Source organism: Leptolyngbya sp. AN10, assembly GCF_050565645.1.
In the GTDB taxonomy this organism is placed as follows: Bacteria; Cyanobacteriota; Cyanobacteriia; order Leptolyngbyales; family Leptolyngbyaceae; genus Leptolyngbya.
This window is the reverse complement of record NZ_JBNXVP010000040.1, coordinates 1-56835: the sequence shown is the minus strand read 5'-3', so window position 1 is coordinate 56835 and position 56835 is coordinate 1. Positions and strand designations below refer to the sequence as shown.

General features: G+C 46.2%; 59 protein-coding genes and 1 pseudogene (1 of these 60 only partly in view). 22 read left to right on the top strand and 38 right to left on the bottom strand.

What is annotated here, in order from left to right:
* The 4 genes from ACQ4M5_RS33985 to ytaF all read left to right on the top strand — a co-directional run.
* A protein-coding gene (locus ACQ4M5_RS33985) for a ParB N-terminal domain-containing protein (RefSeq protein ID WP_430680242.1) crosses the window boundary here: on the top strand, positions 1–585 show its 3' end. 726 nt of this gene lie to the left of the window's left edge; 585 of the gene's 1311 nt are visible here — the last part of the coding sequence; its start codon lies off the left edge, out of view; it ends in the stop codon at positions 583–585.
* 379 nt (positions 586–964) lie between these two features.
* Entirely contained in the window at positions 965–1699 is a 735-nt protein-coding gene (locus tag ACQ4M5_RS33980) for a DUF1345 domain-containing protein (RefSeq protein WP_430680241.1), read from the top strand.
* Positions 1700–1717: 18 nt separating this feature from the next.
* Entirely contained in the window at positions 1718–2356 is a 639-nt protein-coding gene (locus tag ACQ4M5_RS33975; RefSeq protein ID WP_430680240.1) for a DUF1345 domain-containing protein, read from the top strand.
* Between the two features lie 55 nt (positions 2357–2411).
* Entirely contained in the window at positions 2412–3107 is a 696-nt protein-coding gene (gene ytaF, locus ACQ4M5_RS33970) for a sporulation membrane protein YtaF (protein ID WP_430680239.1), read from the top strand.
* Between the two features lie 94 nt (positions 3108–3201).
* Here the strand turns inward: ytaF and ACQ4M5_RS33965 are convergent, their stop codons facing one another.
* On the bottom strand, positions 3202–3492 hold the full coding sequence (locus ACQ4M5_RS33965; protein WP_430680238.1) for a hypothetical protein: 291 nt from the start codon (positions 3490–3492) through the stop codon (positions 3202–3204).
* 721 nt (positions 3493–4213) lie between these two features.
* Between ACQ4M5_RS33965 and ACQ4M5_RS33960 the strand changes: the two genes are divergently transcribed.
* From ACQ4M5_RS33960 to ACQ4M5_RS33950, 3 genes are all read left to right on the top strand, one after another.
* Positions 4214–4525 (top strand): hypothetical protein, encoded by a 312-nt coding sequence (locus tag ACQ4M5_RS33960; RefSeq protein WP_430680237.1) that lies wholly within the window; start codon positions 4214–4216, stop codon positions 4523–4525.
* A gap of 362 nt (positions 4526–4887) precedes the next feature.
* Positions 4888–5079 carry a hypothetical protein gene (locus ACQ4M5_RS33955; protein WP_430680236.1) on the top strand — a complete coding sequence of 64 codons (192 nt, stop codon included), beginning with the start codon at positions 4888–4890 and terminating at the stop codon, positions 5077–5079.
* A gap of 168 nt (positions 5080–5247) precedes the next feature.
* Positions 5248–5388 (top strand): hypothetical protein, encoded by a 141-nt coding sequence (locus tag ACQ4M5_RS33950; protein WP_430680235.1) that lies wholly within the window; start codon positions 5248–5250, stop codon positions 5386–5388.
* A 124-nt stretch (positions 5389–5512) separates the two neighbouring features.
* Here ACQ4M5_RS33950 and ACQ4M5_RS33945 read toward each other — a convergent pair whose 3' ends face one another.
* The 3 genes from ACQ4M5_RS33945 to ACQ4M5_RS33935 form a co-directional block, all read right to left on the bottom strand.
* Entirely contained in the window at positions 5513–6610 is a 1098-nt protein-coding gene (locus ACQ4M5_RS33945; RefSeq protein ID WP_430680234.1) for a Get3/ArsA fold putative tail anchor-mediating ATPase NosAFP, read from the bottom strand.
* A 106-nt stretch (positions 6611–6716) separates the two neighbouring features.
* Complete coding sequence (locus ACQ4M5_RS33940; RefSeq protein ID WP_430680233.1) at positions 6717–6863, bottom strand: DUF454 family protein; 147 nt, start codon at positions 6861–6863, stop codon at positions 6717–6719.
* Between the two features lie 103 nt (positions 6864–6966).
* Positions 6967–7155: a hypothetical protein gene (locus ACQ4M5_RS33935; protein WP_430680232.1), complete on the bottom strand. Its 189-nt coding sequence runs from the start codon at positions 7153–7155 to the stop codon at positions 6967–6969.
* A 432-nt stretch (positions 7156–7587) separates the two neighbouring features.
* Here ACQ4M5_RS33935 and ACQ4M5_RS33930 point away from each other — a divergent pair, with 432 nt between their 5' ends.
* A complete protein-coding gene (locus ACQ4M5_RS33930) occupies positions 7588–8310 on the top strand; it encodes an HMA2 domain-containing protein (protein ID WP_430680231.1) in 723 nt (240 codons plus the stop codon).
* Positions 8311–8375: 65 nt separating this feature from the next.
* Positions 8376–8732, top strand: a complete 357-nt coding sequence (locus ACQ4M5_RS33925) for a hypothetical protein (protein WP_430680230.1) — start codon at positions 8376–8378, stop codon at positions 8730–8732.
* Here the strand turns inward: ACQ4M5_RS33925 and ACQ4M5_RS33920 are convergent.
* The gene (locus ACQ4M5_RS33920) at positions 8698–10416 is read right to left on the bottom strand and encodes an HMA2 domain-containing protein (protein ID WP_430680229.1); all 1719 of its coding nucleotides are present in this window, start codon (positions 10414–10416) and stop codon (positions 8698–8700) included. The genes ACQ4M5_RS33925 and ACQ4M5_RS33920 overlap by 35 nt on opposite strands.
* A gap of 160 nt (positions 10417–10576) precedes the next feature.
* Here ACQ4M5_RS33920 and ACQ4M5_RS33915 point away from each other — a divergent pair, with 160 nt between their 5' ends.
* A complete protein-coding gene (locus ACQ4M5_RS33915) occupies positions 10577–11908 on the top strand; it encodes an FtsX-like permease family protein (protein ID WP_430680228.1) in 1332 nt (443 codons plus the stop codon).
* A 338-nt stretch (positions 11909–12246) separates the two neighbouring features.
* Positions 12247–13044: an ABC transporter ATP-binding protein gene (locus ACQ4M5_RS33910; RefSeq protein ID WP_430680227.1), complete on the top strand. Its 798-nt coding sequence runs from the start codon at positions 12247–12249 to the stop codon at positions 13042–13044.
* Positions 13045–13304: 260 nt separating this feature from the next.
* Here the strand turns inward: ACQ4M5_RS33910 and ACQ4M5_RS33905 are convergent, their stop codons facing one another.
* Both ACQ4M5_RS33905 and ACQ4M5_RS33900 read right to left on the bottom strand, forming a co-directional pair.
* Positions 13305–13928 (bottom strand): class I SAM-dependent methyltransferase, encoded by a 624-nt coding sequence (locus tag ACQ4M5_RS33905; protein ID WP_430680226.1) that lies wholly within the window; start codon positions 13926–13928, stop codon positions 13305–13307.
* Entirely contained in the window at positions 13929–15086 is a 1158-nt protein-coding gene (locus ACQ4M5_RS33900) for a site-specific integrase (RefSeq protein ID WP_430680225.1), read from the bottom strand. It lies immediately after the preceding gene.
* 207 nt (positions 15087–15293) lie between these two features.
* On the opposite strand from ACQ4M5_RS33900, the gene hemH reads away from it, so the two are divergent.
* Complete coding sequence (hemH, locus tag ACQ4M5_RS33895) at positions 15294–16460, top strand: ferrochelatase (protein WP_430680224.1); 1167 nt, start codon at positions 15294–15296, stop codon at positions 16458–16460.
* Positions 16461–16465: 5 nt separating this feature from the next.
* Here the strand turns inward: hemH and ACQ4M5_RS33890 are convergent, their stop codons facing one another.
* The 13 genes from ACQ4M5_RS33890 to gvpA all read right to left on the bottom strand — a co-directional run bounded on the left by ACQ4M5_RS33890 (position 16466) and on the right by gvpA (position 26979).
* On the bottom strand, positions 16466–17764 hold the full coding sequence (locus ACQ4M5_RS33890) for a hybrid sensor histidine kinase/response regulator (protein WP_430680223.1): 1299 nt from the start codon (positions 17762–17764) through the stop codon (positions 16466–16468).
* A gap of 57 nt (positions 17765–17821) precedes the next feature.
* The gene (gene dprA, locus ACQ4M5_RS33885; protein ID WP_430680222.1) at positions 17822–18955 is read right to left on the bottom strand and encodes a DNA-processing protein DprA; all 1134 of its coding nucleotides are present in this window, start codon (positions 18953–18955) and stop codon (positions 17822–17824) included.
* 10 nt (positions 18956–18965) lie between these two features.
* The gene (locus ACQ4M5_RS33880; RefSeq protein WP_430680221.1) at positions 18966–20336 is read right to left on the bottom strand and encodes a serine/threonine protein kinase; all 1371 of its coding nucleotides are present in this window, start codon (positions 20334–20336) and stop codon (positions 18966–18968) included.
* The gene (locus tag ACQ4M5_RS33875; RefSeq protein ID WP_430680246.1) at positions 20336–21592 is read right to left on the bottom strand and encodes a serine/threonine protein kinase; all 1257 of its coding nucleotides are present in this window, start codon (positions 21590–21592) and stop codon (positions 20336–20338) included. Before ACQ4M5_RS33875 ends, ACQ4M5_RS33880 begins: the two co-directional genes overlap by 1 nt.
* A gap of 71 nt (positions 21593–21663) precedes the next feature.
* Positions 21664–22290, bottom strand: a complete 627-nt coding sequence (locus ACQ4M5_RS33870; protein ID WP_430680220.1) for a DUF2301 domain-containing membrane protein — start codon at positions 22288–22290, stop codon at positions 21664–21666.
* A 29-nt stretch (positions 22291–22319) separates the two neighbouring features.
* A complete protein-coding gene (locus ACQ4M5_RS33865; protein WP_430680219.1) occupies positions 22320–22550 on the bottom strand; it encodes a gas vesicle protein GvpG in 231 nt (76 codons plus the stop codon).
* Position 22551: 1 nt separating this feature from the next.
* The gene (locus tag ACQ4M5_RS33860) at positions 22552–23289 is read right to left on the bottom strand and encodes a GvpL/GvpF family gas vesicle protein (RefSeq protein WP_430680218.1); all 738 of its coding nucleotides are present in this window, start codon (positions 23287–23289) and stop codon (positions 22552–22554) included.
* A gap of 9 nt (positions 23290–23298) precedes the next feature.
* Positions 23299–23748, bottom strand: a complete 450-nt coding sequence (locus tag ACQ4M5_RS33855; RefSeq protein WP_430680217.1) for a gas vesicle protein K — start codon at positions 23746–23748, stop codon at positions 23299–23301.
* Positions 23749–23762: 14 nt separating this feature from the next.
* Positions 23763–24110 carry a single-stranded DNA-binding protein gene (locus ACQ4M5_RS33850; protein WP_430680216.1) on the bottom strand — a complete coding sequence of 116 codons (348 nt, stop codon included), beginning with the start codon at positions 24108–24110 and terminating at the stop codon, positions 23763–23765.
* Between the two features lie 37 nt (positions 24111–24147).
* Positions 24148–24537: a gas vesicle protein gene (locus ACQ4M5_RS33845; RefSeq protein ID WP_430680215.1), complete on the bottom strand. Its 390-nt coding sequence runs from the start codon at positions 24535–24537 to the stop codon at positions 24148–24150.
* Complete coding sequence (gene gvpN / locus ACQ4M5_RS33840; protein WP_430680214.1) at positions 24534–25691, bottom strand: gas vesicle protein GvpN; 1158 nt, start codon at positions 25689–25691, stop codon at positions 24534–24536. Before gvpN ends, ACQ4M5_RS33845 begins: the two co-directional genes overlap by 4 nt.
* Before the next feature lie 23 nt (positions 25692–25714).
* Positions 25715–26650: a hypothetical protein gene (locus tag ACQ4M5_RS33835; protein WP_430680213.1), complete on the bottom strand. Its 936-nt coding sequence runs from the start codon at positions 26648–26650 to the stop codon at positions 25715–25717.
* 110 nt (positions 26651–26760) lie between these two features.
* Positions 26761–26979 carry a gas vesicle structural protein GvpA gene (gene gvpA / locus ACQ4M5_RS33830; protein WP_009768191.1) on the bottom strand — a complete coding sequence of 73 codons (219 nt, stop codon included), beginning with the start codon at positions 26977–26979 and terminating at the stop codon, positions 26761–26763.
* Here gvpA and ACQ4M5_RS33825 point away from each other — a divergent pair.
* Together ACQ4M5_RS33825 and ACQ4M5_RS33820 are read left to right on the top strand one after the other, a co-directional pair.
* Positions 26978–27280 (top strand): hypothetical protein, encoded by a 303-nt coding sequence (locus tag ACQ4M5_RS33825; protein WP_430680212.1) that lies wholly within the window; start codon positions 26978–26980, stop codon positions 27278–27280. The two genes, gvpA and ACQ4M5_RS33825, sit on opposite strands and share 2 nt — an antisense overlap.
* A gap of 121 nt (positions 27281–27401) precedes the next feature.
* The gene (locus ACQ4M5_RS33820) at positions 27402–28079 is read left to right on the top strand and encodes an FHA domain-containing protein (RefSeq protein ID WP_430680211.1); all 678 of its coding nucleotides are present in this window, start codon (positions 27402–27404) and stop codon (positions 28077–28079) included.
* Here ACQ4M5_RS33820 and ACQ4M5_RS33815 read toward each other — a convergent pair.
* The 5 genes from ACQ4M5_RS33815 to ACQ4M5_RS33795 all read right to left on the bottom strand — a co-directional run bounded on the left by ACQ4M5_RS33815 (position 28076) and on the right by ACQ4M5_RS33795 (position 32041).
* Entirely contained in the window at positions 28076–29554 is a 1479-nt protein-coding gene (locus ACQ4M5_RS33815) for a CoA-acylating methylmalonate-semialdehyde dehydrogenase (RefSeq protein WP_430680210.1), read from the bottom strand. The genes ACQ4M5_RS33820 and ACQ4M5_RS33815 overlap by 4 nt on opposite strands.
* A gap of 243 nt (positions 29555–29797) precedes the next feature.
* A complete protein-coding gene (locus ACQ4M5_RS33810; RefSeq protein ID WP_430680209.1) occupies positions 29798–30016 on the bottom strand; it encodes a YgiT-type zinc finger protein in 219 nt (72 codons plus the stop codon).
* 2 nt (positions 30017–30018) lie between these two features.
* The gene (locus tag ACQ4M5_RS33805; protein WP_430680208.1) at positions 30019–30336 is read right to left on the bottom strand and encodes a DUF4258 domain-containing protein; all 318 of its coding nucleotides are present in this window, start codon (positions 30334–30336) and stop codon (positions 30019–30021) included.
* An 80-nt stretch (positions 30337–30416) separates the two neighbouring features.
* Positions 30417–31013, bottom strand: a complete 597-nt coding sequence (locus ACQ4M5_RS33800; RefSeq protein ID WP_430680207.1) for a hypothetical protein — start codon at positions 31011–31013, stop codon at positions 30417–30419.
* A 164-nt stretch (positions 31014–31177) separates the two neighbouring features.
* Complete coding sequence (locus ACQ4M5_RS33795) at positions 31178–32041, bottom strand: EamA family transporter (protein ID WP_430680206.1); 864 nt, start codon at positions 32039–32041, stop codon at positions 31178–31180.
* 82 nt (positions 32042–32123) lie between these two features.
* Here ACQ4M5_RS33795 and ACQ4M5_RS33790 point away from each other — a divergent pair, with 82 nt between their 5' ends.
* Both ACQ4M5_RS33790 and ACQ4M5_RS33785 read left to right on the top strand, forming a co-directional pair.
* Positions 32124–32603 (top strand): Lrp/AsnC family transcriptional regulator, encoded by a 480-nt coding sequence (locus ACQ4M5_RS33790; protein WP_430680205.1) that lies wholly within the window; start codon positions 32124–32126, stop codon positions 32601–32603.
* Between the two features lie 412 nt (positions 32604–33015).
* Complete coding sequence (locus ACQ4M5_RS33785; RefSeq protein WP_430680204.1) at positions 33016–34107, top strand: spore photoproduct lyase family protein; 1092 nt, start codon at positions 33016–33018, stop codon at positions 34105–34107.
* On the opposite strand, the gene ACQ4M5_RS33780 is transcribed toward ACQ4M5_RS33785, so the two are convergent.
* From ACQ4M5_RS33780 to ACQ4M5_RS33745, 8 genes are all read right to left on the bottom strand, one after another.
* Positions 34095–34406: a hypothetical protein gene (locus ACQ4M5_RS33780; RefSeq protein WP_430680203.1), complete on the bottom strand. Its 312-nt coding sequence runs from the start codon at positions 34404–34406 to the stop codon at positions 34095–34097. The two genes, ACQ4M5_RS33785 and ACQ4M5_RS33780, sit on opposite strands and share 13 nt — an antisense overlap.
* Positions 34369–35961: a cryptochrome/photolyase family protein gene (locus ACQ4M5_RS33775; RefSeq protein WP_430680202.1), complete on the bottom strand. Its 1593-nt coding sequence runs from the start codon at positions 35959–35961 to the stop codon at positions 34369–34371. The genes ACQ4M5_RS33780 and ACQ4M5_RS33775 overlap by 38 nt, the downstream gene beginning before the upstream one ends.
* A gap of 50 nt (positions 35962–36011) precedes the next feature.
* Positions 36012–36953, bottom strand: a complete 942-nt coding sequence (locus ACQ4M5_RS33770; protein WP_430680201.1) for a transglutaminase family protein — start codon at positions 36951–36953, stop codon at positions 36012–36014.
* Positions 36954–36957: 4 nt separating this feature from the next.
* Positions 36958–38361 carry a DUF2252 domain-containing protein gene (locus ACQ4M5_RS33765; RefSeq protein WP_430680200.1) on the bottom strand — a complete coding sequence of 468 codons (1404 nt, stop codon included), beginning with the start codon at positions 38359–38361 and terminating at the stop codon, positions 36958–36960.
* A 429-nt stretch (positions 38362–38790) separates the two neighbouring features.
* A protein-coding gene (prfB, locus tag ACQ4M5_RS33760; protein ID WP_430680199.1) for a peptide chain release factor 2 occupies positions 38791–39904 on the bottom strand; the annotation gives its coding sequence in 2 pieces (ribosomal slippage) (positions 38791–39831 and positions 39833–39904; 1113 coding nt in all).
* Between the two features lie 70 nt (positions 39905–39974).
* Positions 39975–42479: a CHAT domain-containing protein gene (locus ACQ4M5_RS33755; protein WP_430680198.1), complete on the bottom strand. Its 2505-nt coding sequence runs from the start codon at positions 42477–42479 to the stop codon at positions 39975–39977.
* A 12-nt stretch (positions 42480–42491) separates the two neighbouring features.
* A complete protein-coding gene (locus tag ACQ4M5_RS33750) occupies positions 42492–45314 on the bottom strand; it encodes a filamentous hemagglutinin N-terminal domain-containing protein (protein ID WP_430680197.1) in 2823 nt (940 codons plus the stop codon).
* A gap of 85 nt (positions 45315–45399) precedes the next feature.
* Entirely contained in the window at positions 45400–46950 is a 1551-nt protein-coding gene (locus ACQ4M5_RS33745; RefSeq protein WP_430680196.1) for an NF038122 family metalloprotease, read from the bottom strand.
* A gap of 350 nt (positions 46951–47300) precedes the next feature.
* On the opposite strand from ACQ4M5_RS33745, the gene ACQ4M5_RS33740 reads away from it, so the two are divergent.
* The 6 genes from ACQ4M5_RS33740 (at position 47301) to ACQ4M5_RS33715 (ending at position 54199) form a co-directional block, all read left to right on the top strand.
* A complete protein-coding gene (locus tag ACQ4M5_RS33740; RefSeq protein ID WP_430680195.1) occupies positions 47301–48029 on the top strand; it encodes a DUF928 domain-containing protein in 729 nt (242 codons plus the stop codon).
* 65 nt (positions 48030–48094) lie between these two features.
* Positions 48095–49870, top strand: coding sequence for a CHASE2 domain-containing protein (locus ACQ4M5_RS33735; RefSeq protein WP_430680194.1), 1776 nt, complete (start codon positions 48095–48097; stop codon positions 49868–49870).
* Between the two features lie 60 nt (positions 49871–49930).
* Positions 49931–50914, top strand: a complete 984-nt coding sequence (locus ACQ4M5_RS33730; RefSeq protein WP_430680193.1) for a glycosyltransferase family 9 protein — start codon at positions 49931–49933, stop codon at positions 50912–50914.
* The gene (locus ACQ4M5_RS33725; RefSeq protein ID WP_430680192.1) at positions 50915–51988 is read left to right on the top strand and encodes a glycosyltransferase family 9 protein; all 1074 of its coding nucleotides are present in this window, start codon (positions 50915–50917) and stop codon (positions 51986–51988) included.
* Entirely contained in the window at positions 51970–53142 is a 1173-nt protein-coding gene (locus ACQ4M5_RS33720) for a glycosyltransferase (protein ID WP_430680191.1), read from the top strand. The genes ACQ4M5_RS33725 and ACQ4M5_RS33720 overlap by 19 nt, the downstream gene beginning before the upstream one ends.
* Complete coding sequence (locus tag ACQ4M5_RS33715) at positions 53135–54199, top strand: glycosyltransferase (RefSeq protein WP_430680190.1); 1065 nt, start codon at positions 53135–53137, stop codon at positions 54197–54199. The genes ACQ4M5_RS33720 and ACQ4M5_RS33715 overlap by 8 nt, the downstream gene beginning before the upstream one ends.
* Before the next feature lie 10 nt (positions 54200–54209).
* Here the strand turns inward: ACQ4M5_RS33715 and ACQ4M5_RS33710 are convergent.
* The 5 genes and pseudogenes from ACQ4M5_RS33710 to ACQ4M5_RS33690 all read right to left on the bottom strand — a co-directional run.
* Positions 54210–54449: pseudogene (locus ACQ4M5_RS33710) on the bottom strand (ISKra4-like element ISLesp2 family transposase); the annotation flags it as partial.
* A 30-nt stretch (positions 54450–54479) separates the two neighbouring features.
* Positions 54480–55306 (bottom strand): IS5 family transposase gene (locus tag ACQ4M5_RS33705; protein ID WP_430674732.1). Its coding sequence is split into 2 segments (ribosomal slippage): positions 54480–54919 and positions 54919–55306, totalling 828 coding nucleotides; the frame shifts between segments, so codons are not numbered across the junction.
* 106 nt (positions 55307–55412) lie between these two features.
* On the bottom strand, positions 55413–55802 hold the full coding sequence (locus ACQ4M5_RS33700; RefSeq protein WP_430680189.1) for a YciI family protein: 390 nt from the start codon (positions 55800–55802) through the stop codon (positions 55413–55415).
* A gap of 7 nt (positions 55803–55809) precedes the next feature.
* Positions 55810–56421 (bottom strand): FMN-dependent NADH-azoreductase, encoded by a 612-nt coding sequence (locus tag ACQ4M5_RS33695; protein ID WP_430680188.1) that lies wholly within the window; start codon positions 56419–56421, stop codon positions 55810–55812.
* A gap of 87 nt (positions 56422–56508) precedes the next feature.
* On the bottom strand, positions 56509–56835 hold a 327-nt coding region (locus ACQ4M5_RS33690), incomplete at its 5' end, for a helix-turn-helix transcriptional regulator (RefSeq protein WP_430680187.1).

The following is a 56835-nucleotide window of genomic DNA, read 5'->3' as shown; positions in this document are numbered from 1 at the left end:
GCTAAGAAGTCAGCCCGTAAAGTCATAGATGCCAAAACTTCGACGCTTGAAGTTCAACCAGGCGATACTTGGATGCTGAAACGGCACTTAATTTACTGTGGGAAAACGGATTGTGAGCACTATCGAGATTGTTTGCCCTCGAATGCTGCTTTAGCGATCGTCCCTCCTCACACGGCATGGAATCACGATTATTTAATCGACGAAGCGAAAGTTGTCGCCGTTCTACGATCGCAAGGTGATATTCTCAACTTTTGTCGCGCTCAACAAATGCCGTTCCGGTGTGAATTGCTGATCAGCGGAATGTATCTGGCATTGTTCGCGCATCAATCGATCGTGATTCCAGACCAAGCTTTGTCGATCGAAGGAATTGAAGGGATTGTGACTTACCTAATCAGTCTCTACAGTAAACCCGGTCATTTTGTGCTGAATCCAGGACTGGGGAACGGTGAAGTGCTAATGGCGTGTGAGCGAATGGAGCGCATCTGTTTCGCAGGCGATGATTGCTTAGACTGCGTAAATCGGAGCATCGATCGCTGGCAAAAATGGTCAGGGAAGCAGGCAGAAAAAACTGACTTATTTGCCTAAAATATTGCAGCCAATTCACACTCCTTAGCAAAACTCAATCTTGCGATTTATAAAACTTTCTGCTCTGAGTTCATGACTTTGCGGTAAGCTATGGAGCAATTAGAAAGCTTTCCCAACTGAATCTTCTGCTTTCAAGTAAAGCACTTTACGAACCAAGTTCTCTTTGATTGAGAGTCAAACTCTCCTTGCATCAAGGGCAGTCTTGCAGTTGGAAAAGTACGAACTTCGCTCCGAATCGACCTTAGCTACATTTGAACTGTCTCGATCGCGAATCTGCAAGTTTTTCACTGTGACCATTGCTTCACCCAGGAGATCATCTCCTGTCATTTTGCGTTTTCTAAAATCTGCTGTGTCTGGCAGCATACTTCTCGAATGAATTATGAAAATTCAGCCAAATTTACCTCACCGATCGCGCTTTTCTCGATCGCTTCAAGACTTTGGATCTCTTGTCTTCCATACCCTAATTAATCTCGATTCTCGTCAACGGATTGGTCTTGCTGTCATGTTCGGGATGACCATTTTTGTAATCCTTCCCGATGCAATGCACCTTTATAGTCGCGTCCTAGCCGCTTGGATTGCAGGCGTTTTTTGCTTCCTGAACATTGTGTTTTGGATGATGATCAGTTCGGATGCAGAAAAAACATTCGATCGCGCTCAACGTCAAGAAGCAGAACATTGGGCAATCTTTCTCTTAGTCGTTTGTACAGCACTGATTAGCATTGGCGCGATCGCATTAATGCTCGTCGATAACAAAGACTTGCCTGCGTCTGCATTGACTGTTCAGATTGCGTTATCGATCGTATCGATTCTTTCGTCCTGGTTTTTAACGCACACCATGTTTGCTCTGCACTATACTTCTTGCTACTACCACATTGATCATTCTGATCCAAAGCTACAGTACAAAGGCGGAATCGAACTTCCGGGCGGAGAACAACCGGACTTCCTCGATTTTCTCTATTTCTCTTTTACGATCGGGATGACTTCGCAGACTTCAGATATCTCGATTAATACCGCTTCGATGCGCCGATTGTCTTTGGGACATGGACTCGTTTCATTCTTCTTCTACAGCGTGATTATTGCGCTGAGTGTTGGTGTTGTTGGTGGATTGCTGTAAATCATCGGGGCAACTCCAATGAATGTTCTGCAATATCTTTCGTTTCGATTGCGTGTCAGTTTGGCTTTGTGTGGAGGATTGATTGTCTTTTTCCTCTTGCCTTCGCACCTTCACACCTCAACTCGGCTCTTAGCAACTTGGGCAGCGGCAGTGAGTTGTTTTCTATTTCCAGTGGTTCTCATTCTTCTAGGAACCACTCCAGAAACCACCGCTTACCGCGCTCATCGATTTAATCTGCGTCGAACTGCGATGTTTACGATCGTTGCAACTGCGATCACAATGATTTTCATCGCATTTCGATTGTTAAAAACGACCAAAGAAGCTTCGACAGAAGTGCTAGCTCTCCATCTTGGTGTCTCGATGCTGGCAATTCTCCTGTCCTGGTTTCTGCTTCATACTTTGTTTGCTCAACAATATGCGGCACTTTACTATCGTCCCGATGCCCCTGGCGGAATTGAATTTCAGGGGCAAGACCCCCCAACCGATTGGGATTTTCTCTATTTCGCATTTGTCCTTGGGGCAACCGCTCAAACCTCTGATACCTTCATTACGTCGCGGATCGTGCGGCGATTAGTATTGGCGCAGTGTTTGATCGCATTTTGGTACTTCGTTGGCATTGTTGGTACGACTGTGAATCTCGTATCTGAACTTCTATAGGAAGTTTAGCCCCGATCGATTCACTATTTGTTCATCCGTTTTGGAATGATTTGCCATGACTCACCTTTTTTCTTCCTTTGTTCTGTGCTTTTCCTCGAATGTTGATAACTTTGCAGTTGCGGTCGCCTATGGAGTGAAAAGACTGCGAATTGGCTGGTTAAGTAACTGTCTAATCGCGCTCGTGTCTGCGTTGGGAACCTTGCTTTCACTCTCAGTTGGAGCCGCGATCGAGCGTTACTTACCTGATCCAGTGGCTAATCTAATCGGCAGTGCAGTGCTGATTGTGATTGGAATTTGGGGCATTTGGGACACGTTTGAGCGCGAGAAAAAACGCAATCGCAGCAAACTTCGACACATTCGCCGATCGATGGTTGCAGCAGGAGTCGATTCGGCGTTTGTTCCCCAAATGGATACCAAAGCTGAATCGATCGATCCGTTGTCCTACGCCAGCTATTTGGAGCATCCTGAAATCGCAGATGTCGATCGCTCTGGCGAAATTGATGTCAAAGAAGCGATCGCGCTTTCGTTCGGACTGACGATCAATAATTTGGGTACAGGAGTGGGTGCAGGCATTTCTGGCTTCAATATTGCGTTCACCACAGTCTTAACATTCATGTGCAGCATCCTTGCTGTGATGGTTGGATATCTACTAGGCGAACAATCTACAACAAAAATGACAGGTATCTCTGCGGGAGTGCTGTCTGGTGTGATGATCATTGTGCTCGGCGTGTACGAGTACTTTATCGATTAATTGTTCTGCAAGAGCTACGGTGAAGGCGACTATTTCAGCAAGATAAACTTTCGATCGATAAGTGCGATCGAAGGTTTCGCCCGTTTTCCAATTTCTATCCATCTTGCTGTGAACTACCGCAACAAGAAGGCATATTGTAATGAGGCAACAAATCAATCACATTATTAAAGCTGCTGAAATAGTCCTGAAGTGCCCTAGCTGCATCTCCAGTGAACTCCAACCATTCAAAATGATAAAGACTCTGCGTAGGGGACTCTTGGGGGCGTAGAGCCGCAGTCGGAATCGCAACCAGCAAACAGACGCGAAGTTCCTCACTGCGCTCTAATCGAATGGCAGCAATATAGGACGTGTTAATCACCACATCCTCTAGCTTAATAAATGCCATAAATTAGCGGTCTCCCTGTAAAGTTGATAGAGCAAAATTCCGGCTCGAAAGCCAGAACAATTTAGGCTGAAATTACAGTGATTCAATCCTGTCCAAGCCATTCTGCGAGTTGCAAACATTCCGTCTGCAATTCACGATTCAACCTCAAACGTTAGCGATTAAGTCTGACGTTTTCTCCCCATTATGATGATTATTTTTACCTGTAAAATCTTGCAGGTATCCAAATTATAACCACCGTCCCAAAGTTACAGAACTCCCCACTGTTCACTTCTACCTAACGATGTCTTAACTAGAACTGATAGTGGCACTATTAGTGCAGAAATTAATACAAGCCTAAAAGTTCAATAATATGCTTAATTTCGTTTAATAAATGTTAGTAGAAAGTCATACTCTTGTTTTTCCATTATCAGAACATTTTAAGAACATTAACAAACACCTGACAGGGCACTATTTCTTGGTAGGATGAACATCAGAAAAACGACCTCTTCGGTACGAATAGAATCGATGACTTAGCTTCAAGAGGTTGCACGTTTTAGTTAACTTGTCATCGTTATCGCGTTATCACTCAAGCGAGTGAACCTAGTCTTTCGTTGAAATTGTAATGAACCTGAATCGAACCCTAATTTGGGTTCATCGTTTCGGCTTTGATGCTGTCACGACCTTAAGCGACTAACGCGATCGTACCCATCTATTTCTTATCTATGATTGGAGGATTCTATCCATGTTTGAACTCGAAGCCTTGTTGTTAGGTCTGGAGCCAGTGACCGCGTTAACCATCGGTGTTGGTGCATTGTTAGTGGCTCCTGTAGTGGGCGCAATCGATTCGATGACGGGAGGTAATGTTTCTGACGGTGCACGTAACGCAGCGAAGACTGGATTGGTTTGGGCATTTGAAGCGTTTGACAAGGTGCAGCACACAGTAGCAGAGACGAGTGAGTCGGTTCAAGACTTGATCGCAGAAGCTAAGTCAGAAATGGGTGAGTCGAAGAATGGATCTTCAGAACCATCTCCACGTGAAGTGACGATCGGATAGTTCAATCTAATCAGTTCACTCTAATCATTGGGTAGCTTCTGTTTTGCTCTAAGCTCCCTTTGATTCCTGTAATTCACACCTCAACACCTTCACAGACTTCATCTTCTATCCCTGCAACTCTGCACCGATTCAGGGATAGAGATGGTCTTTATTCTCACACTGTTCTCGATCGCGCTGCAATTCAGAACAGTTGATATCAGACCATCCTTTGGGAATTGATTGCTAAGGTAGCATTCATTCAATTGATTTCGCTGCGTCAATGGGGTTCAGTCCCCTAAATCTCCCATTCTGGGGGACTTTGAACATTAGAAATTGAATGAGTGCTGAGACAGTCCCTCTACCATTACACCTAAGAGGTTTTTATGATTCACGATCGTCAAATCATCAATGTCCGTAACATTGCATTGTTTCTCGTCGCAGGTCCTCTAACCCTATTGCTCGGTTTTGCAGCTTTAAATATGTCTTGGGCGAAGCACAGCAGTCAGCCAACTAAGGCAAACGTAGCAACTGAACTGACACCAAAAGTACAGCCTGCTAGTACACGAGACCAATAGACCTGAATCGAAAATGTCTACCCTGTACACACCAGTCGTTCATCGCTTCGTTTTGGTCGGCGAAAGGTCTCAGCAACAACCGCTCAACCAACTTGTGTATACAGGGTAGGAATCGAATTCAGGGCTATACAGACAAAAGGTGTCCATTACTTTTTTTCTTGAGTCTGCATGGACTTCGTTTGTTCTGCCTTTGGTGGACAAATGTGTAGTGCTGTGAATTCGATTCGCCACGGCATTCATGCAGGAAGTCGATTCGTAGAAATGGCAAAGTCTGAACAGCACATTAGCAGTTCTAAAAATTGGTTGTGAGGAGAAGGGAGCAGAAGGGTAGGAATCTTCTACGATTCCCTTAGAATTGCACAGACGATGAGCGATCGTGCTGTTCACCATTCAAAAGCTGAGGCATAATTCTATGTTCTCAGCTTTTGAATGTTTAGAGATCGATGATCAAGTACGGAGCTTCAAACCGACCCGATTGGATTGATAGTTCCCGAAGTTCAGGCGGCAGTAAAATGTTGCGTCGTTGATCTCCTGCTTCGACCGTTAGTTCTGAACCAAACTGGGTGAGCTTGACTTGCTTTTTAGTAAACCCTGGAAGAAAGACGCGAATCTGACGCTGTGCAAGATCGATCGATACTGGCTCAGGAACAGTCGGAATATCATTAAAGTTCGGCAATGCTGCGAGTAACGGTTCCCAACTCTGATTCTGCAAAGTGGGAATTGGATAGATTTCTAAAGGTTCAAAGGCTTGTTTTAGAGCTTCAGCATGATGAATCGGCTGGCACACGAGAACGCCACTCGCTCTGAGATTCACTTGTTGAGCGCTTCCCCACAGCCAGCAAGCTTCCGCGATCGCGCCTGGTTCATCGATCGTGACTAAATACGCTGTAAATCGCTTCGGATCATTGACTACAGCAACGCCTTCATCAATCCAACCGCGTACTCGATTCATTTCTTGATCAACTTTGCGCGTATCGAGATTTGCAGTGACTAGCGCCGCCGCGAGTGGACCTCCGATCGATTCCGCGATCTTGGCAATATCTACGCTCTGAAACAATTTCCGAAACCGCCGAAAATACCAATCTAAAACATCAGGTACACCCAGCAATCTCAACGTTTCAAGGTCGCCCCGACCATCATAAATAATCACGTCATACTCACCGTTCAGATAGTACTGACACAGCGCATTAAACGCGAGAACACTATCAAATCCCGGCAGGATGATGATCTCACCCGGATAGATTTCCTGTGGGATTGAAACGGGAAGGTAAGGCGAAATAAACTGCTTCAGTGCGTCCCAGGATTGCTCAAGTAGCACTGTGGTTTGAAGTTGGACTGCTTCTAGATTCGGCTCAATAATCTGAGCTTGCGAAGTCAGCGGCATTCCTAACAATAACTCTGCACTTGGACTTGGATTGTGAGTCACGAGTAACACTCGGCTTCCTTGTTGAGCGAACCACTTTGCAGTAGCGATCGCAAAAGTGGTGTGTCCTGTTCCCGCCTTGCCCAAGAATGTAATAATTCTGCTCATGAAGCTTTCTCCCTTTCTTCGAGGGAGTGATAAGGCACAAAAAATCGATAGAACCCCGATCGCATCATCAAATCGGAGTTCTAACTATCAGCATTGCAGAAAAACTCTACGGCTCCAAAGAGCTAAAGCAGGCAGCCGATAGCATCAAAAAAGGAATTCCAGGAATGAGCGGCAGTACAACGCCAACTACACCGATCACAGCAAAAACGACTCCCCCAACAATTCGTGCAGCGTTCCGAACTTGTTTAAACATCTGATTTCACCACAGAAGGGCATCTACAATTAGACTATCACGAATCCCAAATCAGCAATTGAATCATTTAGTCTATTGTTTGATTCAATTGCTTTGGGCTTCTCTATCGTTTACCAAGTAATTCTGCAAACAATCGAGTCACATCTGCGATCGCTGTTGTTAACCATTCGGCAATCAAGGCTTCTGCCGTCTCTGCAATCCATCCGACAAAAACCTCTGTGGCGAATTGTGCGATCGCGGCAACGATCACTTCTGCGACAAATTCAGCAATCCAGACAATGATACTGGTCATAAGTTCACCTGCTTGACTGAAAGCAATGATAAATCAATTTAAGGATGGAAATAAAATGCGGCTCCGATCTCTGCGATCGTTGTCATTGTTCCAACCCCTGAATCTATTAGATAACTAATACTGTTCAATGGAGCCGTGCTTACTGCGTCGAACTGTAAGGAGATTTATCGAAAACAAATTACCCGCTGTCTTCGGCTTCGCTCAGTCAGCTAGAGATCGCGCCCTGAGCGAAGCCGAAGGGCAGTCTTTCAAGCGGTAAGCTCTTTCGTAGAAATCTCTTAAGTAGGATTCTGATTGTGTTTCCTGCTTAGTGCGTGAGCGATTGATAGATTCTGGTAGATGTTGAACTAACAATCAGCGTATCCAGCCCATGTTCTAGCTTCAAGCCTAAGCAGTTAAAATGTAGCTATTCATGCTCAGATCAAAACGCCTTTGGAATCAGTAGGATATCAAATCATACATTCGATCGCGGGACGAATTCGGCTTCGAGTTCCTTGGCTCGAAACAGATTCACAGTCGGCAAGTACCTATAAACAGTTAGTTGAAGCGATAGATAGTGTAAAAACGGTGCGAATCAATGCGCTGGCGCAATCGATCGTAGTGGAATACAACCCCAAGCATGTTCCTCTTGCCAAAATGGAGGACTTGCTGATTGCTGTGATGCAACAGGTAAAATTGACCCCTCCTGCTGCTGCACCAACAGTCGAACAAGAGCCTGAACCAGAGAATCGCTCTGATAGTTCAGAAATTCCAGTTAGAGAGATTCCAATCACAGAAACCCCACCGATCGAAGAACCAATCGAGCCGATTTTAGAAGTTCCATCCGTCGAAGTTCCTGCAAAATCGTCATCTACTTCAAAGCGATCGAACATTCCTGAAATTCCCTCTCCTTGGGATGACGAGCCTTCATTAGAACCAAACTTAGAAAAAACCATGACTCATACAATTGTAGAATCTTCCACAGCCGAACTCGTTTGTTCAACTTCCACTCTCGCGAAGCGGTTGAAAGTGACTTCTCAAGCAATTACCCGTCGCAGAATGAAATCAAACTTCGGACAATGGACACAAGCACAAGATCCAGAGGGCATTGCTTGGAATTATCACGAAGACGATCGCTTATTTCGTCCAGTCAATTCAGAGTCAGCAGAACTCTAGAAATGGCTCGATCGAGTTAGTTCATTTCTCATTACAATCAAGATTTACTATTCACTCCATTCACTATGGCAACCTTATTCCCGATCGCGAGTGTTCCAGGATTACCAGAAGCTAGAGTTAGCTTCAACAATCAAAACTTATTGCCTCTTCCAGTATTGCAAACCCGAAACACGACTGTTCATGCGTTTCTCTGTATCAATCCGCCGCCTGATGCCGATGAAAAATTCTGGGATGCGGTGCGCGATTGTTTGGTTGCTGCGAGTGCGGGTGCGATCGTAGCTGGAACAATCACAGGCGGGCTTGCAGCACTCCCAACTTTCATGCAGGTGTTCGGAGCCAAAGCTGCCAGCAAAGGACTGGAACTGGTCGCAAATCAGCTTCAACTGGTTACAGAGACAACTTACAGCGATTGGAACGTTTAGAGGTACGCGATCGTTGTTTGACCGGAGTGGGGGTTCGATGATCAAACAGCGGTCGCGTTCCATGTACAAACTCAGCAATGATCGCAGAACCATTATTTGTGAGTACGTTAAAAACGGGATGGATTCCTAAGATCATTCCGCCACCAATCTGAATCAGTAAGTTTGGTAGAACAATAATTGCTGTGTTCTCATAGACAACTTGCATTGCCCGTTTGGCAATCTCGATCGCTTCAATGACACCGCGCAAGTCTTCGTGCATTAGAATCACGTCTGCATTTGAAGTTGGATCTTCAAATGCGATCGACACATTCGCCTGTTCTGCTCCCGAACTTCCAACAACTGCAACCGTTCTTCCATAATGTTGAAGTCCAGAGATTAGATGAGTTGCTCGATCACTGTGGCAAGTTTGATCATTAAAGGAATCCTCTTTAATCCAGTAAAGCGTAATGCCTTGACGCTCTAGTGTTGCGATCGTCGTTTCAAGTTCAGATCGATCAATCAATTCCGCGTGATCCAGCACGATCGCATCAACTTTCGACAATAGCTCTAAAGTTCTGGCACTCCGAATATAAATGCCGTGACGAGCTGCATAAGTTAATGCAGTCAATAGCGTAGTGTGAACTGAGATGGGAATGCCGCTACCAAAATCAAATTGGAAGGGTGAGACTGCTGCTCCAAAGCTTCCAGTTAACGCGAACATTGCACCTCCAAAGAAAATGGTAGGTATGATTGCATTTGTCACCAATTCTGCTTGATGTACACCAATTTCTGTGTCGTGGACTGGCGCATTGAGCGTCAGTTGTATCACCTTTCCAATTCTGGTATTAATCCCTGAGTGTTGCGCCACTACAGTAATTTTTCCGGTCAATACTTTAGCTGAAGCATAGACTACATGACCTTCAGAACACACGATCGGAGAACTTGCTTCGGTCAGTCCTTCCTCAATTAAAGCGGTTCCTTCTACAATCCAACCATCCACCGGAATGCGTTCACCCGCAATTACTGAAATCCGATCGCCTTCTTGTACCGCTTTTGCAGCAATCCACTCAGAATGTCCATCTCGATCGACTAATATTTCTCGATCGAACCACTCTAGAATTTCTTTCGCCTGCTTCTCTCGTTGTTCTGCGACTGTTCCGCGCAATGCTCTTCGAGTTTCCACCATCACTGTTTTCAGTGCAGGAGCCGCAAATTGTCCCTGCGATGCTTGTAAGCCCATCCACAACGAATCGAGCAAATCAATGTTCGGTTTTTGACGATTGACAATACTATCCGTTGCTCGAACAACCCAAGGTAATGCTGCACCCGCGATCGCACCTCCAACTACGATCGCAGGCAATTCGAGCGGTGCTGCTAACAATGCTGCCCCCAAGCTAATCACAGGCAGTCCAAGATCCTGCCAATGATTAATCTCTGGATCAGTCTCGATTGATTGCGGAGCTTCATCAGATTCAACACCATGAGCTTTACAAATGCAGCTATGAAAAGACTCAACGATCGCGCCAACTGAAGGTTGATATTGAATCACGATCGAGCTTGCAGCCGGGTTAATCCGAACTTGGGTCACGCCTGCTAGAGACTCGACGAATCCACTCAAACGCGATGCAAATTCTGCATCATGAGCAAGCTGAGGAATCCGAATCCGCAACCGTCCCGCAATGTTGTGAACGATTTGATAGTTCATTCGATTAAGGCAAAAATGCTCTGTGTGCTTATCTTAGATGAGTCTCTTGATGCACGTAAGCTTCTGTTGCATAACTTTTAGAAAAAAAGCGATCGCACTTCAAAAAAGGGAACGCCAAAGCAGCAGATTGGTCATAACATTTACTGTAACCGCATCCGATATGACCGCCCATCTCGATAGCTCCGCTGCACAAAGTGTTCGTCCCGCTCCTCGCCGCGCCCTACCCAACTTCCGTCCTATGGCATCGATCGCCCGCAAAAACCTGTTTGAAGACATTCCCCGATTCATCGTCGCCCAAGCGGGAATTGTTTTCGCTGTTAGCCTTGTTACCATTCAACTCGGAATTCTCCAAGGATTCAGTCGATCGACTGCCCGACTCGTGGACGAATCCAGTGCCGATCTCTGGGTCGCCTCAAAAGATATCTTGCATCTCGAACTCTCTTCCCCGATGCCCGCTCAACGAGTCGAAGACGCGCAAAAAGTGGCGGGAGTCGATCGAGCCGAAGCCCTAATGATTCGATCGAGCATTTGGCGCGACAGTACCGGAAGAATTAATCCGATTCGGATCTACGGTTTTGACCCCAATAGCCGAATGTTTGCAGGTTGGGACGTGACTCAAGGCAAACTCTCAGATTTGAATCAGCCCTATTCTGTCATTGTCGATACAAATAGTTTGAAAGCATTAGGACTGAAACAAATCAACGATCGAGGAACGATCGGAGCCTTTAATGCGCTCCCGGCGAAATTCGTTGGACTGACTCAGGATACGCAATCGATCGCATCTAGCGCTTTCATCTACACCTCGCTAGAAAACGCTAACGCTTACGGGCTTGGCGGTTCAGATACCGGACTAACCTGTAGAACCGATCCCAGCGGTAGACTTTCCTGCTTACCTCAAACGCCTAGATTTGGCGATCCCGAACCCAATCCCGCACCTCCTCGCCGCGTCAATGTTCAAGATCCCATCTCATTTGTCCTGATTCGTGCTAAACCGGGCGAAGATCTGGGTCAGCTTAAACAGCGTCTCGAATCTGCCTTACCGAATACCCGTGTCTTTACCCAAGCCGAAATCGCCGATCTCACTCGTTCGTTCTGGACAGGTCGAACGGGAATCGGTTTCGTTCTCGGACTGGGCGCGACCGTGGGCTTTATCGTTGGCATGGTCATCGTTGGGCAGATCCTCTACTCATCGGTTTCTGACCATATTCGCGAGTTTGGAACTCTCAAAGCGATGGGTGCGTCAAATTGGGTAATCTACAGCGTAATTCTAGAACAAGCGCTCTGGATGGCAGTCTTGGGATACATTCCCAGCATTGCACTCTGTCTCGGTTTGGGTGCGTGGACACAATCAGCCCAGGGCATCATGATTTTGATTACACCTGCGACGGGAGCGGGGATCTTTGTCTTAACCGTCGTCATGTGTGTTGGATCAGCCTTGTTCGCGGTACAAAAAGTGACCAGAGTCGATCCGGCGATCGTGTTTAAAGCATGAGATTGCTTGAAATTACAGAGATCAGCGTAAAATTTTGAATTATCTTTACGCATCTGCACATGGATAGAAATCTTTCTCAATCCCAAGTCACGATAATCGTTCATACATCTGTCACATGAATTCATCCCATAGCAGAATTTGAACTTCTAGAATAAACATAAGGTCTAATCCCCCTAGAGGATGGAATCCCTGTCTTAGCTGATTTACAGTTAGAATTTGGTGCAATTCGTCTGGAGTTTAGCCTTCCGCTCCTGAAGTCATGAATAGATTAGAACGTTTCGATACTGCTCCCCACACACCCTTTCCTCTAAACTGTTTTCCTACCGTTTGTTAAACGAATGACTGCAACCTCGATAGATTTGATGTTTCACGCTGAGAGTCGGGCGATCGAACCCTCCTCTACTAGCTTGGATTGGGCGGATAAGGCGATCGCTGCCTGTGGGGTGGAGATGGTGTACCAAACCGGAGGCGATCGTTACCAAGCGCTGCGCCAAGTGGATTTAACGGTACGCTACGGTGATATTCAGCTTCTCATGGGTCCGTCTGGCTCAGGAAAAACGACTCTGCTTTCGATTCTGGCGGGAATTCTTACGCCAACCGCAGGCAGCGTTCGCCTGATGGGTCAAGATATCACCAAACTCTCTAGCGCAAAACTCGCTCAGTTTCGGCTCGAAAATATTGGTTTTATTTTCCAAGGATTCAATCTATTTCCGGCTCTGAGCGCGATCGAGAATATCGAGGTAGCTCTGAATCTCAAGGGCGTTCGAGGAACCGCAGCCCGCAAGGAGGCGATGGAATTACTCGAACAGGTGGGACTTGCCGATCGAGCGAAACAGTTACCGAGAGATCTGTCCGGGGGACAAAAGCAACGGGTGGCGATCGCTCGTGCGCTGGCGGGCAATCCGACGCTGATTATGGCAGATGAACCGACCGCAGCACTCGATTCTCACAACGGTCATGCAGTGATCGAACTTTTGCGATCGCTGGCGAAAGAAAAGGGTCGGACGGTGCTAATTGTGACACACGATCCCCGAATCGCGGATGTGGCAGATCATATTGCTTATCTGGAAGACGGGATTTTACAGATGGATGGGCGATCAGAAATCGATCGATTTCGAGAAACTTTGACTCGATAATTTGATTGCTGAGGCAGTGAATTAAACCCGCCTTTTTTAATGTCGATAACCTGTCTTCAGATAGATCGACTTTGCCTCTACAACTTGGTAGTTTATTCATGTGAGCGAAACGCATTAAAACAAGTTTTCAAAGCAAAACGTTCACACGCTGTTTCTATGATTCCCTTCTATAAAGAGACCGATTTATTGGAATAAGCAACTGCTTTTCCTTAACCCTATCTAAAACCAGTGAGAGCGCTACCAATTCGGCAGCGCTCTTATTATTTTCGGGCTTGAATCGCTTGTAAACTTCCGCCTGCATACAACCGCGATCGCTGCAATTCAAATCCAATTTCTCGCAACATTTCTTCAAGATTTGTTCTAATTAATTGCCATGCGGTTTCTGTTTCAAATAACCAGAAAAATACGGCTAATCCAGGAGTAAAAATTGGATTCGTTGGCTGATGAAAATCAACCATTGTAAACACACCCCCTGGCTTCAGAACTCGATGCACTTCTTGCAAGATTTGGTGCAATTGTTCACTCTCCATCTCGTGCATTGCTGCACTGGTGTGAATGAGATCAAACGAATTATTTTCAAACGGCATTTTTTCCGCGAAAGCCTCAACATATTCAGCTTCTGGAACATTCTGCTTGGCTCGACGAATCGACAGAGGCGACGCATCTAATCCGGTGACATTCTGCGATCGCTGAACCAAAAACTGAGTCGTCTGTCCGCTTCCACAACAGAGATCCAGCACTTTCGTCTCAGGCTCGATCGACAATCCTTCCAACGCTAACTGCCGAAATCTCGCTTCTCCACCCACACTCAATGCTGCAATTCTCGAAATTCCGTCGTACAACCACTGATGCTGATAACTCCAGTCTCTTAAAATCGTTGCCATCTATTCCCCTTTCAATCGTTTCAGCGCATTGTCCACGGCAAGCTGTTGATCCCGCTGTGTAATCCATTGATGATAAGTCCGGGTGTGAATCTGTACCGAATGTCCCATCATTTTCGCCGCGACTGTATCCGACAGCCCGATATGAATCGTTCTAATTGCCCAAGCATGACGGAGATCGTAAGGCGAAAAGGGCAGATCATAGCGGTTAAACTGCGTTGTCACTCGCTTTCCCACTTGCTGCAAAGTCGTTTTACTGAGATTCGTTTCAACGGACGGTAATTGAATTTCTCGCAGGTTAAAGGCTTCAATCCATTCCGGGTGAAATGCCCAAACTTGGTGGCTTCCGGTTTTTGTCGTGGGAAGAACCTCGATCGAAGTTTCGCCTTTTTTCAAGCCGTTGAGATTACAGTAAAAAACCTCATGATTTCTCAGTCCGAAGGTTGCCATCATGCCATATACAAACCGCCAAGCGGGATTTGGAATCGCTGCCCAGGTTGCGAGAATTTCCTCGTCGGTCGGCAATTCCCGCATCTTCGTCTGACTCGCTCCATAACTTCCTGAAAGAACTTTGAGATCTTTTGGCAGCGTTAGATTCATAAATTCAGCAAACGCGCCCAGAGTGGTACAGCACAACTGCCGACTGCGCGAATGATTTTGGGTCGAATTGATCGTTTTATAAATCACCTCAGTCAGCGTCAGAGTCGCAGAATCAGCCGCGATCGCGCTTAATTTCCTCAGATACGGTGCGTAAGCGGTTGACCAAGTGGTTTTGGTCGAAGCGGGATTCAGCGATCGTTCCGGTTGCTCGAAGAAATATTGCTCGAATGCCTCGATCTGTTGACTTAAGGTTTGCTGACTTAACCGCTTTCCGTCCGTGAAAGTTAAATATTCTCGCCAATCAAATTTGTCTTGAATTAACTGCGCTGCCACAATTTTCGCTTCTTGCTCAATCTGTTTTAGCCCAGTCGGAGTCGCAGGAATTCCTAAACTCAATCGCTGTTGATACGGGCGCAGTCGAGAACTGTCCGGACGTGGCGGTAAAGTTCCTCGCAGTGCCAGCTTCACGCCTCTTCGCTCCACTTGGAGTCCTAACTGGGCGGCTTTGAGTCGCTGATTGGTTTGAGTAATTCGGGCATCCAACGCCTCTAAATCTGCCATAGGGAAGCGGTGCAAGAAAATCAACTTGATACAATAAGATTTCTATTCTATGGAGTTGGAACTGAATATTAATTAATTTTGATATTTGTTTCGAGGAATTAATATAAAAAATTCCCGTCGAGATTCTTAAGACTTGCTTCAACTTAGAAGAGATTTTATTGTTAAAATCGGTAACAAAGCTGAAAAGAAAAGGGATATAACATAGCTATGGGTCGCGTAGGTGTTTTACTACTGAATCTTGGGGGACCGGACAAGATCGACGATGTGCGTCCCTTTCTTTACAACTTGTTTGCCGATCCAGAAATTATCCGTCTCCCGTTCCGCTGGCTTCAAAGCCCGCTGGCGTGGCTAATTTCGACTCTTCGATCGAAGAAATCTCAAGAAAATTATCTCCAAATCGGCGGCGGTTCTCCCCTACGTCGAATCACTGAGGAACAAGCGCAAGCCCTCCAGGAAGAACTCCGCAAGCGTGGAGAAGAAGTCAGCGTCTATATCGGAATGCGCTATTGGCACCCGTTTACCGAAGAAGCCGTTTCTCGGATTAAGCGCGATCAGATTGACAAACTCGTGGTTTTGCCGCTGTATCCTCAATTTTCAATTAGCACCAGTGGTTCGAGTTTCCGTCTTTTAGAGCAGCTTTGGGACCAAGACCCTGGACTGCAAAAGATCGATTACACCGTCATTCCGACTTGGTACGATCGACCTGGATATCTTCAAGCGATGGCAGATTTGATCGCTCAGGAACTCGATCGCTTCGAGAATCCCGATCATGTTCATGTCTTCTTCAGCGCTCACGGTGTTCCGGTCAGCTACGTGGAAGAAGCGGGCGATCCGTATCAGGGCGAGATCGAGCAGTGTACCGCGTTGATTATGAAGACGCTCGATCGACCGAATCCCTACACGCTGGCGTATCAAAGCCGAGTGGGTCCAGTGGAATGGTTGAAACCCTATACCGAAGATGCGCTAGAAGAATTAGCCGAAGAAGGTGTGAAAGATCTTGCCGTTGTTCCGATCAGTTTTGTCTCTGAACATATTGAGACGCTACAAGAAATCGATATGGAATACCGCGAAATCGCAGAAGAGGCAGGAATCGAACGATTTGAACGAGTTCCCGCGCTCAATACGCATCCGATCTTTATTGGGGAATTAGCGACGATGGTGACGGATGCGCTCAATGCTCCGTCGGTTCATTTCTCAGAAGTTGCTCGTCCTCAGAAACGAGTGAAGATGTATCCCCAAGAAGGTTGGGAATGGGGCATGACCACTTCAGCAGAAGTTTGGAATGGACGAGTGGCAATGCTTGGATTGATTGCCTTGATTATTGAAATGATTCTGGGTCGCGGTCCACTTCATGCGTTTGGGATTCTCGGTTAGATCATTCAAAGGGGAAGCTCGATCGTAAATTCTGTTCCTTTTCCTAAAGCAGAGTTGCAGGTCAGGCTTCCCTCATGTTTTTCGACGATAATTTGATACGCGATCGCGAGTCCCAATCCGGTTCCTTTCCCAACAGGTTTAGTCGTGAATGACGGCTTGAAGATTTCTTCCTGTACTGTCTCTGACATTCCAACGCCAGTGTCTCGAATCCGAATTAAGACGGTTTCTGGCTTCAGTTCTGTCGCAATATAGATTTGATTCGGATTCTCCAGAATTTCAGCGTAGGTTTTATCTCGATTGGATTCCTCGATCGCGTCGATCGCATTTGCCAACAGATTCATAAAAACCTGGTTTAGCTGTCCTGGAAAACAAGCGATCGGGGGCAGTTCTGTGTAATCTCGAACAATCTGAATGGCTGGACGATACGAATTCGCTTTGAGTCGATGCTGTAAAAGTAACAGCGTACTATCTAATCCGTCTTGAATTTGAAGATCGATCGTGTTTTCATAATCGCTACGGGAAAACGTTCGCAGCGATCGACTAATATGCGTAATTCGATCCGCAGCGATCTTCATCGTATTAAGCAATTTCACCAAATCTGTCGTCAAAAATGGCAGTGAAATTTCTTCGGCATCTTGAACAATTTCATCTACTGGAGCGGGATAATAGCGTTGATATAACTGCAAATGGCTAATTAAATCCTGTGCATATTGTTCAGCGTGAGCGAGATTTCCTGCGATCGAATTCAGCGGATTATTAATCTCGTGACCAATTCCCGATACGAGTTCACCCAGTGTAGACAGTTTTTCTCGCTGAATGAGATGAAGATGCGCGGCTTGTAGTTCATCCAACGATCGAGACAATTCTGCTGTTCTTTCTTCTACTCGTTGTTCTAACTGATCGTTAAGTTCCTTTAATTGCCGAGTTTGCTGTCGCAGTTTCAAATGAGTCTGAACACGGGCAAGCACTTCCTCTGGCTGAAACGGTTTTGTGATGTAATCGACTGCACCGAGTTTGAGTCCTTTTGCTTTGTCGCCCACATCAGCCAGCGCACTCATAAAAATAATCGGAATCTCTTGAAATTTAGGATTTGACTGAATGCGATCGCAGGTCTCGAATCCATCTAGTCCAGGCATGACTACATCTAACAAAATTAAATCTGGAGCAATGGTCTCCAATTGGCTCAACGCCTCTTCGCCGTTTTTTGCGACGAGCGGTTGATATCCTGCTTCCTCCAAGACATCAAATAGAATTCGTGCATTGGTGGCATTGTCATCCACAATCAGAATTAGAGGTACGGTCATGCGATCAACCAGTAAGTAGAGCAACGTGAGAATTTTCTAATCGTCGAAAACTTTTGCTTATTGTAAAGTGACTTCTTGAATTTGGTAGCGCATTCCGGGAACTTGTGCGATCAGTCCGAGCAATTCTAACTGCAAGAGCGAACTTGATACGGTTGAAGTGGGCATTTCTGTGGTTTGCACGATCAAATCGAAGGGAGCCGAGGGATAGTTCGACTGTTGAGCGATCGCAGAAATTGCCTTCAATACCTCTGCCAGATCGGGGGCAAGATCGATCAAGGGTAACGCTATCTGTTTTGCATGATCCAACTTTGGAATCGTGCCTAAATGCTCCATCAATTCCGATTCGCCTAAGATAATCTGTGCGCCTTTGCTAATTAGGCTTAGACAAGCGGCTGATCTCGGATTGTCCAAACTGCCAGGAAGTGCGTAAACATCTCGTCCGTACTCATTTGCCAGGTTTGCAGTAATCAGCGCTCCAGATTTGATTGACCCTTCGATGACTAAGACTGCCCGCGATAAGGCTGCGACGATCCGATTTCGACGAGGGAAGTGAGTTCGATCGGGTTGTGTTCCCGCTGGATATTCGCTCAGAGCCAGTCCTGTTTCTGATAACTGCTGATACAGTTGGCGATTTTTCGGAGGATACACGAGATCGACACCCGTTCCGAGGACTGCGATCGTTTTCCCTCCAACGTCTAAACAACTCCGATGAGCTTCAGCGTCAATGCCGTCTGCCAGTCCAGAGATCACGATAAATCCATGCTGTGCCAGTGTTGTACTGAGTTTGCGTGTCCAACGTCTGCCATACTCTGAAGGTTCACGAGTTCCAACGATCGCAATTCCACTTTGGCGATCGAGGTCTCGCATCAATTCAATCTGTCCACGATAGTACAAAACTGGAGGCGGATCAGGAATTTCAGCGAGTAACTGAGGATAGTCCGAGTCGGCAGGAGTGAGAAAATTCTGGGATTCGTGATCTTTAAGAATGCGATCGACATTCAATTTATTCCGATGTTGGCAGATCGCGATCGCGCTTTGCTGACCAATTCCTTCAACAGTTTCTAATTCTTCTGGTGTTGCTGTCCAAGCTGTTTGTAAGCTGCCAAACTCCGTATAAATTCTTTTTTGTAAAACGGCTCCAACACCCGGAACTTTTGACCAGGCTAACCAAAATGCACGATCGTCACTCAAGAATCCATCCTCAAAACGTTTGTTCAGTATTCCCGGATTCTGCGATCGGAATTCTTAACCATTGACTGAGTTGTTGCGAAATCCAAACAAGTTCGGCACTGGTCAATTGTCGATCGTCAATTGTAATCTGCCTATTTCTTGAAACAATAGTGAGTTTGATAGCTTGGCGCACACCGCTCACCTGTTGATAGGTGAGAATAATGTGCCGAATCGAAGATATTGAGAGGGGTTTAATGCGATTCCACTTCAAGCCAAAGAGGACTGATTTCCAATAGAGCTTTGTCGGTGTAAGGGTGAATTCTTGGTTTTTGAGAATTGGAATCAGGATGAATGATGCGATCGCGCCAATTCCCAATAACATCGATTGCACTATAGATGCAGAAACTCCAAATCCGCAGAACGCACCGATCGTCATCCAAAATACGATCAAAGTCGTAACGGTAAGAACTGCCTGTGCCAAAAACTCTCCATTCTCCTGACGAATCTGAATGTTTAGAGTGTCCGCACTGGCGTTAGTTGAGATTCGATTGGTCGGTGCAGGTTGAGTCCGAAGGATGGGAGCAGCGATCGTTCTTGGACGCGGTTCATCTAATGCGTTTAATGCTTCATCAGCCGAAGTAAAACGCCGATTCAGAGCAGGTTCTGTCATCCACTCTAACCAGTCTGCGAACTGAGGACGAATGTTGATTAGCGATCGAAATTGAATCTGAAAATTTTCTTGCGGTAGTTCTACGGGATGTCTTCCAGTCAGTAGATAGATTAAAGTTGCACCTAAACTATAGAGATCAGATGCTGCGCTGACTCGTCCACCGAATTGCTCAGGCGGCATATAACCGTAAGTTCCAACGATCGTAATTGTTCCGCCTGTTTGAGCTGCGATCGTTTGAACTGAACCAAAATCAACTAGATAGACTGTACCAGGTGAATGAGCAGTACGATCGTCGCTTAATAGAATATTGCTCGGTTTAATGTCACGATGAATGATCGGCGAAGTGTGATTGTGCAAGTAGCTTAGAATTGCGAGAAGCGATCGTGCTAAAGTTTCGACTTCGGTTTCACTAAATGTTCGTCCAGATCTAAGATGAGCTTCTAGCGATCGAGCTTCGATGTAAGTTTGAATTAGTGCAAATCCGTTTGGCTCTTGTAGCTCTAGATAGTCTAAGTAACGCGGAATTGCAGGATGATCGATCGTTTTTAGAATTTCAGCTTCTCGCTCAAATAGCTTTAAGTCCTGCCACTCGAAGTCATCTCCAAGGAGTAGAACTTTGATAATCACTTGACTGTTCGTTTGTCGATCGAGTGCTAAGAATGTTCTTCTCCCAGTTTGATTTCCCAATTGCTGTTGAATTTCATAGCGTTCTGCTAAAAGCTTGGGAATCATTAACGCTTTCTCCTGTACCACTTTTGGACCAGTTCATAATTGCTAAACTGTACAGCGATCGCAGTGATAATAATTGCGGGAAGTGTAGGCAAACGGAAGTTAGGTGAATAGTAGTTGTCAACGGGTTTTGCAGTAAAAGCGAGTAAGCCGATCACGAAGATGCTGAATACGCTTACAACTGCCACTGTGATCTGATGATTGTTCGAGTTTTTTAGTGAACAGAACTTGAGTTGGCTAATCGTTCCCACAATCAAGCCATTCAATGTTCCAACTGCAATTCCCCAGACCACGCTAATGCTGAACCCGAATGCGCCAAATACTAATCCGGGTAGACCATACATAAGCATTGCAAAGACTGTTCCAATCGCTGCTGAAACCGTCGCTGCTTTGATGCTCATCCTAACGCTGTCTACCAGTGCATCTCTAAGAAAGTTCGGCGTGGCTGGTTTAGAATAAGTTGATCGCTCAATCGGAGCATTCAGCGCACTTAAAGCGTGTTCTGCGGAAATGAAGCGCTGATTCGGATGTGGCTCGGTGATTTGCTGTAACCAATCTATGAAATGTTGAGTAATCGGGCTGCGAGGCGTGAACTGAATGCGAAAATTATCTTGAGGCAAATCAGCGGGATGAGTGCCTGTAAGAAGCGCGATCGCAGTCATTCCCACACTGTACAAATCAGAAGCGGGAGTCGAAATTCCTCCAAATTGCTCTGGTGGCATATAGCCGTAAGTTCCAACGACAGTCACCGTTTTTCCAGCTTGATTCACCAGCGTTTGAACTGAGCCGAAATCGATCAGATAAACTTTACTGGGAGACTTACCAAGCAGAATGTTACTGGGTTTGATGTCTCGGTGAATCAAAGGTGGATGTCGATCGTGCAAATCTCGCAAGATTTCGAGCAGCGATTTCACAATCTGTTTTACTTCGATTTCACCGAACTCTCGTCCAGCTTGCAAATGTTCTTCAAGCGATGGTGCTTCCAAATAGCTCTGAACTAACACAAAGCCTTTCTGAGTTGGGCTGTTCAGTTCAAACGAATCTAAATACGTTGGAATTGCTGGATGAGTCAGCGATTTGAGAGTTTCGATTTCGCGTTCAAATTGTTTTAGGTCATCCCATACAAAATCTGCACTAAAGGTCAGAAGCTTGAGAATGACTTGCTGTTGAGTGATGAGATCGAATGCCAAAAGGGTTTGTCGTCCAGCTTTCTTTCCTAACTGATGCCGAATTTCGTATCGATCGTGTAGAGTATCCATCACGGCAGGGGCGTAAAAATTGCTCCCAGTCTAGCCGCTCACATTCGGATTGAGAACTGTAACTGTGACACTCAAGAGTGTTTCTGCTTCAGATACTCAAAAACGCTCTTATCTCCGATATCTGGCGGGATCGGTTGAATCAGTTTGCGAACTGCGAAAACAGCAAATAGAACTGCCCAAGCCCCTAACAATGCTTGCTCCCAGAGTAAAGGCAACCAACCAGCTAAATGCCCCAGTAACAATACCGGGACGATCGGAGTTAATAGTTTTGTTTCAAATCGATCGAAACAAAATGCCTCTTTGAAAAAGATTCCAGTCAATGCTGCGAAGGTAAATCCAATTCCAAAAATCCAGATCGGATGCTGATAAATATATAAAGCGAGTGGTTCAGAACTGACAAATAAAAGCACGATCGAAGTAATTCCCCCGATCGCCCAAAACGCCTGAAGCGCCAAATGTAATGGTTTCAGATAGATATGAATCGTAAATAGACTGACTCCTAATGCAGTCCAAAACAGAAAATAAATCGGCGTAATCCAGAACAGATTTTGTCCGAAAGCAAGTCCAGTCGCGATCGCAAAACTCAAAGCCGCGATCGCGAGTCCGCTCCGATAAAGAATCACGCTTTGGCGATCGTGAACCTCGATCGTGAATGATCCAAATTGTCCTTGATAGACGATCGACTCTTGAGTTTGCATAGAACAATCGAGAAAACGACTCTTCTATGCTACTCCTCAGCTTCCTGATCTTCGAGCGCTTGAATTGCAAGTAACAATTCTTCTTCCTGCACTTCAAAGTCTTCTTCCGAGATTTCGCCCATATCAAAGGCAAGCTGTAACGCCAAAAGACGCTTACTCAAATTCTCGGTTTGATCGAGTTCAGTATCAACTCGTTCTTGGATTTGTTCTGCAATCCAACCGAGTCCTGTGACAGGCGCAAATAGTAAACGTAGAACCATGTTAACCCCGCTCGAACTGTGCAAAGTTGTAGGGAGCGGTAAAATTGTTGTAGCGAATCTTCAAGCGTCCCTCAAACTGCTGATCGAGCCATTCCACTTTTTGACTAAATTCCGATTCCAAATCCCAAGGAATTAAGTATGCTGCATTGTAAATCATTGCTTCAGTGAGCAAATCATTTTCTACAATTTCAAGCGCCATCGGATTGAGTGCAGCTTGGAATGCAGAAATAATCGAATCGCGTCGATCGCTCATCGCTTTCTCAATGGCTTGCCCGATTCGGACAATTTCATCCATACTGAGTGTTTTCCCCTCCAAACTGTCTCGCTGTGCTTTGAGTTCAGGAGTTTCCGCCATGAGTGCCTGTAATTCTTCGGCACTGTCCCAGAAAAGTTTGATGCTGACTTCTCGATGACCAGAGAGCTTTTCAAACAGGCGATTGAGATGATCCGCGTGAGGGGCAGTCAGTTGAGATGAAACCGTTTCCCAAGTGTCGATCGTTAATCCAAACTGAAGCGGTAAAAGAGTCCGATATCCCGCTTGCATCGCCTGTTCTAAGACTTTCTCGTGTCCCAACAAATTTCGACGGCTGGCAAGATAGCGCTCTTGTTTCGCTTCAGAATACAGAAATACGAATCCGTCCACGATTTCGGTTTGAACGGGCTTTTGGTCGAGTCCTTGAAGTTCCAGATCTTGAGGACCGGGTGCGGGAAAAATTCCGTAGAGATAGAGATTGCTCATGTTAGGGGCTTATAGGGGCTTAGAAGTCAGAACCAACTGGAGTTTGGCGTGGATCAAATCGATATCAGCCAATCCGAGATCAACATTGCCTTGAAGAACAACGCCTGTGTTGAGTAAGCGATCGAGCAATTCCAAAATGGTTGGACTCGACGATTTTTCACCGGGATAATACCCTCCAGTCTTCGGTAATAACGTGCCCACTTCGCCCAAGTCAATGTTCAAATCTGCCGGATCAATCTCGAAAATCTCGCAGATGTGGATGACTTGTTCCTCTAATTTGCGGAGACTTTCAGCGGCTCGATCGAGATCTCGATCGCTAATCTCCCCCCGATCCATCCGCCGAATGACTTGCGCTTCCATCAATTGGCGAATCAATTCCACCAATGTCAGTAACAATGGCGCGAGTCCAGCTTTATTCGATTTTGGTGTAGTCAATTGATTGGAAAATTCGGGGGGCACGATCGATCAACTCCTTAACGCAAACTCCGCACCACATAATCTGGCAACGATTCCGCATCGGCTGAATCCTTGAAGGTGATGAGCTTGAGATAATTTGTTTCATCTCCTTCACCTTTACCATTCGCCCGCGAGAACCAGATCGCCGCTCCAAACTTCCGATTTTCCCCACTCCGACGAGTGTAAACATGACCACACCAAACCACTTTGGTCGCGCCATGTGTATCCTGACTAATTGGAGTTGCCCCAATTTTTGACCAGTCGAAGTCTTTGTAATTCTTCAACGGACGCTGCCAATTTGGGGGATTGCTGCCTGCCAGCACTTTGAGGACAATCAGCAACTCTTTTAGGGTGTCATCGTTCATGGAAGTCAATTAGTAAATTTGATCTATAGCTATTATGCTACAAATCTTCGAGCAGCGATTCTAAAGAATTCGATTGTGGTAAATTCTGTGGCAACTTCTTCGGCATCGCTTTCTGAACGGCTGCCAATTGACCTTCGAGCGCTTCAATTCGATCGAGCAATTTTTGATTCGTCTCGACCAAATCTTTCGATGGGGCACTGAAGTAAGGGTGATTTTCCCACCAGTTGATCCCCATCTCTCTCGCTTTATCAACCGACGCGATCAAGAGTCGAATCCGAATGGTTAGAAGTTCAGTCGTAGCAACGGAAACCGAAATGTCTCCAGCAATCACGATTCCTTTGTCTAAAACGCGCTCTAAAACGTCCGCTAAGGATGAACCCGTCGCGGTGGGCATGGTCTTCTGAATGCTCTTGGTGGGGGTATTCACGTTTCTGTCTCCAGAGGTTCAACCGCATAAAATCGTCGATCGCGATGAATCACAAGTCCCTGAATCGTCAAGGCTCTCAGCGCTTCTAATAATTCTGTTCGAGCAATGGCGAATTCGCTTTCAATATCTGAAAGTCCAGCACCATTCGATCGCACTAAGTATCGATAAATTTGCTGTTCTTGAGTCAGAGTTTCAGCGATTTGGTCGATCGAACTTTCTGGCAAGTCTTCTAGAAGTTCTACCACTTGTTCTGCGATCGGCAATTCCACTGCTCCGATGAATTCATTGAGCATTTCCCAAAGAATCTTAGTCGCATCTTCTAAGGGAATTCCAATTCGCGACAGCAACACGTCTGAACAGATATCCCGAAAGTCTGCGTCTTCAGGCATCGCAGGAATATTGTGCTCTTGACAGACTTTAGCAATCACTAACGACGATCGTAATCCTGATGCTTTGTCTGATCCGGTTTTCTGACGGAACGATCGCACCAGTCGAACAATAAAACCAGCACTGATGCGATCGATCTCGGTTTTCTGAATCACAATTTCTTGCTGAGTCAGTTCATCCGGTTCTGGCATATTGATCGTCACCAAGCGATCCATCAAAGCATCCTGCGTCGAGTGTACACCACAGTACTCTTCTGGATTCGAGGTGAGAATTGCCCGAAACTGAGGATTTACACGAATGTATTCAGTCTGATTGCTCGTCGGTGGTAGCACTAATAGCTTCTCTTCCAATGCCGAGAGCAGAACATTATTCACTTCAGGACGCGATCGATTAAATTCGTCATACACCAGCGTGAAGCCTTCTCGACAAGCCAAGGTCAATCTCGAATCGACCCAAGTATGCTTCATTTCGTCTTCGACTTTGACAACGCTGTGAATGAAGTTATCTACGACTTTCTTTCGCGTATATCCCGATTGTGCGCCAATGAGATCCGAACTTTTCGAGTCGTCATCGCCATACATCAGCATGATCGGACGAGTTAACAGATCGGCTAGATGCAGCGCGAGAGTTGTTTTTCCCACTCCTGCACATCCGCGCAAATGCACAGAAAAACCGGACTGCAAATAACGCAAAGCGCGGGCTGCAATCCGTTCGATCGCGGGAGTGCTGACAAAGCGGCGGGGGCTGGCTCTTAGTACAGTGGTCACGGGGGCAAACTCCTTACTTGTATTTATTTAGTGGAAATCAGATAAAGGCGATCGCGTTGCGTGATTTTGCCTTGTTGAATCAGCGATCGAAGTCCTTCAACCGCCTGAATACGAGTCATGCCCAATGCAGATTCGATCTCGGTAAGACGAACGCTTTGCATAACTTCTATGTATTCGTAAATCTTGTCTTCGTCGGATTTTGGGGCGGGAGTAGGTTTGACTGGGGGAATGACTTTCAAGCCGGAAGGACTTTTAGTTTCGGGCTTCTTAATTTCGGGCTTTGAAGAGTGGGGAGTGGGGAGTGGGGAGGAAGTTTGCTCTCCCCAGACGGTGCGGGATAGGTCTGAGCGGAATTCTTTGAGTTGCGATCGGAATTCTGCAAAACCAGCAAATAAGCAATCGAGTTCAGCTTTACGATCGCGTTTATCTTGAAGTGCTTTTTCTTGGCGTTCCAGAGCAGCATCCGTTAGAAACTCTGCAACATCAGCACGAAGATTATCAACGAAAATCGATAAGTTACGGACGAGGCGAATTTGTTGTTTGATGCGGGATTGCTCAGCTTCTTCTAAGAGCGATCGCGTTTCTAGCTGTAATTGTTGGACATCAGCTTGGATTTGCTGTCTTAGTGACTCAACGGTTGCAGTTAATGTAGCTCGGAAAGACTGCAAATCGTGTTTTAACTGTTGCGACATCAATTCACGATCGGCATGTGCGATCGCTAAAAATTCTTGAGTTTGCTGATGCAGCGTTTCACAATAGGTTTGAAGCTGCTCACGTCGGATACTGCCATCATACGCAAGCGATTCACGAAACAGACTCAGATCGCCCCGGAGTTGAGAAGCTTTGGTCTGACGTTGTTTGTAAGTGTCTTGAAGCAGGAGCGTGACCGCTTGGCGACGTTGCTCAACCTGTTGCAGTCTAAGTTGCCGCTGTTGTTGCCAGGAATCTTTGAAAGCCATAGCTTTTAATAAAGTTAAATCGCGCGATTTACAAGTTCAAAAAACTGGGGAATCGATCAATTCCCCCAGTGTGGCGGTTTCGCTGAGCAAGATCACTCAGCGATCGATCTCTATGCAGCAGGAACAGCCGCTTGAGCAGTCAAACCAACTGCTTCTGCATACTTCAAGTAGGTTTCGACCGATGCGATCACGACACGAGCTTCGATCGCCAGCAATTCGATACCTACGAGCGAAACACGAACCCAAGCATCGACCACAATTCCTTTGTCAAGAATGCGATCGACCACTTCTGCCAAGCTAGACGAAGAGTTTACTTTTTCAACAGCCATGATGATTTCCGTATTGGTGTGGTTGAATCGGGTCGCATGTTCTATGCTTCCTGTGCATAAGATAGACAGGCACAATTCAGAACTATCAAGAACAATCACGGAAGATTTATCGCTGGACAACATTTATTCCCGCAGTTTTACGGATATTGATGGCATGGTGGAATTAAAACGGCTGCTAGTGACAAGTGGGACGGGCAGGATTGGAACAAATTTTGTTCAATCCTGCTGTGGAAAGTACTCAGATACTCGTGTGATTGTCCTAGATGCGAAAAACCGTTTTATGCTGTCTGAATCATTCTGAATGGTGGCGATCATTGATGTGATTGAGATCAAGATCCTTAAAGTCGCAAAATCTATCTTTTGGGGGAAATCTAGGGGCAATACACCACCCCCGGATTGCATCCTGATTTGAGGAAATCCTCATGAAGCAAGAATTTCATAGCCCCGACGACCGCGCTTCGATCCTTTCCGCTGCCGCGAATCAATCCCCCGATGCGCTGGCTGGTTTCTGGGAAGAACTCGAAGTAGAACTTGATGCGGAAAATCCTGAAGAACAGCAAATCGCCAAAAGTCCGACTTTGACGATCGAGCGCGATGCCCAAGTCACGATCGAGCCGCCGCCCGGAATGCCTGATGCGAAACCTCGCTATGTTCAAGGCGTTGTGAACGGCGATCAAACCTGTTTAATCACAAATCTGCTGAAACAGGAATCAATGACCTTGAAACAACCACAAATGGTTTGGACGATCGGAAGAAATCGATCGGCAGCGCTGCCTTTACAAGACCGCAAACTATCGCGTCGTCATGCAGTGATTCTCTATCGGCAAGATGGCTTTCACTTCATTGATCTCAACAGCATGAACGGCTCTTATATCAATGGTGTGAGAGTTCAACAACGTCAAAAACTTCAGGATGGCGATTGTGTCTGTGTGGGTAGTACTCGCTTTTTCTTCTTTGTGAGTAGTCAAGAGCGAATCACAGAAGCGCTACATCCTGAAGTTTTAGCTCGATTAAAGAATGCCGAAACCCGAAACGGTGAGTTTATCGACTTCTCAGAGTTGAACGAAGAGATCTCATTCAATCTGAATAAAGCTGATTAGAACTGTCGTGTCCAATCATGCCAGCGTTCGACAATCACTTTAGTTTGAGTGAAAAACTCGATCGCTTGCCATCCTTGTCCATGCAAGTCTCCGAAAAAGCTCTCTTTCCAACCGCTAAACGGAAAGAACGCCATCGGAGCCGCAACTCCAATGTTGATTCCGATATTTCCCGCTTCGGCTTCGTAGCGGAATTTTCTGGCGGCTCCACCACTGGAAGTAAAGAGCGATGCCATGTTTCCGTATTGACTGCGGTTTACAAGCGCGATCGCATCATCGATCGAATCCAAGTGAATCAAACTTAAGACCGGACCAAAAATCTCAGTTTTAGCAATTTCTCCAGCCGGATCAATGTTCTGCAAAATCGTAGGTCGAACAAAGTAACCGTTTTCATAGCCAGAAACTTTCGGCGATCGACCATCCACTAAAACGGTTGCTCCTTCGGTTTCAGCTTGCCCAATGATGCTTTCGATTCGAGTCTTACTTTGATCGGTAATCACCGGACCCATTTGCACCCCAGAATCAAGTCCGAATCCTATTTGTCGAGTCGTTGCCGCTTCTGCGATCGCATCTGTAAAAGTGGTCTTTGCACTTCCGACTGTAATCGCCACCGATGCCGCCAAACACCGCTGTCCAGCACATCCAAAGGCACTATCCGCCATAATCTTCGTGGTCATTGCAATGTCCGCATCGGGCAGAACAATCACCGGATTTTTTGCTCCTCCTTGACACTGCGATCGTTTCCCATTCGCAGCCGCCCGACTATACGCATACTTAGCCACTGGACTCGATCCAACAAAGCTAATGGCTCGAATCGTGGGGTGATCTAACAAGGCATCTACGACCTCTTTTGCACCGTTCACGAGATTGATAACGCCTTTTGGTAAGCCTGTTTGCTCGATTAAGTGAAAGATTTTCTGCATTGTTAGAGGAACACGTTCGGAAGGCTTGATAATACAGGTGTTACCACAAGCGATCGAATACGGCATAAACCAAAACGGAATCATTCCCGGAAAGTTAAACGGTGTGATAATTGCCGTTACTCCCAACGGTTGCCGGATCATGTGTTCATCAATGCCGCGAGCAATATCTTCAGAGTTATACCCTTGCATCAGAATGGGAATACCGCAAGCGACTTCAACATTCTCGATCGCTCTTCGCATTTCGCCTTTTGCTTCTGCGATCGTCTTTCCACATTCAAGCGTGATCGTTTGGGCAATGTCTTCGTAGTGTTCTTCGAGCAGTGCTTTAAGTTTAAAGAGATACTGAACGCGCTCGGTGGCAGGGGTTCTTCTCCAGGCAGAGAAAGCGGTTTGGGCGGCATTGGCGGCACGATCGACTTCTGTAGCAGGAGAGAGTGGAACTTTGCTGAGAACTTCGATCGTGGCAGGATTGATGACTTCTAGATAATTTTCAGCATTCGGAGTAGACCATTCACCGTTGATGTAATTTTGTACGATCGAAGCAGGTTGCGTCATAGGATTTCCTCACTCTTGATTCGATCATGCCTTATTGGTCACTCAAGACGCAAACCATTCTTGAACCATAGCAGAAAATATCTTTGTCGCATAAGCGCTCTGTAATCACTCTGACCTTCTCAGGTTGATAACGGTTCGATTCAGCGGCGACGAGTAGCACTGGAACGATAGACGAAGAACCTTACTCGCTGGAACGATAGACGAAGAACCTTACTCGTCCGCTGCAATCGAATTGTTATACGGCTACCGCACCGACTGACCAACTAATGTAGCTGTCTCCCGATCTAAGCCAGCTAATGCTTCTTGGATCAAATCAACTTCACGAGCTTCAAACAGAACTTCACCGCATTGATCACAAACCCAAGCTGGAATGTTGTCCCACGACACACGATAACCATTCCGATCAATCGTAAATGGGGCAGTTCCACGCCGCATCTGAGCTTTGCAGCATAAACATTCCATTCTTACAGCCTCCCTCTAAAATCTGGTGTCCATTGATTAGGATCAGGCAAATATGCTGTAATGATAGCCAAATATTTGTCCTTTGGGGCACAGACTACATGGATTGCTCGATCCTCTTGCCCAAATCCTAACATAAGACAACTGTGCCCTCTTGTATCTTCTGGGTAGTCCTCGATTACCTCACCTGTTTTGACAACTGCTTCAACCTCAGTTGTGGTGATCATGCGATCAGGGCGCGACATCTGCCTAATTGTATGAGGTAAGAACAACAGTCGTTTGTCCGCTGCTTCTTGAACTTGCCGTAGAATGCTGTCTGTCAAAACTAACCGCTCACAACTTTGAATTCACGTGAGATTTATTTTACTACCATCGCGATTATGATGTTTAGCAATCTTCTTGCTTATAGCTCCCATTTTCTTGCAATCATGACTACCAGAGTTTTTCCAATAAAGAAATATGGCGCAAAATCGCAATTTTCGTTGTTATCATCGACCATACAATATTGGTATGCCTCATTTCCTAAACCAGGCAGAATGGCGTTCAGAACAACTGTAAGCTCATCTTGCTGAGATCGATCTTCTAAATTAGTTAGTAGATTATTCGCGAGCCAATCTCTAAAATCATCGTGGCTAATCGCCTGAGCTTTCCGAAAGATTGCTATTTCGTCCCAAGAAGTTTCTCCCAGAGTTGCCCATGCCATGCTGCTATCAGGATAAGCATTTTTGCTGAATTCAAATAGAAAATTAATCTCATCTCTGCGAATCGAATTTTTACTAAATCCTCTGTACATGGGCTTTCTAAACACTTTGAAGTCAGCAACATAATTTGCCCAACTAGAACGCGATCGCATCAGATTTCTCAGCGCTGCCTGTTCTGCCACCCCAAAATTGGGTTCGGGAAAGATGTAGATGTATCCAAGACGTAGTGCCTGATCTGCAAAGCTGCTTGCACTCTCTCCATGCTCTCTGATAAACAACTGCATTTCAGATTCATTCATAGTTGTGTGAAAACTTCAAGTAATTCTTTGCAGGCGCTGACAGCCGTATAACGGTTCGCTTCACCCGCCGCTAGTAACCTTGAACTCCAACCGAGCAACTTTCAACGGTCGGGTGCAAGCGAATTGTTATGCGGCTGGCATAGACTTGAACCTAGCCGTCAATTCTAATTTGCTGGCCTGTGAATTGCTACACCGATCATCACCATCGCAACCCCAACAATATCACGTAGCGTTGGAATCTGGTGTAGCACAACTGCACCAATAATCGTAGCGGTTGCAGGTAGTAAGGCTAACATTAACGCAAATGTGTTCCGTGGTAGCCGAGACATAGCAAGCTGATCACAAACATAGGGAATCACGGAAGAACAAATGCCCACGCCAATACCTGCAAGAATTAGCATCGGATGAGAGAATGCAGTCATTGCCTCAGTGAATCCGATTGGCATTACTACTACAAATGCAACTATCATTGCTGCTCCAAGGCGACCTACCCCACCTGTACCTTGACGTGCAATTCGATGACCAAGGACTACATAGATCACAAATAATAATCCGTTGACAATAGCGTAAAACAGCCCTAGTGGATCGCTAGACCAACGAATATTGGTCAATATGAATACTCCTGCTGCTGCTAAAAGTAGGGCAATAAAGTTAGCTTTTGATCTTAAACCAAATAGAGCAATAACAATCGTGCCTGTAAACTCGATCGCAGCAACCAAGCTCAAAGGGAGACGATCAATTGCCAGGTAGAATGTGCTGTTCATCAAAGCGAGACAAGCACCGAGTAAACATAACAAAATGACACCTTGACGATTCGCAGAACGAAAGGTCTTCCAGGGCTGAGTCAAGAGTGTGAAAATAACGGCTGCACTTGCAATCCGAAACCATGCAACACCGAGTACGCCGACTGACTGAAATAGCAGCACCGCGAATGATGGACCCAGGTAGTGAAATATGGCACTAACCACGAACCAAAGTTGCGGCGGTGCTAACGTAGCTTGGGACGAAATAGATCTTAATAGTTTCATGTGCCTATGTTAGCGGCACATTTCTGCAATTTATATAGTAAAATCAAGGCAAAATAGCGTAAGTGCCTAAAGAACAGAGGAAATGAATAGAAAAAGCCTTCGATTGCAAGACATCAAGTTAGACGATATAGATGTTCAGCTTCTTCAGGCTTTAAAGGCTAATGCCAGAGCTTCGATCGCTGACTTAGCGAGATCCCTCAATATGTCTGCTCCCAGTGTTTCTGAGCGGTTGCGCCGATTAGAGGAGTTAGGTGTGATTCAAGCTTTTACGATCGAGGTCGATCCAAAATTGCTGGGCTATTCTTTAGCGTTTTATATTCGGATTCGTCCCTTGCCTGGGCTAATGCCGAAAGTTGTGGCTTTGCTGGCTGAAATCGAAGAAATTGTTGAGTGCGATCGCATTACTGGAGATGACTGTTTTATCGCAAAAGCCCACCTACGATCTGCTGATGACTTAGAACGAGTTATCGATCAGATTATTCCTTTCGCTCAAACCAACACCTCGATGATTCAATCATCACCCGTTCAGCGACGACTACCGCCACTTAGCGAAAACAGATAGCCTCTCAATTACCGCCAATACCTAAAAACGAAGCCGCATAACTATTTATTAGACTGACTCTTTCCGACTAATCATCCAAATCTGGATACTAGACCGAAAATGGTCAGCATAACATCCCGTCATGGTGATTTAGACTGCTGGGAGTCGGCATAACATCTCAAATCAGGGAATTAGACCGACTTTTTCTGCCTAATACCGGAATTTGGAACATTAGACCGACTCATGTTCTGCATATTAACCCTGGGCAGGGGAATTAGACCAAAAACTTCCGTATTTCTTCTCAAAGAGAGCTTGTACTATTCTGCTTAAGATCCCGTTCAACCACATTCACGACCTTTAACATCGGATTCCCCTACTGAATTGCGGAGGAGAGTTCGCTACAGTGAAGTTAACGAATCGGCAGAGTTGTCTTTTGGTTTTATCACTTCATCATTCCACCGACGAGTTAAATCGTCTGCTCAACATTCGAGAGATTTACTTTGAACCTGCGGTTTTAGACTATCCTCGCGCTCAAGAGATTTTTGATCAGCACCCCGAAGCGTCTCGGATTGAGGTTGCTTCTCATTGGCAGATTCCAGAGTTGAATGGCAATTCGGATTCGGTTAGTGATTGGAATCGAATTAAGCGATCGGTCTTAGTCCTGGGTGTCAAGAAGTCGCTTCAAGCCCGTCCGAATTGCCGTAGCTCAGATTTCGTTGCACCTTCTCACGCAAATGGCTGTGCGGCTTCTTGCAGCTATTGCTATGTTGCTCGGCGTAAGGGTTTCGCGAATCCGATTACGACTTTTGTGAACATTGAGCAGATTCAGCGGTATCTATCGCGGCATAGTGCCAAGCAAGGTATGAAGCTAGAGCCGAATCAGGTTGATCCGCAGTATTGGGTCTATGAGATTGGCGAGAATAGTGATTGTTCAGTTGATGCTGCCGTTTGCGATAACGTGAGGGATTTGATCGCACTGTTTCGGACTTTGCCGAATGCGAAGGCGACCTTTGCAACCAAGCGGGTGAATCGGGCAATGCTTGATTACGATCCGCAAGGGAAGACACGGATTCGGTTTAGTTTGATGCCGCAGAGGAAAGCGCAGATCGTTGATATTCGCACTTCTACGATCGACGATCGTATCGCTGCTATCAACGACTTTGTAGACGCGGGTTACGAGGTGCATGTCAACTTCGCACCTGTGATCTATGACGAGAACTGGCTTGAGGACTATTCCGAATTGTTTGAGCAGTTAGATGAGATATTAAGCGATCGAGCCAAAGCCCAACTGCAAGCCGAAGTAATTTTCCTTACGCACAATGATAAGCTGCACGAGGTTAATCTAGGCTGGCATCCACAAGGAGAAGCACTCCTCTGGCGACCGGATTTACAGGAAGTCAAGTTTTCGCAGACGGGCGGCAAGAATGTTCGCTATCGTCGCGGATTTAAGGGGACGTTAGTAGACGGTTTGACGGAGTTGCTACACGAGCGCTTACCGTATTGCAACATTCGCTATGCGTTCTGATGTCCGCGCCATTTGAGGCTATTTTGGTTAAGCTGCTCAAGGTATGAATTCGGTTGAGCGATGATCTGGTTAGCAAGTGCGATCGCTCTTTCTAACTGTTCCTCGCTCAATTGCTGATAAGCAGGAATGCGTTTACGCTCTAGCACTTCATACCAACAGCGATCGAAGAGATTATCGAGAATAATCCGCTGAAAACAATGATTGTATTGAACCGGGAATTTTCGATCGCTTGCAAGGCTTGGAAGTTCCCGGTTTGTAAGTTCAAGATACTGATTGCGGAGTTGCGTCAGGCGATCCATGTTGGGGCGTAGAAGGCAAACGATATTCAGTATGTAAGTTCTCGTTGCGCCATTGTTCTGCCTGTTGGCGGATCTGCTCTAGTTCTTCAGGCAAGATTCGCTCTAGGTTTGCCATAATCTGGAACATTCGATGATTGGGTTTTAGCTTGTCGTAGTGTCGAGCGAGAAAATCCCAGTACATTAAATTAAATGGACAGGCATCTTCTCCAGTGCGGCGCTTCGGATTGTAGGCACAAGGCTTACAGTAGTCGCTCATGTTGTTGATATAGTTTGCAGAAGCCGCATACGGTTTCGATGCCATCATTCCACCATCGGCATACTGTCCCATTCCAATTACATTCGCTTGCATCACCCAGTCATATCCATCAATGAAGGCAGTGTGAAACCAATCTTGCAGTTCTTGAGGTGAAATACCTGCAATCAAAGCAAAGTTGTTCAGAACCATCAATCGCTGAATGTGATGAGCATATCCAGTCTCTTTTACTTGCTTCAAAATATGGTTTAGACAGTTCATTTTCGTTTCACCTGTCCAGTAGAAACCGGGAAGCGGATTCGAGTGATTGAAATAATTGCGATCGGGATAATCTTCGCCCATGTAAACATAGACCCCGTGCATATATTCGCGCCATCCGATCACCTGTCGCACAAAGCCTTCAATGCTATTGATCTGCCACTTTTCTCGATTCTTGTAATAAGCTTGTTCAGCCGCTTGCACAACTTCTAAAGGGTGCAACAAGCCAATATTGAGATAGGGCGATAACATTGCGTGCCACATTGTTTGTTCTCCCGTGACCATTGCATCTTGATAGGGACCAAAATCGGACAATCGAGTTTCGATGAAAAACTCTAGAACTTGTAAAGCCTGTTTCCGAGTCACTCCCCACTGGAAAGGCTCGATCTCCCAATACGATTGGCTGTCTTTGAACAATGGAGATTGTTTGAGCCAGTCAATGACTTCTTGAGTAATACTATCTGGCTCAAACCAAAGTGCTTCAGGTAGAGTGAGCTTACCTTTGGGTGGTTTGCGATTTTCTCGATCGAAGTTCCATCTTCCGCCTACAGGTTGATCTCCTTCCATGAGAATGTTAAACCGTCGCCGACCTTCGCGATAAAAATCCTCCATCACAAGGCGTTTCCGAGTTTTCGCCCAGTCTACAAACTCTTGATCTTCCCAAATAAATCGATTGTTCGGTGTGAAGGTAACGGTGCAGCCTAAATCGAGCGATTCAATCAATTTTCTAAAGGGTCGATCGACGGGAGACATGATCCGCAATTCTGTGATCTGATGCTTCTCAATCCAATGCAGCAAAGGCGTTTGAAAATCGATCGAGGCTGTGTATTCAACAGTCCAGCCCTCTTGCCGCAGTTCTTCAGCAAAATGGCGCATCGCTGACCAAACTAGAACCAGCTTTTGAAGATGATAGGGTAACTGTTGAGCGTGATTGAGCGATTCAATAAAAAAGACAGGCGTATTTTCTCGATCGTCGTAGCAACTCTGTAGTGCAGATTGTCCTGTCCAAAGCTGGTCGCCCAGCACCCAAACTCCAGTTTTCATCTTTGTTCTTCGCTCAACAAAGATTTATCCTACCGCAATAAAACAAGAGTCTATCGTCCCTCTTTAGACACAACCATTGGCACTCTCGGAGCCGCTTCAAATTCAGGAATCATTCCGAGCTTACGAATCGAGACATTCACATCCATTCCGAGATAATCTCCAGTCTCTCCAAACCAAGAGCCAGAAAGGGGAATCACCTGTCCTGGATGACGGGCGATCGCAACTCGGATCAAATCAAATCCTGCTGTAATTCGATTCGTTGGATCATAAGCTCTCCAACCCGCTCCCGGTAAATAAACCTGCATCCAAGCATGAGTCGCTCCTGATCCAGTCATACCAACTTCACCCCCATCCAAAGCAGAATCATAAAGATAGCCACTGACAAAACGACAAGCTAATCCCAATCGTCTTAGAGCTTCAACCATCAACCAAGCATAATCTCGACAAGTTCCGGATTGCAGGCGCAAAGTTTCAGCGGGATTCTGTGTTCCTTCTGCTTCTCGTGCTTCATAAGTCAAAGTGCGATTAATGCTATCCATCATTCGCTGTAAAACATCTAGCGTATTATCTTGATCACCCGCCACAAAGCGTTTTGTCCAAGCCGCAAGCTGACCCTCTGGATCTTCAGTGTGAGGACGAATGAACACAGAAAGATCATTCCATTCATCTGGAGTGTACTGGACGGGGATTTCTTCAGCGCGGGAATCGAGGGGAAAATCAGCGATCGCAGGAATACCAAAGTGCTCTGCTTGAACTTGATAAGTCACGGTCAATTCCTTTGCAGGCTCGCTAAATTCCAGCACTGCCACATTGTTCGAGAGTGTATCCATCATCCAGCGGGTTTTGCATGGAATATTGGTCTCTAGTGAATAGTTCAAAATTCGTCCGCCATAGCCGATACTGGGTAAAAAGATTGCTCGATGTTCCCCAAACGTGACGGGATTCCGATAGCGATAAGTTGTTGTATGTTCTAAATCGTAAATAATACTCATAGCTTTAATACTCTTCTGCAACTGGAATGCGACCTTGACGGGCTGCCGCTACAAGCAAATCATAGTCTCGCTCGGTTTGGTCAGCATACGCCTCAGCAAACTTGACCATCGCATCGTCTAACGCTTCTTTCTTGCCCACATAGCCCGCCAGCATTGCAGCATCACCTGACTTCGCATGAGCCAACGCCAACGCCCAACCGCACAAGATTCCATAGTTTGGGAGCCTTTCCACTCGAAACTTATTCGGCTCTAGCTTCACTCCACCTTTCATATCTCGTAACTGACGCACATAGTACTGTATGCCGTGAAGTTCACCCCAGCCTAACAAGATATCGGGCGCACCTTGAATCAATCGCTGTCCAACGACAACTCGCCGCCCTTGATGATCATCGGGCAAGGTATGACTCGAAGCAATTTCCGCATGAGGCGCTAATACTGAACGCTGAGCTTCTTTAACTTGCAAGAATAAGGGATCATTCACATCTTTGCCTTGCAGATACACCATCCAGCAGCGAGTTCCAACGCTTCCGACTCCAACCACTTGCCGAGCCGCATCTAGAATGTGATAGCGCGAGACTAAGAATCGTCGATCGCCAGTCAATGAGGCAAAATAGCTCTGCATTAATTGTTCCAGTGATTCAAGCACCGTTTTCTCAGTTCCTAGCGTTGCCGCACGAGTGATCAATGGAGGGGATTCGATAATGTGCTCTTCTGGATCAAGCAAATTCGTCATTTTCTCTAAAACTTGAAGATGATTGCGCTGACGGGCTTTTGCGGCAATCTGCATCGCGGCTTTTTGAGATTCAGCAGGTAATTTCTGAAGAATTTCAGCTTCATCCACATCGGCATACCACAGGTCGAGATAGCCTAAGTCTGCATAGTCCCACAAGTGTTGGCGGTAAGAGGACACGATCGCTCTCACGGTCTCTTCACAGATTTCGCGATCGCCACCCAAGAATCGCCCTGCGACCACTGCACTCGCCACTAATCGCTTCAAATCCCATTCCCAAGCGCCTGGATAGGTTTCATCAAAATCATTGATCCCGAAGACTAAATTCCGTTCCGCTGAGGCGAACAATCCAAAGTTCGATAGGTGCATATCGCCACAAGCTTGCACTCTGATCCCCGTCATTGGAGCGGCAGCAATGTCTTGAATCATTACAGCGGCTGAACCTCTGAGAAACGCGAATGGAGAAGCCAACATTCGAGCGTATCGAATTGGGACTAAATCGGGGACGCGAGTTTCTGCCTGAGCTTCTAAAATCGCGATCGGGTCTTCTCTTGTGGGTGAAACTTGATAGGTTCCGAGTTCAGAGCGTTTGAGAGTTTGGCGCAATGCTTTTCCGGCAGCAATGCGATCGCGAACTGAACGGGTATGAGCGTGGGTGGAGAGTGTGGAGATAGACATCCTTGACTGAACGCAGTGGGGCACAACAAAGATAGCAAACCCAATGAGATTCGCAATATCTGAAGTGTAGGCGCTTCTATTTCAAGCGAGGGAAGAAGTTCAAGAATTTCTACAATTCGATCATTTGCCTCTTAAGTTCCTTAACTATCAAAGGATGTTTGAGAAGTATCATTCATTGCATGAACCGCCCCGGACTGGAAGTCGGGGCTAACAGAACGAAGTCCACTGAAGGGGACTGAAAGCCATATTCAGTAGAATTTCCAGCCCTTTTCAAAGGGCTTCGCACCGATAGCCCCGACTTCCAGTCCGGGGCGAAATGGAACGGAGCAAGGAAGCTTTTTATACTTTTCAAACATGCTCTCAGGAGATTCTAAGAAATGGGAGTTAAGAGGCAAACACCAGAGCATTCAAACTCTCGATCGAATCGCATCATGCTTCAACCAACTGATTCTCCTGCCGCAAACAAGCTTCAATGAACGGGTCAAGTTCACCATTCATCACGTCCTGTACCGCAGTGGTTTCAACATTGGTTCTGAGATCTTTAACCATTTGATAGGGGTGAAACACATAGTTACGGATCTGGTTGCCCCAAGCCGCTTCCACCATGTCTCCCCGAATTTCAGCAATCTCTTTTGCACGTTGTTCTTCAGCGATAATCAATAACTTTGCTTTGAGAATCGCGAGGGCTTTTTCTTTGTTTTGAAGCTGCGATCGCTCCTCCGTACATCGAACGGCGACCCCGGTTGGTTTATGCACAATTCGCACCGCAGTTTCGACTTTGTTGACGTTTTGCCCCCCTTTACCGCCAGCACGAGAAGTCGTGATTTCGAGGTCTTTTTCGGGAATGTCCAACTGTACCGAAAGATCAATCATGGGCATCACTTCCACGCCTGCAAAGCTCGTTTGGCGCTTGTCATTAGCGTTGAATGGCGAAATTCTCACGAGTCGATGTGTTCCCTTCTCCATTTTGAGATAGCCATAAGCATAGCGTCCATCAATTTCGAGCGTCGCAGATTTTACTCCCGCTTCGTCTCCTTCGGACATTTCCATCAGATGCACTTTGTAGCCATGTGATTCGCCCCAGCGAGTGTACATTCGCAGCAACATTTCCGCCCAGTCTTGAGCATCCGTTCCGCCTGCGCCCGCATTAATCGTAAGAATCGCGCCTTTGCTGTCGTAGGTTCCAGATAGCATTTGCTGGAGTTCCCACTGGTCGAGATCGCGCTTGAGTTGAGCGGTCTTAGTTTCGGCTTCTTCGAGTAGGGACTGATCGGCTTCGAGTTCGAGCAGTTCGATCGTCGCTTCGGCATCCGCGAGATCGGATTTCCATCGATCGAATTGTTCGAGGTGAGATTTGTACTCGTTTAATTCTTGTAAAACGGTTTGAGCTTTGGATTGGTTGTCCCAGAACTCAGGCTGAGAGGCGACTTGCTCTAAGTCTTGAATTTTCGCAGTCAGAGCAGGAACGTCAAAGATAGTCCTGAGTTTTACCCAGGCGCGACGTGAGCAATTCGACATCTCGTTTGAGCGAGCTAGTATCCATACAGTCTGTCAATTAAATCGGCATACTCGATTGTAGCGATTGAAGCGCAGATTCGAGTGGTTTTTTGCCATCACAACCAATTTCCGATCAGAATAAATGGCGACCAGTAGTATGGATGCTGATAGTTCGGATTTCTCAACAACTTTAATTGAGCTTGTCTCAGCGATTCTGCTTTACTCGTGTGTTGTTCTGATAACGATCGATAAAATTCCGTCATCAAGTCCGCAGTCGAATTGTCGTTGACTGCCCATAAGGTGGCTAAGGTACTCCGCGCTCCCGATCGCACTGCCAAACCTGCGAGTCCCAGTGTTGCGCGTTGATCGCCTTCTGCGGTTTCACAAGCACTAAGGACTAGAAGCTCGATCGGGGTTTTATCGGTTCGTGACTTTAGCAGATTGCGTAGACCTTCGATCGTCAATCGATCGTCCCACATTAGCAAAAAAGTATCACTCAGTTTCGAGCTAAATTGCCCATGTGTGGCTAGGTGAACTAAAGGAAATTGCGACTCTTCAATGCTTTCTTGTAGATTTTGCTTGGTGAATTTGCGATCGAGAAAAATTTGAGTATTCAATTTGCTGGCAATCTGAGCCGCTTCTCTGGCAACTCCTGGCAACGAAGTAAAGCCCTGTCGCTCTTCGGTCAATCCGCCCACTAAGGCTTTAAGCCGTTCGGATTGAGTGAGTGATTTTGGTTCCACTAACTGAAGTCCTGGTGTAATCGCAACGGTATATTTTTCAATTAGATAGCGTTCTCCGTCGTGTAACGCTGCGATCGGAATATTTCTCAGGGTTCCGTCTAAAACAAATGTCAAAGTTTTAATCTGATTTTGTTCTAGATCTTTTACGATCGGTTGAATAAGCCATTGATAAATCTGTTTAGAAACCTGTAATCTTTCTTCGTTAGAAGCAATTGGATTCAGTGTTTCTAGCATTTTCTCTAGTGTGTTTTCAACCTGACCTTTTGGCAGTTGTGTATTGTGTACTGAAAGGGGCTGACCTGGTAACGATGCAATTACTGTTAAGCGATCGGGCAAAATGATCGGATAAATCACGGCTGCATTCGTATCAATTTGATCAATCTGTGCGGTTTTCGCTTCCAAACAAGCCGATCGTAAAAAATTCTCTAGTTCTGCGAGTTGTAATGCCTCGATCGCTTCTCGTGCAGTCTGCAAATCTTTCTGGTTTGGCTGATCAACGAGCAAGCTAACAAATTCTCGATATACAGGTTCTACCGATTCGCGGAATGAGAACTGTAAGTCTGGGCTAGTTGCGACCAAATCGGCTCTGAGTGATTTGAGCAATCGAACCGATTCTTGATAAGCTGCGATCGCTTTTTCTCGATTTCCTTGCTGTCGAAACAATCGTCCAAGTTGCCACTGCCACCGATAAGCGATATCGCTTGCATCAATTCGATAGGACAAAGACAAAGCTTGTTCGGTTAATTTCTGTGCCTCTTGAAGCTGATCAGATTGTTCATAAAGCTGTCCCAATTGCCCGATCGCATAAGATTCACCTCTCAAATCCTGAATCGTTCGAGCATCTCGAATCGCGATCACTAACTCTTCGGCAATTTCCCGATTGGAAAACTGCTGCAAGTTCTTCATTGCATGATTCGATAGATTGACTCTTGCATAAATTGTTTGTCTACTCGGTGATAGTTTTTGTAGTTCTAATTTTGATTGTTCCAATACTGTTTTTGCTGCTTGCCAATTTCGCAATTTAACTAATGCGCTGAATTGATTGACTTGAATGCCTAAGCGCGTTTGTGGAAGATTCGTTAGTTTTGCAGCTTGATTGTATTGTTCTAATGCAGCTTCAATTTGACCCATCGATCGCACTACGTTGGCAAGATTAAACAACGAAACACTAATTTCTTCTCGACTGTTTAACTGTTTTGCGATCGAGACACTTTCCTCTAGCGTTGTTTTCGCTTTGTCTAACTGTCCTATGACTTGCCAAACAATTCCCAGATTTCGTACTGCTGCAAGTTTCAGCGTTGATGCAGGTTGCGTCTTTAATTGTTGAGTTACCGATTCTAAAATGAACTGCGATCGTCGCACTAATCCCTGAGTTTGAAGCGCTTGAGCTTGATTAATCTGACTGCCGATCGCGCCAAGTTTATCTCCGCTCTGTTGATATGCAACCTCTGCTGCTTGCCAAGAAGCGATCGCTTTTTCGGACTGTCCCAATGCTAAAAATAGCTTTCCTTGAGTGTTCAAAGCTCGTGCTCGAACTGACAAACTATTTGCACGATCGAGCAATTCTAAGCTTTCAGAAATTGCTTGGTTTGCCTGTTTCAACTCTCCTAGCTCTTGTAGTGCTAATGCAAGATAGTTCAAACTCAGAGCTTGATTAACTCGATCGTTTCTCGCTTCGTAAGTTCGAGCGGCTTGCTGCCAAAGTGCGATCGCATCTTGAAATCGTCCTGCTTCATAGAATTGAATTCCTTGCGATCGTACTGATGCTGTAACGATCAGCGGTTGAAAAACCACAATCAAACTGCAAGTTAGAATGAACAAACAAAGCCGTACAGCTAATGATTTTAGCCAATATCTCAATTGTATAGTTCGTTTCATTAGACTCTCCTTTTAGCGTTGCACTGCACAATTCACAAACCGAGCCTGAATTGGCTGCGCTGCGACCAGTTCAACTTGACCATCTGCGCGAACAATCCAACTCTGGGCTTCTGGAATCTTTTGAGTTTGGGCGATCGTCGGTCGATCGATGTTTTCTGCGATCGGTGTTCTCAAATCTTCCCAAACTGTTCCACCTCGCAGGGATTGAGCCGCATCTTCAGGCAATCCTCCCCGCCCCGTTACAACAAACGCATTGTCTTTAGCTTGGTCACAGCTTGCCGTAATTCGCTCTGCATTGCTCACACTTTCCGGCAGCTTGACTAAACCACGAGTCGGATCAACATCAGGGGTATTGATTTGCACTATCCCACTAAAATCAATTCCTAGCTCGGAACTTGCAGTAATGTCACTCTCAGAAGTTAAACGATCGCGTGCCCCAATTCCCAAAAGACTCTCAGCATTTACAGTCACTCTTCCACCTCTCGCGTTGACTGCATTCGCTGTGATGTCACTGTTACGAAATCCCACTAGAAAATCAGTGTTTAAAACAATGTTTCCACCAGGTTCCGTTCCTTGTGAATTCGTAGAAATCAAACTCTGATTCAGCAAAGTCAGTGTTGTCGATCGCACTGCAATATTTCCTCTTCCTCCAGTCACAGTCGAAGCATTGATACTGCCATTGTTCAGGCGAACTGTGTTCGCTCGAATATCAATATTTCCTGCTGCACCTTGTCCCGGAGAAACCTGGTTCTGACTCGCGAAGTTACTGGCGCTAATGGTCGCGCCATCCCGAATGGTTAAGCGATCGCTCTTCACAAAAACATTGCCTCCCGCACCCGTGTTCACGAGCGCACCCGCAAAGATTCCACTCCGACGCTGAGGAAGCGATCCGGCGAGTTCAATGTCTTGCGCGGTAATGCTCAAACTCTGTGCATTCCCACTTCCAAAGGTATCTGCTGCAATTTGCGCCCCGTTTAACACGCGCAAACGTTGAGTGTCGATCGATAAAATTCCGCCTTGTCCAGTCCCACCTGGATCAACTGCCGCAAAAATTCCAGTAGGAGACGGTGCATCTGATCCTTGCAATTCGATTTCTTGTGCTTTGATAGTTAAATTTCCAGCATCTCCCGCTCCTGAAGTTGCCGTTGAGATATAGCCTTGATTCGTTAACGAAAGCCGATTGACATTCAGCGTAATCGCTCCAGCATCCCCACTGCCAAATGTATTCGATAACAGTGAAGCCCTGTCTGTAATCTGCAATTGATTTACATTCAGTGTGAGCGTTCCAGCATCTCCGCTGCCAAACGTCAGAGCTTGCACCGAAGCTTCTTCTGCAAGCCGGAATTGCTCTGCCACGATCGACACATTTCCACCCCGTCCCGTACTGTTTGGAAACGTTTCGACGAAAATTCCACTCGCCCCAAACTCTGAAGCTCCAACCAACTCAAGGATTCTCGCTTGAATCTCGACCGAACCCGCAGCACCTCGACCGTTTGTGGTTGAAATCATTGCACCACTATTCGCAAATCGAATCGTATCTGCCGTCAGCTTGATCAGTCCCCCATTTCCGCCTGTTTCCCCGCCTGTTGAACCCGCAGAGAGCGAGGTCGAACCAAAATTCGGAGAAGCACCTTCGATGTCGATCGTCGTTGCGTCGATCGAGAGTTGCCCCCCGTTTCCCGATCCGGCTGTGCTGCTGGAAATCTTCGCGCCTTCCGTTGCCAAAAACTGCCCCGTCTTCACTGCAATATTGCCACCTTGCCCGCTTGCCCCAAAATTCACTTCGGTCAGCAAACTACTTGGAAAATATGGAAAATCCTGATAGACAAATTCACCTCGAAGCAATACAGAATTCGAGGCGTTGATTTGAACAGTCCCACCTGTTCCATCTCCCAGAGTCAATGCTAGTAGTGTAGAACCGTCTAAGAGTTGCACATCTCGCGCTTGAACTCGCACCCGTCCGCCGCTCGTCCCACTTGCATCCGCAGACGATCCTTGAGCAAACACAACATCTTGAAACGCTGCACTCGTTGGATAGGTGAACTCCCATCCCGAAGCTGTTGAAGCGAAATTGACTGTCGAATTTGCGATCGCGCCAATCTCAATCTGTCCTTGTTCTGCCGTCAGATTCCCACCCTGTAATTCGACGCGCCCTCCAATCAGTGCGAGAGTCTTCCCAGTTCCCACCCCCAATCCAATCGGGCGGAATGCTCTGACAATCTCAAACGGATCAGGATTGACATAAACAAAATGTCCTGAGCCTTCTACCCGAATTGTGCCTGGAGTTGCTCCGTACTGGAGTGCGATCGGCTGACTGATTGTGAGCAACGGTGGCGTTGTCGATCGTGCCTCAAATTCGGTTCCATCTCCAAACCTCAATCGCTCCGCACTACTCGCAAGAAACGATCCACCAATATTTAAAGTTGCCTGCTCACCGAAAATGAAGCCATTTGGATTCAACAAGATCAGATTCGCATTCCCATTCGCTTGAATCAAGCCGTTAATGTTAGAAACCGATCCACCCGTTACCCTGGTGATAATATTCTCGATTCCCGCCGCATTATCGAATCGGGCTGACTCGATCGTGGAAGGTGTAAGTGAAAATTCACTGAAACTGTGAAAAAGATTTGTGCCCCGCTGAGTGCCGCCTGTGATCTCCGCAGTGCTACCCGTAATATTCACGATCGTACCGACACTACCATCTGGAATGACTTGGGCTTGTGCGATCGGGGCAGACAAAAAGAGTGATGCTGCCAAAACCATTCGCTGCATCACTCCCGATCGTAGAATTCTGACCACAGGCATAAAACTCACTTCAGCATCATCCAAGAACATTAAATGTCTTGCAAAAACAAGCGAACCTGTCTCTGCAAGACATTCTTTTTTCTCAACATGCCCGCCTGTGAAATGAATGACTCACTTAGAGATCTGTCCAGTTCACTATCTCGGAAAAATCGGTAAATTTGCCGGAGTCCTGACTTGTCTGAGCCGTGTTTCTGACAAAATTGTTCGATGATCTACGGATGCTGCTTCCTAGCTGATCAAACCAGTTCTGAAGACTTGCAGGAGCGATTCGACGCATCTCAGCAATCTCACGAGTTCGAGGAGCGAACAGACTGAGATCAAACGAGGACGAAGTTGGGTTAATTCTAGGTGCTGATCTCCCGATCGGAGCAATACTAGACCAATCAGATCGTGCCGACCCCCTTCTTCCCGAAGAACTCGGTCTAGGCGCAGGCGAAACTTCGTCGTCTAATGTGCCAAAACTGCTATAAGCTACTCTCTGCTCCATTAGATCTAGAACTTGCCGTGAAGGAGGCGGAGGAGGAGTTCCAGGAGATCTTGTTGCCCAGGGATAAACCTGGCTATTCTGAATCATGCGCTCGACATCCAATGCTCGATCCGAAACCAGTCGTTGTTCTGCCAAACTCAGATTCTGGTTTAGCCAGGTGGTTGATACTCCGATGCGTTGAGCAAGTGTTGCCTCTGCTTGACTTCTCAATGTAGAGAGATTGATAGTGGGTCTCCAGCGAATGTCCCAACCAATCACATCCAGTGCACGTAAATCAGTATCAGTCATCCACGATCGCTCCTCCGGGCGGAGTGCGGGAGCCATGATTCCAGTGCGAGTGGTTGTATTTTTCCAGTGACTTCCTTGAAATCCATCACCGCCCAGCATCTGGTCTGCTCCTGTTGCAAACTCTGCCAGTGGCATTGTGCCATCAATGGAGAAGAATTTCCGACCTCCAACCGTACCATAAGATAGATCATTTCTGCCGTTCCCCAAAGTCGAGTAACGGAATAAATCCATCGGTGTCGTGTAAGAAATTCGTCTTTCCAAGCTCTGCTTGTACTCTTCGCTTGCTGCTTTGTCAGCAGGAACGCTACTAAGCCAGCCTGGTTTATCGACCCCACTCACAAAGCCCAGAATATGACCAATCTCGTGCATTGCAGTGCTGAGAAAATCGAGAGTGTTTGTCGGTGCGGCACTGGTTCGAGTGTAGTCATAATTCCAACGGAAGGTTGATCCTTGAAGTGCCCCGAAGACAATGACTCCATCCAGTTCGGTTGACCCTGAAACGAGATTTAAGGCTTTCGCGTTAGCGCGGGTAATGTTAAGTGTTTTGGTCTTAACCTTCCGTCCATTGTTCTTGCCATTTTTTGGATCAAACGCATCAAACCAAGCTTCATACTCTGATTTTGTTTGCAGCCGTGGCACTGCAATCCAGTCTTCAACTGAGGTTCTGTCTGCTCCCAAGCTGCGTACTACATCGCTGTAGTTCTGCGCCGATCGCATTCCTGGTAATGCACCCCCGATCGCATTTGCAGGCAGACTGCTAGAAACGCCGACGTGAATATTAACTGTAATGGGATCGTTGAGGTGAGCATCCCAGATGCGACCTGCCATCTCAAACCCGATCATTTGCTGAAGGGTTGTACCAGGAGCGTAAGTGAAATTAAAAGTAGCCATGATTCAAAGTGCAATCGAGCGGTAAAAGAAGTGAGCGAAACCTTTCACTTTCATTCGCAATCAAAACACAGCAAGTCCGCAAAAAAGATTCGTGCCAATACGGATCGGTATTTAAGTAACCACGTTTTACTACCTAGAATAAAGTACTGAAAGTCGCAGTATCATCCTGTTTCTATAGGCAGCTAAAAATCAAACGAGTGTCTAAGTTTTCTATAATTTCACACAATTGATTGAATTATGAAAAATTAAAAACTTTGCTTATTTTTATGCCGAAACTGTTCGATAAGTGTGACTTAGATACAAGCACAGGGAACGATTAAAAGTGCGCTTCTTCACTCAGTATTTAAGACATGATGAAACTGGATTTGGTACGACATTGGGTAGCCCGATCAATAGCGATCGCTGTGATTTCATCTAGCCTTGTCGGATCGCGGAGTCAGGCACTCCCCGCAGTAAGATTTGAGCCTCCATCGGGCGGCGCACCTGTTGAAACAAAAGGCGGAGCTTCTCGTGGTGATATTGCGTGTGCCACTTCAACCAGTCGTGATACGCCACAGATTGTTTTAGTTACGCCTGCAAACTCGAACTATGGATTAACGACTTTAGAGCGTCCGACATTTTTAATGTATGTTCCACCCAGTTCTGCTCAGACTGCATTCTTTAGCATTAAGAACGCCAAAGGACAGATTCACTATCGACAATTGCTCTCGGTGCCATCACAAGGCGGAATTCTGCGGCTGACGTTGCCCAAAACGATCGCGCCTCTAGCAATGAATCAGTCTTATGAGTGGGGAATTGTGCTGATGTGCGGCGGTAGATTGCGCCCAGATAGCCCGTTTGCTAGTGGTTGGATTCAGCGAATTCAGCTTGCAAATCGGATCAATGCTAATTTGAAGAAACAATCCGCGATCGAGCAAGCTGCGACTTATGGAGCAAGTGGAATTTGGTATGACATGATTTCAACGATCGCAGATTTGAAGCAGCAAAAACCGCAAGATCCAGCAATCCTGTCAACCTGGAAACAAATTCTAGATGCCGCAGGATTGACGAAGATCACATCTGCAACGCTCGTGAACTAATCGGGAAATGGGCATGTTTAGGCTAGGGATACTCTCCTTTCAGTTCAGCCGATGCAAGTCTTCTTATGCCCTTTAATTTATCCAGTTCGATGGTTCGTCAGCGATTACTGCGGCGATTGTGGAACTCTGAGACGAAAGTAATCGCGACCGGAATTAGTGCTGCTGTTGCTACGATCGTTGTTAGTTTTACTGGAGTGTTCCAGGTTCCAGAGTGGGCAATTCTCGATCTGTTTTTTCGAGTCCGTCCCGCTGAATCGACTGATCCGCGCATTGTTATTATCACGATTGATGATACTGATATCAGTCAGATTGGGACTTGGCCGATTCCCGATCGTACTTTAGCTCGAATTTTGAAGAAGCTACGGGCAGAAAAACCAAGAGCGATCGGATTAGATTTGTATCGAGATTTGCCTGTTGAGCCTGGAAACGCTGAACTTCAGAAAGTATTTCGGACAACTCCGAATTTGATTGGAGTTGAGAAACGATTTGGGAGTCGCCAAGTTCCACCCCCTAAGACATTAGCTGAGAAGAATCAAGTCGCGATCGTCGATCGGGTTGAAGATGCAGATGGACGGGTGCGACGGGATTTAATCTCTGCTCGATCAGATCAGGGCAAAACGTATTTGAGCTTGGGAACGCGATTATCGCTCATGTACCTTGAAGCTCAGGGAATTCAATTAGAATCCATTCCGGAGCGCAAAGGAACTTACCGTTTAGGACGTGCGACCTTTACAGCATTTCATGGCAATGATGGCGGGTATATTCGTGCTGATGACAATGGGTATCAGGCTTTGCTGAACTTTCGAGGAGATGAGGAAGTCTTTACGACGATTCCACTTCGTGCTCTCTTAGATGGCTCGATTTCGGCAGAACTGGTTCGCGATCGCATTATTTTAATCGGTTCAACCGCAGAAAGTACCAATGATTTCCTGCTAACTCCTTACGATAGTAGCCAGACGGATCAGTTTTCTAGAACACCCGGTGTTTTTGTTCATGCGAACGCGGTTAGTCAGATGTTGGGAGCCGCGCTGGATGGACGTAAGTTGATTCAAGTTCTGCCAGAACCGATCGAGATTCTTTGGGCGGTGGTTTGGTCGCTAGGCGGAATTTTGCTGAGTCGGCGGGTGTTACAAGGCAGTTGGACAGAGAAATCATTCTTTTATGGGCAAGCTGCGATCGGCATTACTGGACTAAGTGTTGGAGCCGTTTTTACGAGCTATGGATTGTTTCTGTTGGGTTGGTGGATTCCTGTATTTCCTGCGATCTTGGGTCTCGCGATTTCTACGGGAGTTTGCTTACTGTTTCATGAGCAAGATTTACATCGTTTAGCTTACATTGATGAATTGACTCAGGTTGCAAACCGCAGGTACTTTGAGCAACAGTTGATTAAGTTGATTCAGCAACGAGGTGAAGTTTCACTGGTGCTCTGTGATGTAGATTTTTTTAAGCTGTACAACGATACTTATGGGCATCAAGCGGGCGATCGATGTTTGATGCAGGTGGCGCAGACTTTGAAGCGGGGGGTGCGGAGATCGGATTTGGTAGCTCGGTACGGCGGTGAGGAATTTGCGATTATTTTGCCGGAAACTTCGATCAAGGCAGCGGAACGAGTGGCAAATCGGATTTTAGAACAATTGAGAGAGTTGAATTTGCCACATGAGAGTTCTAAAGTGAGCGATCGTGTCACTCTAAGCTGTGGAATTGCAAGTGTCGTAACAGAAAGAGCAACGTTTCAGCTACTTGATGGCACAATTCATTGCTTAGTTGAGCGAGCGGACAAGGCTTTATATCAATCGAAATTAGACGGACGCGATCGCTGCACCGTCAAAAAAATCGATTAATTTCTATCTTTAGAGGAATGACAGGAGTTTGGAGAATCTGATAGCTGATAGAGGTGATTTATGTTTACCTTTATGCAGCGAATCTTGTTTATTGAGCTATTAGGTGGAATTGGCGATGTGTTGATTGCGCTATCTGCGATTCAAGCATTAGCCCGAAGTTATCAAACTAAAGTCACTGTCCTAACGTTTGCACCAGGTGGCTCATTGTTGGAGACTGATCCGCTGATCCAGCAAGTTGTTTATGCTGAAAAAGGCAATGTTAGACAGTCGATCGAGCAATTGTTGAACGAGCAGAAGTTCGATTTGATCGTTTCTGATACGAATTACGATCGTATTGGTGAATTGATTCGCGATCGAGCGGATCGAGTGGTGACGAATCTTTGGCGATCGCCACCTCCGAATCAGTTTGTCAGCGATCGATTTGTTGAAATTCTGCGATCGGAAGGACTCATTTCAGAAGCATTACCTCCGAAGCTCTATCTTACGGCTGATGAGTACCAAACTGCGCGAGAAAAGTTAGCAGATTTAGTGCATCCGATCGTAGTTTTCTGTCCCGATGCTGGAATGCGGATTAAATGTTGGGATGAGCAGAATTTCATTGAATTAGGGAAAAGATTGGAAACCTCGATCGTTGTTCTAGTGGGTTCCGATCGAGAACAATCGGCGTTTATTTCACAACATATTCCGAATTCAAAGCTATGGGAGCTAGGAACACTGAGAGAGCTTGCAGCAATGTTCTCTCAAGCTGATTTGGCGATCGCTGGAGATACGGGAGCCGCGAGAATTGCAGCAGCAGTTGGAACGCCAACGATTACGTTATTTGGTCCTTCCTGGTATCAGCGCTATGGACAACCAGAACCCCACACCAACTTACAAGGATATTTAGACTGTCCAGAGCGCAAAATCGAGAATTTCACGATACAGGCTTGTTGGTATAGCGGGGAATGTCCGATCGCGGATTGGGCGACTTGCGTGGATGAAATTTCTGTCGATCGAGTGATGGCAGCAGCGGTGAATTTGCTGGAAGCTCAAACTGTTCGATAAATGAAAAATCCTGTGCTATCTCATCCTTGGACATCGGTTAAAAATCTATTGGTGATGCGGTTGGACAATATTGGTGATGTGATCATGACCAGTCCAGCTTTGCGATCGATTAAAGCGAATTTGCCTGACGCGAAGTTGACTTTGATGGCAAGTCCGGGAGGCTCGCAAGCTGCGCTGCCCGGAGGGTTCGCAGCATCATTACTGCCCTGGGTGGATGAAGTCTTGACGTGGCGCGTTCTGTGGCAAGATTTGGGACGATTAGCATTCGATCCAGCCCGCGAATGGGAGCTAGTGGAAAAACTACGCGGATTTGATGCAGTAATTATCTTCACCAGCTTTAGTCAATCGCCGCATCCAGCCGCATTCGTGTCTTGTTTGGCGGGAATTCCTCTGAGGCTGGGAGAATCGAAGGAGAAGGGCGGAATGATGCTGACTCACGAAGTTTTCTCTGCACCGGATGAACTGCACCAAGTCGAGCGAAATTTGAGATTGATCGAATCAGTTGGGTTTGAAGTGCGCGATCGATCGCTCTCGATTCAATATCCCAAGATTGGTTTTATGGATCAGCCGTACATTGTGCTAAATCCTTGGACGAGTTGCCAATCGCGGAATTATGATGCAAAACGATTCGCGATCGCGGCTCAAAAACTTGCAGCAATTACAGGCTGGAAAGTGGTAGTCACAGGAGTTGAGAAAGATCGCGATCGGGCTGGAATTGTTCTAGAGGTTTTAGAAGATGACGCGATCGATTTGATTGGCAAAACAAGCTTACCGGAACTAGCGGCTTTGATTGCTAATGCAAAATTGATGTTGAGTAACAACACTTCAACGATGCACATCGCTGATGCAACTAGAACACCGAGTGTGATCATGTTTGCTGGTACAGAGCTTGAGTGCCAGTGGCAACCGCGTCATTGTCCGATTCGATTGTTACGCCAACCTACATCATGCCATCCTTGCTATGCGTTTCAATGTCCTTACGATTTGGAGTGCTTGGACATTGAACCAGAAGAAATTGTGCGATCGAGCCTTGAACTTTTAGAAGAAACTCAACTATGCCTAAAGTTGCGCTAATTGCCGGAACCTATTTACCCGACCGCTGTGGTGTCGCTCACTATACGGCACGATTGCGATCGGAATTGTCGATCGACACAATCGTTTTAACCACATTTGAAGCGGCTCAAGATGATCCAACAGTTTTTGGTGTTGTAAAAGATTGGAGGATTAAAAGCTTACCTGCATTAGTTCGAGCAATTCATCGATCGCAAGCGGATATCTTACATATTCAACACGCAGCAGGGACTTATGGATTCGATCGAGCAATCTTTTTATTACCATTACTGCTTCGTATAACAGGTTGGCATAAACCAATCATTACAACAGTGCATGAATATGGCTGGTGGGAATGGGAGCCAAAATGGTTTCCAAGCAAGCTTTTAGAAGGATTGAAACAATGGGGACAGCGATATCAATGGTGGGATCGTGAAGATGGTTTTTTGTTAACTCAGAGTGCGGAAATTATTACTACAAACAATGAAGCGGAAAAGGTGATTCTTGAGCGATTACCGACAGCTAAAGTGCATCAAATTCCAATCGGGGCAAATATTGAAGTCGTTGACTGTGAGAATGCAAGACAGAAGCTATTAGATGAATGTGGTTGGTCAGAGGATAGTATTGCGATCGCATTCTTCGGTTTTCTTCATCCCGTCAAAGGCTTAGAAACATTGCTCACCGCTTTTCAGACTGTAGTTCAACAACATCCACAAGCTCGATTAATTCTAATTGGAGGTGTTGAAAGTTTAGCGCTGCGTGGAGAAGATGCAAAACGATATTGGACTAAGTTAGAAGGTATTATTTCTGATTTGCATCTGAATCATACAGTTCACATGACTGGATATGTTCCGAATGAAGTCGCTTCTGTTTATCTATCGGGTGCTGATATTGGCGTTTTACCCTTTAATCATGGTGTAACACTCAAAAGCGGATCATTGTTAGCATTGATGGCTCATCAATTACCTGTGATTGCAACGGGAACAGAACCCAATGTTAGACAGATTCCACCTCGTGATTCTGATGCGCTGACTCATGCACTACTGGAACTAATTCAAGATTCAGCAGAACGCGATCGCTTATCTCAACAAGGCTTTGAATTTGTGCAGCAGTTCGATTGGAAATCAATTGCGCGATCGCATTTAGAAATTTATCGATCGGTGTTACCTTATGCTTAAAGTTGTTGTCTACACGGACTCTGAAGGCATTGGTGGCGCGGAGATTAGCTTAGGTCACTTAGTTGCGAATACATCAATGGATGTGACTGTAGTGGGTGTCTCTGAGATTGTTGTGAATGCGATCGCCAAAAATCGTCCAAAGTTCATCCTTTCAAAAAACTTTCTCTCACATTGGCAAACATTCAATCGATTGCAGCCTGACATCATTCACATCAATCTCTGTACACCTTGGGCTTGTGCGATCGGACTATCCGCCGCTTTGATGATTCCAAATGCTAGAGTTGTTCGCGTCGATCAATTGCCCCTGAGAACCACAGACGCGAGCGAGCTTTGGCGGACTCGATTTTTATCGTTACGAGTCGATGCTCATGTCGCAGTTGGAAAAGCCAGCGCTCAACGGATGGAAGACTTTTACGCGCTCGGACGCGATTCTGTGATCTCAATTCCGAATGGAGTTCCAGACTTGGGAGAGCCAGAGTCAACGATTCGAGAAACATTGACGGTTGGAAGCATCGGACGCTTAGATGCAATGAAAGCACATGAGATTTTATTGAAAGCGATCGCGCAAGTTGAACATACCAAAGCTGTGATTTTGGGAGAAGGAACAGAGCGATCGAACTTAGAACAATTAGCAATGGAGTTAGGGATTCAAAATCGAGTTCAACTTTTAGGATGGATGGAAAATCCTCGATCGTATCTTTCACAGTTTGACATCGTAGCAATGCCGTCTCGCTCTGAAGGCTTTCCGCTGGCAATGGTCGAGGCGATGTTAGCAGCTCGTCCGGTGATTGCAACAAGGGTTGGAAGTATGCCGGAAGCCGTGATTGATGGTGTAACGGGATGGCTAATTGAGAAGAATGATGTAGGTGAATTGGCAGAGGCGTTGAGGCGATCTCGTAATGTTGCTCTCAGACTGCGAATCGGGCAGCAAGCGAGACAGGTAGCACTGGCGAATTTTACGGTAGAAGCAATGATTAAACAGTATGAGCAACTATGGCAGGACTTGAAAGGAAAAGCTCGATCGTCTAGAGTTCGAGTGCTGCGTCCGAAGGATTAATCGGGCGCATCTAGTGGTTGGGGGAGTACAACGAAAGCGATAGATCCTCATTGGAGAACAAGGAGTCAAATCGTTGATTCGTCCAAGCAAGCCGGAGATGAAGCAGATGATTAAATCCGTCCTCGCTCCACCGCATCCCAGTTCCCTTAAATCGCTGTTGAATCATCCATTTACAAGCACTCTCGACCATGCCACTGCCAATTGGGAAGTTTTTCTGCTTGAAGAAGCGGTACTGAATGTGATCAAGATGCAGCTTCAAATAATAGACCTCCTGCACGAATCAAATTGGATGAGCAAGCTCATAGTTCAGCAAGCCTGCGATCAAGTTGAACCGTAGCCCAAATCGCCTGCGACGGTTACGGTAGCGCTCCGATAAGATGCGAAAAATCTTCAACTTGCGAAAGGTATGCTCCACCGTGATACGAACTTGCGCTAATTGTCGATTAAACTGACGTTCTTGCTTGGAGAGCGGACGCTTGCGCGATTTTTTGTAGGGCGTACAACTGTAAGCATGAAGTCTGGCGATGCCTTGATAGCCTCGGTCTGCCACCCAGAGTTGCTCAAGTTGGGTCGGCAACTGCGAGTCCTTGAACAAGCGGAAATCATGCTTGCGCCCTTTGCCAAATGCGGTGCAGACAATTTGACCGCTGAAATAGTCTACGACGACTTGCGCTTTTAGTGTGTGCCATTTTTGCTTACCACTGTAGTAAGGTCGCTGTTTTTTTTTGGACGTTCAATCGGACTTTCGCTGACATCAACTAACAGGAGGTTCCACCCTGCATCAGGCGAGTGCAGCGCCTTCTTGCCCGGAAGCCGAAATTCGCCCGACCGAATCAAACTGTTCTCAACTTTCCGCACAATGCGCCCCACGGTCGTTTCATGAATCCCCCAACTTTGTCCGATGTGGAACTGAGTCCGATACTCGCGCCAATATTCCATCGCAATCAAGAGTTGATCTTCGACTCCAAACTTGCCTTGTCCGCCTCGTTTGCCTTTTCGGATCAGCTTGGGTTTGAGAATTTCAACCATTTTCTCGAAGGTTTCACGCTTCACTCCGCACTTGCGTTTGAACGATTTTGGTGGCAGGTGTTGAATGCGATCGTACATTTGATCAGTCTCCTGAGTGGCATCTAGTCCTCTTTTCAGGAGTTCAAATCTGTGATCAGGATTCGTGCAGGAGGTCTATTGAAAAGTCATTATTAGCCTCTACTTTTTATTTTAGTTCGATTTCACCACTGCCAAAAGTCAGCCGCAAATTAAGAGAGCCTTCACACAGGAGCCATGCCTCAATCGTGTAGTGGCGAACGCCCTGTTGGTGAAGAGGGTCAGCCGCTGCAAGCTGTTCTGCTTCAGAAAAAGACTTTGCGTTCAGGATAATCAGTCCTTCCCCTTGATGGTACTGACCCCGATTCGTAAACAGGGGACCTGCTGCAAACAGCAATCCTTTTCGCTCTAAGTCCTGGTAGTACTGCAAATGGCGGTCAAGATAGGGGGCAATTGCTTCAAGTCCCTGAGTGGGAGTTGATCGAACGACGAAAAGTTCTTTCGCCAATCCAGCACCTGGATTTTGACGAATATCGTCAGCCGGAATTTGGTCTACCATTTTTCCTTCACCATGTTGTAACAAGCTGTTGCATGACATAACGCGCTTCAGTCAAAGATTGCTGGCGAGCCTCTTCTCCTTCGGTTAAGTTCTCAGCATGAATGAATGTAATATCGGTGATTCCAATGAAGCCAAAAATCGCACGTAAATAAGGTTCTTGGAAGTCAAAGTGGGCAAGATTCGTTCCATTTGCATAGCTACCACCGCGTGTAGTAATGACCAACATCTTTTTATGGGTCAACAACCCTTGCCAATCTGGAGTAAATGTTCGGTTCACCCGCACAATCTGATCAATGTAAGCTTTGAAGTTAGCTGGAACGCTAAAGTTGTACATTGGAACACCAAAAACGTAGCGATCGGCAACCGATAGCTCACTAATCAATTCATTGGAGATGGACAGAACACTGGCTTTTTCAGCCGCTAAGGTTTCAGATTTGCTAAAAGATGCAGCAATCCAGGCTTCATCGATCGGTGGAACGAAATCTTTTCCAACATCGCGATAGGTAACGCGGTCTTGCCGATGAACTTGAAGCCAATGGGCAATGAATTCTTTGGTTAACAGCCGCGAGATGGAACGCTCCTGTCTAGCACTAGAATCAAGATGCAGAATATGACTCATGGGCAGCATTTCTCTTCAACTACTTTATCAGTATGAGAAAACGCAATCGTTATAGTCTTGCACCTTCTTCCAATTTTTGGCACGTTCTCACAAATTGTTGACAAAAACTTTAGGCGTGACTCCGACCCACTTCTTGAAGTGACGGTTGAGATGACTTTGATGAGCAAAACCGACTTGCAGAGCAATTTGCGCGATCGTCAAATTCCCTGCCCGTAAAAGCTGCTTTGCTCGCTCTATCCGCCGTTGAATGACATACTGGTGTGGTGTGAGTCCAGTCGATTGCTTAACTAGGGCTTGCTGAGGAAGTCTAAGAAGCTTTCTAGGACTGAATTTCAGCGGGATAAATTGCTGATAAAATGCAAGATAAAGCACTATAAACCGTGCAAAAACCTTGCATCTGATTTTACTATGTAC

What these genes read in the sequence shown, in the direction of transcription:
- ACQ4M5_RS33730 (WP_430680193.1), top strand. Translation starts at nt 49,931, where the DNA reads ATGTTTACCTTTATGCAGCGAATCTTGTTTATTGAGCTATTAGGTGGA.
- ACQ4M5_RS33835 (WP_430680213.1), bottom strand. Translation starts at nt 26,650, where the DNA reads ATGGCTTTCAAAGATTCCTGGCAACAACAGCGGCAACTTAGACTGCAA.
- ACQ4M5_RS33715 (WP_430680190.1), top strand. Translation starts at nt 53,135, where the DNA reads ATGCTTAAAGTTGTTGTCTACACGGACTCTGAAGGCATTGGTGGCGCG.
- ACQ4M5_RS33740 (WP_430680195.1), top strand. Translation starts at nt 47,301, where the DNA reads ATGATGAAACTGGATTTGGTACGACATTGGGTAGCCCGATCAATAGCG.
- ACQ4M5_RS33765 (WP_430680200.1), bottom strand. Translation starts at nt 38,361, where the DNA reads ATGTCTATCTCCACACTCTCCACCCACGCTCATACCCGTTCAGTTCGC.
- hemH (WP_430680224.1), top strand. Translation starts at nt 15,294, where the DNA reads ATGGGTCGCGTAGGTGTTTTACTACTGAATCTTGGGGGACCGGACAAG.
- ACQ4M5_RS33745 (WP_430680196.1), bottom strand. Translation starts at nt 46,950, where the DNA reads ATGGCTACTTTTAATTTCACTTACGCTCCTGGTACAACCCTTCAGCAA.
- ACQ4M5_RS33795 (WP_430680206.1), bottom strand. Translation starts at nt 32,041, where the DNA reads ATGAAACTATTAAGATCTATTTCGTCCCAAGCTACGTTAGCACCGCCG.
- ACQ4M5_RS33780 (WP_430680203.1), bottom strand. Translation starts at nt 34,406, where the DNA reads ATGGATCGCCTGACGCAACTCCGCAATCAGTATCTTGAACTTACAAAC.
- ACQ4M5_RS33890 (WP_430680223.1), bottom strand. Translation starts at nt 17,764, where the DNA reads ATGACCGTACCTCTAATTCTGATTGTGGATGACAATGCCACCAATGCA.
- ACQ4M5_RS33725 (WP_430680192.1), top strand. Translation starts at nt 50,915, where the DNA reads ATGAAAAATCCTGTGCTATCTCATCCTTGGACATCGGTTAAAAATCTA.
- gvpA (WP_009768191.1), bottom strand. Translation starts at nt 26,979, where the DNA reads ATGGCTGTTGAAAAAGTAAACTCTTCGTCTAGCTTGGCAGAAGTGGTC.
- ACQ4M5_RS33735 (WP_430680194.1), top strand. Translation starts at nt 48,095, where the DNA reads ATGCCCTTTAATTTATCCAGTTCGATGGTTCGTCAGCGATTACTGCGG.
- ACQ4M5_RS33770 (WP_430680201.1), bottom strand. Translation starts at nt 36,953, where the DNA reads ATGAGTATTATTTACGATTTAGAACATACAACAACTTATCGCTATCGG.
- ACQ4M5_RS33915 (WP_430680228.1), top strand. Translation starts at nt 10,577, where the DNA reads ATGACCGCCCATCTCGATAGCTCCGCTGCACAAAGTGTTCGTCCCGCT.
- ACQ4M5_RS33700 (WP_430680189.1), bottom strand. Translation starts at nt 55,802, where the DNA reads ATGGTAGACCAAATTCCGGCTGACGATATTCGTCAAAATCCAGGTGCT.
- ACQ4M5_RS33695 (WP_430680188.1), bottom strand. Translation starts at nt 56,421, where the DNA reads ATGAGTCATATTCTGCATCTTGATTCTAGTGCTAGACAGGAGCGTTCC.
- ACQ4M5_RS33925 (WP_430680230.1), top strand. Translation starts at nt 8,376, where the DNA reads ATGGCAACCTTATTCCCGATCGCGAGTGTTCCAGGATTACCAGAAGCT.
- ACQ4M5_RS33910 (WP_430680227.1), top strand. Translation starts at nt 12,247, where the DNA reads ATGACTGCAACCTCGATAGATTTGATGTTTCACGCTGAGAGTCGGGCG.
- ACQ4M5_RS33750 (WP_430680197.1), bottom strand. Translation starts at nt 45,314, where the DNA reads ATGTTCTTGGATGATGCTGAAGTGAGTTTTATGCCTGTGGTCAGAATT.
- ACQ4M5_RS33865 (WP_430680219.1), bottom strand. Translation starts at nt 22,550, where the DNA reads ATGGTTCTACGTTTACTATTTGCGCCTGTCACAGGACTCGGTTGGATT.
- ACQ4M5_RS33755 (WP_430680198.1), bottom strand. Translation starts at nt 42,479, where the DNA reads ATGAAACGAACTATACAATTGAGATATTGGCTAAAATCATTAGCTGTA.
- ACQ4M5_RS33965 (WP_430680238.1), bottom strand. Translation starts at nt 3,492, where the DNA reads ATGGCATTTATTAAGCTAGAGGATGTGGTGATTAACACGTCCTATATT.
- ACQ4M5_RS33960 (WP_430680237.1), top strand. Translation starts at nt 4,214, where the DNA reads ATGTTTGAACTCGAAGCCTTGTTGTTAGGTCTGGAGCCAGTGACCGCG.
- ACQ4M5_RS33815 (WP_430680210.1), bottom strand. Translation starts at nt 29,554, where the DNA reads ATGACGCAACCTGCTTCGATCGTACAAAATTACATCAACGGTGAATGG.
- ACQ4M5_RS33720 (WP_430680191.1), top strand. Translation starts at nt 51,970, where the DNA reads ATGCCTAAAGTTGCGCTAATTGCCGGAACCTATTTACCCGACCGCTGT.
- ACQ4M5_RS33955 (WP_430680236.1), top strand. Translation starts at nt 4,888, where the DNA reads ATGATTCACGATCGTCAAATCATCAATGTCCGTAACATTGCATTGTTT.
- ACQ4M5_RS33860 (WP_430680218.1), bottom strand. Translation starts at nt 23,289, where the DNA reads ATGAGCAATCTCTATCTCTACGGAATTTTTCCCGCACCCGGTCCTCAA.
- ACQ4M5_RS33900 (WP_430680225.1), bottom strand. Translation starts at nt 15,086, where the DNA reads ATGGCAGATTTAGAGGCGTTGGATGCCCGAATTACTCAAACCAATCAG.
- ytaF (WP_430680239.1), top strand. Translation starts at nt 2,412, where the DNA reads ATGACTCACCTTTTTTCTTCCTTTGTTCTGTGCTTTTCCTCGAATGTT.
- ACQ4M5_RS33980 (WP_430680241.1), top strand. Translation starts at nt 965, where the DNA reads ATGAAAATTCAGCCAAATTTACCTCACCGATCGCGCTTTTCTCGATCG.
- ACQ4M5_RS33935 (WP_430680232.1), bottom strand. Translation starts at nt 7,155, where the DNA reads ATGACCAGTATCATTGTCTGGATTGCTGAATTTGTCGCAGAAGTGATC.
- ACQ4M5_RS33920 (WP_430680229.1), bottom strand. Translation starts at nt 10,416, where the DNA reads ATGAACTATCAAATCGTTCACAACATTGCGGGACGGTTGCGGATTCGG.
- ACQ4M5_RS33950 (WP_430680235.1), top strand. Translation starts at nt 5,248, where the DNA reads ATGGACTTCGTTTGTTCTGCCTTTGGTGGACAAATGTGTAGTGCTGTG.
- ACQ4M5_RS33850 (WP_430680216.1), bottom strand. Translation starts at nt 24,110, where the DNA reads ATGAACGATGACACCCTAAAAGAGTTGCTGATTGTCCTCAAAGTGCTG.
- ACQ4M5_RS33790 (WP_430680205.1), top strand. Translation starts at nt 32,124, where the DNA reads ATGAATAGAAAAAGCCTTCGATTGCAAGACATCAAGTTAGACGATATA.
- ACQ4M5_RS33905 (WP_430680226.1), bottom strand. Translation starts at nt 13,928, where the DNA reads ATGGCAACGATTTTAAGAGACTGGAGTTATCAGCATCAGTGGTTGTAC.
- ACQ4M5_RS33875 (WP_430680246.1), bottom strand. Translation starts at nt 21,592, where the DNA reads ATGGATACTCTACACGATCGATACGAAATTCGGCATCAGTTAGGAAAG.
- ACQ4M5_RS33945 (WP_430680234.1), bottom strand. Translation starts at nt 6,610, where the DNA reads ATGAGCAGAATTATTACATTCTTGGGCAAGGCGGGAACAGGACACACC.
- ACQ4M5_RS33810 (WP_430680209.1), bottom strand. Translation starts at nt 30,016, where the DNA reads ATGGAATGTTTATGCTGCAAAGCTCAGATGCGGCGTGGAACTGCCCCA.
- ACQ4M5_RS33975 (WP_430680240.1), top strand. Translation starts at nt 1,718, where the DNA reads ATGAATGTTCTGCAATATCTTTCGTTTCGATTGCGTGTCAGTTTGGCT.
- ACQ4M5_RS33870 (WP_430680220.1), bottom strand. Translation starts at nt 22,290, where the DNA reads ATGCAAACTCAAGAGTCGATCGTCTATCAAGGACAATTTGGATCATTC.
- ACQ4M5_RS33880 (WP_430680221.1), bottom strand. Translation starts at nt 20,336, where the DNA reads ATGATTCCCAAGCTTTTAGCAGAACGCTATGAAATTCAACAGCAATTG.
- ACQ4M5_RS33775 (WP_430680202.1), bottom strand. Translation starts at nt 35,961, where the DNA reads ATGAAAACTGGAGTTTGGGTGCTGGGCGACCAGCTTTGGACAGGACAA.
- ACQ4M5_RS33825 (WP_430680212.1), top strand. Translation starts at nt 26,978, where the DNA reads ATGATGATTTCCGTATTGGTGTGGTTGAATCGGGTCGCATGTTCTATG.
- ACQ4M5_RS33820 (WP_430680211.1), top strand. Translation starts at nt 27,402, where the DNA reads ATGAAGCAAGAATTTCATAGCCCCGACGACCGCGCTTCGATCCTTTCC.
- ACQ4M5_RS33940 (WP_430680233.1), bottom strand. Translation starts at nt 6,863, where the DNA reads ATGTTTAAACAAGTTCGGAACGCTGCACGAATTGTTGGGGGAGTCGTT.
- ACQ4M5_RS33800 (WP_430680207.1), bottom strand. Translation starts at nt 31,013, where the DNA reads ATGAATGAATCTGAAATGCAGTTGTTTATCAGAGAGCATGGAGAGAGT.